This is a genomic window from Halorarum salinum (assembly GCF_013402875.1).
Classification (GTDB): Archaea; Halobacteriota; Halobacteria; order Halobacteriales; family Haloferacaceae; genus Halorarum; species Halorarum salinum.
In genome coordinates, this window is the sequence record NZ_CP058579.1 from 2,244,585 (window position 1) to 2,301,101 (window position 56,517).

Consider the following 56,517-nt stretch of genomic DNA (forward strand, 5'->3'; position numbering starts at 1 on the left):
ACGCGTGGTCGACGTCGAGCCAGTCGACCGCGATGGCGGCCTGGGTCGGCCCCATCGTGAAGTAGTCGCCGCAGGGCACCGCCACGGCGTCGGGTTCGAGGAACGGCCCGATCACGTCGCGCATCTCGGACATCAACGACGTATCGCCAGCGTGGTAGAACGTCGTCGAGTCCGGGTCGGACTCCTGGGTGGGCCTCTTGTCGGAGACGACGTAGCCGGCGGGCATGCCGCCGGAGGCGCCGTATCCCGTGTCCAGGCCGTTCGAGTGATCGGCCCGGACCATCGTGACGAACGCGTCGTCGAGTTCGACGGTGCCGCCGAGGTTCATCCCCGTCGTGTCGTCGACGCCGTATTCGTCCGTGAGGTAGCCGGTCAGTTCGGGCGTGCCGACGAAGTGCGCGTCGCGGAACCGATCACAGTCCGCGATGTGGTCCGCGTGTCCGTGGGTCAACAGCACGTGGTCCGGATCGAGTTCCTCCGGGTCGGTGTCCGTGTACGGGTTGTCGAAGAACGGGTCGACGAGCAGGTCGGTGTCGTCCATCGAAACGTGCCACGTGGAGTGGCCGTGCCAGGTGAGTTCCATTGCCGACATGACGGGTTACCGTTCGCGCGACGGGCACATAAAATCGGTCGCCGGGGCGGCTCTCACGCCGTCGGCTCGGGGTCCGAGTCGGTGACCTCGACCAGTTCGGCCGATTCGACGTACTCGCTCTCCCCGCCGACGCGGAGCTGGATCGTCGTCCCCGGCGTGTCGGTCCCCGCTCGGTCCGCCAGATCCGGGAGCGAGACGGCGGTGACCCCCTCGCGGGTCACGGCGCGCCGCTGGAGCGTCCGCCCGCCCACCTCCGTCCGTTCCCACTCCTCGCCGGGGGTGTCTGTTCCGAAGTACGACTCGTCGTCGCGGTCGGGGGCCACCTCGCCGTCGCCCCGCACCGACTCCGTCGCGTCGTCCTCCCGATACTGGTGCAGGTGTACGAGCATACGTTCACTCCCGTCCCCGACGGCCTATCGGTCACGGCAGGTTCGCGACCGATCTCCGTCCGATCGACGACCGCGTTCCGACCGCCCGCACGCCGAACGTCGACCGCGCCTCTCGCGGCCGACCTCGCCGGACTCACAACGACTAACCCGGCACGACACGGCCCTCCCCCATGCGCACTGCCCGCATCCGCGACCCGTCGGGGGCGATCCGAACGGGGCGCTACGAGGACGGTACCGTGGAAGCCGCCGGGACGACCTTCGACGTGGACGACCCGGACGTCGACCTGCTCGCGCCCTGCGACCCGAGCAAGATCGTCTGCGTCGGCCGGAACTACGCCGCCCACGCCGAGGAGCTCGGCAACGAGGTGCCGGACCGGCCGCTGCTGTTCCTGAAACCTCCCAACGCGGTCGCCCCGCCGAACTCGACCGTCCCGCTCCCGGCGGGGAAAGAGCGGATCGACCACGAGGCGGAACTGGCCGTCGTCGTGGGCGAGGAGGCGCGCAACGTCGACGCCGCGGACGCCTGGGACGTCGTCGACGGCATCACCTGCATGGACGACGTGTCGAACCGTGACGACCAGAACCGCGAGCAGAACTGGGTGCGGGGGAAGGCGTTCGACGCCAGCGCGCCGCTCGGTCCCGTCGTCGCGGACGTCGAGCACGTCCCGGCCGACGCCTCGGTGATGCTCCGCGTGAACGGCGAGGAGCGCCAGCACGGGAGCCGCGACCAGTTCATCTTCGACGTCCCGACGCTGATCGAGGAGATCACGACGTACCTCACGCTCGAACCGGGCGACGTGATCGCGACCGGGACGCCCGACGGCGTCGGACCGCTGTCGGACGGCGACCGCGTCGAGGTGGAGGTCGAGGGCGTCGGCGTCCTCGAACACGACGTGCGCGCCGAGTAGGCGACGCTCCGCACCCGCGCCGCCCCGACGTCGCCCCTGTGACCGGGTTTCAGATTCCGGAGACGAGGTCGCGAAGGACTGCCCGCGGGTCCTCGGCCTTCGCCACGCCGCTGGCGAGGAGCACGCCCGACGCGCCGAGTTCCGCCGCCGCCGCCACGTCCTCGCCGGTGGAGACGCCGGCGCCACAGAACAGGTCGACGTCGTCGTTCACCGCCGCGACCGCCGCCGCGGAGTCCTCGACGATCGACGGGTCGGCGGTCGCGACCGAGTCGTCGCCGCCGATGAGCTCGGGCGGTTCGACCGCGACCGCGTCCGGGCCGAGCGCCGCCGCGGCGGCCGCCTGATCCGGGTTGTTCCCGCAGACGACGGTCTCGAGGTCGGCCCGATCGGCCGCGTCGAGCGAGCCGTCGACGTCGGCCAGTTTCAAGCGGTTCTCCGAGTGGTTCAGCAGCGTCCCGACCGCGCCGGCGTCGGCGACGGCCTCCGCGAGCGTGCTGCCGGTGTGGCTGCCGTGCCCGACGGGGGAGACGTGCTGGGCCCACGTTTCGACGCCCGTCCCCGCCACGGCGGGGAGGTGGGCGGCCTGCGGCGAGACGGCGATCCGCGCGCCGGACTCCTCGGCGACGTCCCTCGCGGCCGTCGCGACCGCGACCGGGTCACACGGGTACGCCTTCAGGTTGACGAGGACGAACATACCGGAAGCGTGCGCCTGCGGGCAAAAGGCGTGGCGGTTGCGGCGCTATCGCCGACCGAGGGCGGCGTCGCTCAGGAGTCGTTGCGCTTGACGACGTCGCCGAGCGTCATCGTGCCCGACGACTCCGAGGACCACTCGGAGTCCTCGGCGTCCTCGCCCTCGACCAGCGAGATGCCGAGCGACTTCTCCAGTTTCGACTGGACGTCGTCGCTCGGGAGGATCTCGCCGCGTTCCAGCTTCCGGATGACGCTGGCCTTCTCGTTGAGCTGCTTCGCGAGGTCCTCCTGGCTCAGCCCGGCGCTCTCGCGCGCGTTCCGGATGCGGTCGTCGTAGTCGGCCGCCACCGTGTCCATCTCGTCGAACATGTCGCGCCGCCGCGTCGACGAGGAGGAGGACGATGGCGACGAGGACGACGATCCGCCGGAGGAGGAGGACGTCGAGTACTTCGTGGAACCCGACGAGCCCGACGACTCCGTCCGCACCGTCGTCCCGAACTCCGAGCAGTCGCCACAGAGCTCTAGCTCGGCCCCCTCGACCTTCGTGGTGGTGAGCGAGGGCTTCTCCGCGCCGCACATCTCACACTGAGGCATACCTGACGTAGCGCGTACCCGTTGATAAAACGTGCGCCCCGGCGGCCCGGAGACGCTCGCCCGACCGTCGCCGATTCGGACGGATAGTTACCACCTGCCTCCGCGTTCGTCTACCTTTCCGACCGATCGGAGGGGAAAAGCAACTTTATTGTACGACCTGAATATCAGGACCTTTCAGATAGATTCACTATGAAAGGAACTCCTCTTCGACGTGTATGTCCGAAGCAAACCGGATGTCGGAGTTCCTGGCTGAGCACCCGAAGATGGTCGGCGCGCTGTTCACGATGACGCTGCTGCTGTCACAGGCGGGCGCCGTGATGGCCGGCTCGTCCGCTACTGCTGGTCCGTAAGCGATCGCACGTCCGAGACGCTCATTTCGTCGGTCCAGTGGATTTCGTTCTCGATAGCCAGCGGGATCCGTGCTAGTTCCAGGAACGAGCGGAAGGTATCCAGCTCCGACCTGGAGTTCGCACGGACCCCCGAGGCAACGTACTGCCTGTTCGACGCCTCGTAGTGGGGATTGGCCATCGTTCCTAGCCCGAACGAGCGGGTCGGATAGTACACGGGGCGGATGTGGAACGCGTCCGGTTCCGTGTCCGTGATTTCGGCGACGATGGGTGCGCCCGTCGCGCACTGACACAGCTGTACCCGCGGGTCGCCGACGATGGTGTACGCGCTCCCCGCGAACGGCCCGCGAGCCACGACGTCCAGCGCCGCGTCCAGCGGGAACCCCGCGTCGAACAGGCGGGCGAGGTCGCGGCCCACCCGCGTCGCCAGCGAGTTCGGGAGCTCCGTGAGCGAGACGACGCCGCCGAGCGCGCCGGCCTCGACGAGCGCCATCCCCTGCTGGTAGGAGGTGCAGGCGTTCAGCAGGAACGCCTCGACGCCCGTCCCGTCCAGGCGCCGGAGGTCGAGGAAGCTGTCCGAACACTCGACGCCGCGCTCGTCCACGTGGCCGATGTAGTGGAGGAAGTCGTGGTCGTCCCGGAGCAGTTCGGCCAGCTCTGCCACGCTCAGGTCCACGGCCTGGACGACGTCGAACGCGACGTGGTCCCTGAACCCGTACACGTCGTCGGCCTCACCCGCCATCCGGCCGTCGTTGCAGACGACCGTGACGTCGATGGTGAGATCCGCCGATAGCGTTCGGTCGAGCCGTCGACGGTAGGCGTCGACGGTCGGCTTCGCCGCGCGCATCGGGAAGCCCGGACCGACCCACGCGAGCGAGGTGCTCCCGGCGGGGCGGGGGGAGACGATCGCGTCCCCCTCGGCGGTGACGTTCTGGGTCGGGCTCCGGGTCGAGTCGGGCCGGGGGGACGCGTCGTCGGCGCTCCGCGTGACCGGCGCCGCCCGGTCGTTTCGGACGAACTCGGCGAGCGGCCCGGCGTCGTCCCGGTCGGGGACGGTCGGCGTCGGAGGCGGCGACCGGACCTTCGAGAGGTCGCCCGCGAGGAACGGGAGGATCGCCGCGTTCGCGGCGACCGGCTTCACGTCGGTGGTCTGTGGCCAGTCGACGGCGCCCTCGGTCGCGCTCCGTGGGACCTCGAGGTACGCCGCCGTTCGCTCGGCGAGGTCCGCCTCGTACCACTCCTCCCACGGCGGGTCGAGCCGGTCGGTGAGCGACTCGTGCAGGTGGAGGTCGACGTCGTACAGCCCGGCCGGACAGGCTCGCGTCGCACAGTCGAGCGTGAACGTGTGCGCGAGCAGCCGTCCGAGTTCGAGCGCGAGCTCCTCCCGCTCGTCGGGGAGGCGGTGCCGGGTGCCGCCGGCCGAGAGGTACGGCCGCTCGCTCTCGACGACGTTCGCCCCGAGGTAGTAGGCGACCGGCGCGGCCGAGAACAGGGGCCCGTACTCGAACGGCAGGCCCAGCTTCACCCCGTTCTCGGCGCGCTCGACGAGCGGCGGCAGCTCGAACTCCTCGCCGACCCGGAGGAGCGGGGGGTGGCCCCGCAGCGTCGGGAACGACCGCTCGGGGGAGGTCGTCGCGAGCGCCGACCCGAACGTCGAGAGCCCGGCGGCGACGTCGGCCGGGTCGTCGGTCACGGTCACCGTCCCGGCGGGCGTCCCGTGGCGCGAGCGCGCGCCGAGCGTGACCGTGGCGGGACCGCCGTCGGACGTCACCGTCGGGTATCTGTCCCCGTAGCTGACCAGCGCCGGCCCGTCGAGCGCGAGGTACGTCTTCACCGGCGCCGTGGAGAGTTCGAGCACGTGGGGACCGGAGGGGACGCGCGCGGAGCCGTCCGCCGTCGCCGTCGCGACCACCCGGTTCTCCGGGGTTCTGACGTACACGTCGGCGGTACAGAGCGGGGTGACCGACGGGGCGGTGAACCGCCAGCAGCCGTCCACCGGCGTGGGGAACAGCTCCTCGTCGGACACTCGGGTCGGGCAGGTGCTCCCGCCGCCGAGCCGAAACGGGAGGTTGACCTCCTCGATTCGGTCGTCCACCTCGTAGTCGGCGGGCCCCTCGGCCGGGACGAGCGACACTGCCCGTGCGGCGTCGCCTCGTGTATCGCTCACCGGATCACCCGAGCGGATACCAGTCGGTCGTCCCCCACCCGTGGATGTGCCACCGCTCCTCGGGCAGCACCGCCCGGTCGCGGAGCCGGAGCTCGACGACGACGTCGAGGACCTCCCCGAGCTGGGTCGCGATCCCGTCGACGAGGGGGTCCGACCGCGGCTCCCCGTCAACGGGGCGTCTGGGCAGGTGGAAGTGGGCCATCCCGCCCCGGTCGCGCGTGGTCGCGGCCGCCTCCCTGAGGACGTCCCCCGCGCCCGACTCGCCGAGCGTCGCGCGGAGGCCGTCGACGCGGTACAGCCCGACGCGGAGCGTCATCTCGTCGCCGCCGTCGACGCTGACCTCGTCGATGGCGTCGAGGAAGCGCCGTCCGAACCCGTCGTCGACGGGGCCGGACGGCGCGAGGCCGCCGTCGCTCGCGGGCGACCCGCCGGACGCCCCAGCGCTTCGGAGCGTGTCGTCCCTGCGGACGATCGCCGTCCCCCCGCTGTCGGCGGAGACGCTCCCCGGGAGCCAGGCGTTCGGTCGCGGCGTGTCGTGTGTCAGCCCGAGGACGCGACGGCGCGGGTTCGACGGATCGCCGAAGTATCGCGTCGCCGCGACCCGGTGGGCGTCCGTCGGGACGTCGCCCGTGACGAGCATGCCACACCCCCCGTCGAGGGTGTCGAGCGCCGCCCGGAGCGACGGGTCGGCTCCGCGCGTTCGGGGGCCGGACGCCTCGGCGCCGGGCGTGTCGGCGCGTCCTCGATTCATGAGTCCGGTGAGGATGTCGGGGAACAAAAACGTTCGGCCACACACGCCGACGTCGTCCTCACGCGAGGTCGGCCCACGCGCCCCGGAACCGCTGGAGCGCGGTGGCGTGTCCGACCACGGCGAACAGCCAGAGCAGGAGCGACACGACCCCGTACCCGGCGACGAGCGGCCCGGGAACCGCGGCCGCGAGGAGCCCGGCGACGCCGACGAGCGCGAGTCGGTCCGCCCGCCCGAGCAGCCCCCCGTACTCGCGGCCGATCCCGACGGCCTGGATCTGCGTGCCGAGATACGAGGTCATCAGCACCCCGGTCACGGCGGCGAGCCCGAGCGCGTACGCGTCGATGCCGGCCGCGAGCCCGACGAGCACGGCGATGTCCGCGTAGCGGTCGAGCACGTGGTCGAGGAAGTCGCCGCCCGCGGAGGCGACCCCCCGTTCCCGGGCCAGCGCCCCGTCGACGAGGTCGAGCCAGCCGTTGAGGAACACGAGCGCCGAGCCGGCGACGTACCAGGCGGGCTCGGCGAGGCCGAACGCGACCCCGGCGGCGACCGCACAGGCGAACGCGACGACGCTGACGCCGTCCGGCGAGAGTCCGAGCGCGTCGGCCGCCCGGACGAACGGCGAGAGCCCGCGGTCGGCGACGTGGCGGAACCGGTCGAGCGTCATCGGTACTCGAGGAAATCGACCTCGCCCGCCGAGGGGTCGCGCTCGCCGGCGGCGACGGCGGCCAGTTCGGCCGCGACCTCGTCGGGCGTCAGGTCGGTCGTGTCGATCTCGTAGACGTTCTCCGGGCCGTGCGCGGCAACGGCCTCGCCGAGTATCACGTCGAGCGCCTCGCTCTCGCGGTTCTCCGCGGCCTTCGCGGCCGGTTCGCCGCGGTCGAGCAGCCGGGACTCGAGTTCGTCCGGCCGGCACCGGAGGACGGCGACCCGATCGGCCTCGAAGCGGTGGGCGAGGTGGGACTCCAGCACGCCGTCCCAGTCGCCGAGGTGCTCCCGGCAGGCGTCGAGGTCGACGACGAGCGTGTCGCGGTCCTCGTCCCGTTCGCTCCACAGGCCCTCCTCGCGGACGACGTCGTTCAGGTGGACGACGGGCCGGTCGAGCGCCTCGGTCGCGCTCGTCTTCCCGGTTCCCGGCGTCCCGGTGACCGCGAGCCTCACGCTTCCGCCTCCGGGTCCGACTCCAGGTCCGGGTCGAGTTCGGCGAGTACCTCGTTCAGCGTCTCGACCGCGCGCCTCGTCTCCGACTCGGTCCCGCAGGAGACCCGCACACAGCCCGGGAGCCCGAACGACGAGGTGTCCCGGACGATGACGCCCCGCTCCCGCGCGCGCTCCGTGACCGCCGTCCCGTCGCCGACCTCCGCGAGCACGAAGTTGCCGGCGCTGTCGAAGGTGTGGGCGTCGAGGCCCTTCTCCATGTACTCGCGGGCCCATTGGGCGGACTCGACGGATCGCTCGACGTGTTCCCCGTCGTCGAGTGCGGCCAGCGCGGCCGCCAGTCCGACGGCGCTGGCGGCGAACGGAGTGTTCACCCGCGAGTACGCGTCCGCCCACTCGGGGGGGACGAGCGCGTAGCCGACCCGGAGGCCGGCGAGGCCGTACGCCTTCGAGAACGTCCGCGTGACTGCGAGGTTGTCGTGCTCGCCCAGCAGGTCGACCGCCGTCGGCGAGGTCGAGAACTCGGCGTACGCCTCGTCGACCACGACGAGGGTGTGCTCGTCCACGCCCGAGAGCAGCGCGAGCAGTTCCTCGCGCGGGAGTTCCGAGCCCGTGGGGTTGTGCGGCGTCGTCACGTGGACCATCCGCTCGCCGTCGTAGGCGTCGAGGACGGTCTCGGCGGCCTGTGCGAACCCGTCGTCCTTCGTGAGGGGGTAGCTGGCGGCGCTCCCGTGGTGGTACCGCGCGCTCATCGCGTAGTAGGAGAACCCCGGTTCGGGCACCAGTACCCGATCGCCCGGGTCGAGCATGGCGCGCGCGAGGTAGTCGAGCGCGCCGTCCGCGCCGGGGGTCACCCACACCTGCTCGGGGGCCACCCCCCAGCGCTCGGCCAGTTCCTCGGCGAGGTCCGTGTGGGCCGCCTTCGGGTAGACGCTCACGTCGTCCGCCGCGTCCCGGACCGCCGCCACGGCCTTCGGCGAGGGGCCGTGCGGGTTCTCGTTCGAGGAGAGCTTCACCAGCTCGCCGGGGTCCATCCCCAGGTCGCGGGCCACCTCCTCGATCCCCCGACCGGGCACGTACGGGGCGTTCGCGGAGAGGTCTCGCGGTCGCATACGCGAGGGGAGTGGCCGGCGCTTCTTAAGGGTGCTTACACGTCGTCCGGGAACGTGCACCGGCCTCGTGCAGAACGGGGAGTGAGACGTGGCGCGGGCCGGCGGGCCTCCGTTCACGCGAGCGAGCCTGCGAGCGAGGGGGAGTTCCGAGGGGCGTGCTCCAAGGTGGGGGTGGATGAGGTTGCGGTTCTGGCGGGACTGAAAGGGACCCCGCGGGGGCTTCTGGAACCGCTTCACTACGAGCGGGCGGACTGTAGTGCCGATTGCCGGGCGGACCTTCAAATACGATACCGACCCAGCCACCCCGTGATCTGACGACTGGCCCGGCGCGTCACGCGGTTGTGCGGCGACGCGCGTCGGGAACGATTCCGCCGCCCGTCAGCCCCTCGAAGGCGTGCACGTCACCGGTCCTGTTCCCACGACTCGCCCGACCCCCCGGGCGCCGCTAGCTCCTCCGCCCGCCGTTTCGCCTCCTCGACCACGGACGGTCGCCCGGCGAGTTCGACGCGGACCGTCTCCCCCTCGTAGGTCGCCTCGACGTCGCCGCGCTCGTACAGGTCCGAGAGCAACGACTGTGTCCGTCCGTCGTTGGGTAGCACGAACTCGATCCGTTCGGTCGGCAGCGAATCGGCGACGGCCGCCCGGAGGTCGTCCACGCCCTCGCCCCCCAGCGCGCTCGCCGCCACCGGTCCGTGAACGGTCGTCGCCAGTTCCCGGACGAGTTCGCGCCGTTCGGCGAGCGCCTCGTCGTCGACCCGGTCGGCCTTGTTCAACACCGGGATCACCGTTCCCTCGGCCTCGTCGTCGACGACGTCCATCGCGACCGACGCCCGTCGCCGCAGCGCCTCGGGGTCGACGCTCGCGTCCACGACGGCGAGCACCGCGTCCGCGTCGCCGATCTCCCCGAGCGTCCCCGAGAAGGATCGAACCAGGTCGTGCGGGAGGTCGTCCACCAGCCCGACCGTGTCGGCGAGCAGCGTTCGCCTCCCGCGGAGCGTCGCCCGACGCGTCGTCGTCTCCAGCGTCTCGAACAGACGGTCGGCCACCTCGGCAGTCCCGTCGAGGTCGGCGTGAGTCGGCTCGTGGTCAGCGACCGAGAGGTCGTCCGCCAGTCGGTGGAGCAGCGTCGACTTGCCCGCGTTCGTGTAACCCGCGAGCGCGACGAGGTCGAACCCCTCGTCGCGCCGCTCCGCTCGCCGCTCGGCCGCCGCGTCGCGGACGTCGTCGAGTTCGCGGTCGATGGCGTCGATGCGCCGCTCCAGGTCGAGCACCGGCGAGCCCTTCTCGGTCGCCCGGTTCAGCAGTGATTCCTCTGCGGTCTGCCGGAGCCGTGGGAGTTCGTACGCCAGCGTGGCCCGCTCGACCTGCAGGGCGGCGACCCTGCTCCCGGCCCCCTCGGCGAAGACGTCGAGCACGAGCCGATACCGGTCGAGGAGCGCCACCCCGTCCGGGAGCAGTTCCACCAGCGAGCCGTACTGGCCCGGCGTCAGCCCGCCGTCGAAGACGACGACGGTCGCGTCGAAGTCCGCGGCGACGTCGGCGAGTTCCTCCGCCTTCCCGCGGCCGAGGCCGTACGTTCCGTCCTCGCGGCCCCTCTGGGTCACGCGCTCGACCACGTCGTAGCCGGCGGTCCCCGCGAGCGCGCGAATTTCGTCCGTGTTCGGTTCCGTTCCGTCGTACCGGGCGGCCACGACCGCGCGACCGCCCGACGGCGTTCGTCCTGCTTGCATTCGACTGTGACCGCCGCGCCGTCAGGTTCGCGACTACGGGACCGCGAACCGACGACGGACGGCCCGACGCTCGTCAGGCCATCCGACTACGGGAGGTACTAGGTACTACCCGCACCGCCGTGCCGCCGAGCGCGTCCCCGCCGACGCGACCGGTCAGCGCGCAGCGAAAAGGGTCTCCATTCGAGTTCGAACGGGACCGGAGACGGGAAAAACGTTGTCCGGGTGTGTGAACGAGACACGGGGGTCGTGGACCGACCGCCGTCCGGGCCCGTCGGCGACGCGCTGACGCTCGCCCGTCGTTGGCCGCGTCAGCGCCGTTCCGGTTCGGCGAGTCCGGCGCGGACCTCGATCTCGGCGACGACCTCCGCGAGCTCCTGCCGGTCCGCGTTGTCGCCGTACACGCGTTCGACGAGGTCCGGCAGCGCGTAGGCGTACTCCCCGTGTGAACGGTGTTCGACCAGGCCGGCCCGCCGGAGCTTTCGGTTCCGGCTGTACGCGAAACGGCGGTCGCCCGAACCGCCGGCGGCGACGTGTGCCTCCTCGGCGGTCGCACGGCCCGCAACGCGGTAGTAGGCGAACATGTCGCGGGTCACCTCCTCCAGCGATCCGATCGCCCGGGAGAACCCGTCGACGACCGCGTCGCGTCGCCTGAGCTCGGCCCCGTCCGCGAACGAGGCGAGTTCGGCCGCGTCGTCGAACCCGGAGCGGGACCGCGCCTCCTCGACGGAGACCCCGTCCGTCGTCGGAACCGCGTCGGGGGCCGTCGCTGCGACGTCCGCCTCGCCGACGGTGGCGTCGGTTTCGGTCCCGTTCGTCGCGGCACCGTTCGACGCCGCCTCGCCGTGCGGCTCCGCGTCCAGGTCGGTCGCGTCGGAGTCGGCCCCGTTTTCGCCGACGTCGTTCGCGGCGGCGCCGGCGCCGTTCGTCGCGGCGGCAGCGACCGTCGCCTCGCTCCGAACGTCAGCCGCGTCGTCCCCCCGGTTCGACGCCCCGGGTTCGTTCCCGGGCCTCCGGTCCCTCCCGTCGTAGTCGTGGAGCGCCGACTGGTCGGGACGAGCGGGCTCCCGCCCGACGAGGTCGCCCCCGGAACGCCGGCCGTCACCGCCCCGGTACGGCGCATCGGCCTTCCGGAGGAGCGCCTGCGCGAAGGTGTCCGCCATCGAGGACATGTCCTTCGCCTCCTCGAGTTCCCGCTCCAGTTGCGTGATGCGCTGGCGCTTCTTGTCGAGTTCCTGGCGGAGGTCGGCCAGCTCGGACTCGTGACGCTCCCGCTCGTCGGTGATGTCCTGTAGCTCGGAGACGAGATCGCCCGAGACGGACTTGAGGTCGGGCCGCTCGAAGTCGTCGAGGCCGGGGGTCGCGCCCGCGTCGAACGTCTGCTTCCGGTGGAACTGCACCCGCCGGATGGACTCGGCCCAGTCGGTCATCATGAACGCCTCGCCGTCGTCGAGGTCCTCGATCGCCTCGCCGTAGTCGCTCCCGAGGATGCGCGAGACGACCTTCGTGTCGTTGTCCCAGGTGAGTCGGTGCCAGCAGAGCCAGTCGCACTGGGTGATGAAGTCCTTCTTCACGTCCGCGGGCCGCTGGGAGATGCCGACGATGCCGAGGCCGTGTTTCCGGCCGCGCTTGCCGATCTTGATCAGCGTCTTGCCCGCCTCGTCCATCCCGACGCCCTCGGGGATGTACTCGTGACACTCCTCGACGAGCATCAGGAACGGCTTCTTCAGCTTCTTCTCCTTGGCGAACAGCTGCCGTGCCGTCTCCTTGATGATGCCCGACGCCTCGTCCTCGTCGAGGTAGCCGGAAACGTCGAGGATGATGGGGACGTTCTGTTCGAGCGCGAGCCCCGCCAGTTTGCCCGCGTGCTCCTCGGACACCTGGATGTCGCACTCGTCGTCGGCGCCCGCGTGGAGTATCTCGAACTCCTGTTTCAGCCCGTAGTACTCGCCGTCGGAGTCGACGATGAGCACGGGGAAGTTGTTCGAGAGGAGGTTCTCGATGACGACGCTGGCCGTGTTCGACTTTCCGCTCCCCGACTTCCCCGTGATGAACCCCCGCCCGGTGAGGATCTCGACCGCCGGGAGGGAGATGGGGGTTCCGGCCGCGAGCCCCGACTCGCCCCCGACGCCGTCGCTCACGTCGGCGACGGTGATCGTCTCCTCGCTCATTGGCCGTACGGTGCCGCCCTCCCGGCATAAGTCCCACCCATCGTCGTCTGACGGGCGTCACGCGCCTCCGTCCGAAACGGCCCGGTTTCCGTCCCCGGACGCGGCGACGTCGCCTCGCACCTTCCGGCGCTACCCCACACGTCCCGGCAACCTTCAACAACACGCGCGAGAAGCCTTCGGTATGGATACGAGCGCCCAGTTGTACGAGTCGGACGCGACCGGATGGCGCGAGGGGCTGTACGCGGACGTCAGGCACGTCTTCCGCGCGCCGTTCGTCAACTGGATCGTCCGGACCGCGACCGCGAACCACCCGGAACTGACTCGCCACCTCTGGGGACAGGTGAAGCCGGCGTTCCTGACGCGGGCGTTCGCGGAGACCTCGGTCGCGTACCGGGACGCCGTCCTCTCGGCGCTGGAGGACCTCCCCGCCTACCGCCGCGGAACCCTCGGTCTCCCGCCGTCCGAGGAGCGCGAACTCCGTGCCCAGGTCGAGACGTTCGACGTGGTCGCCCCCCGGCTCGCGGTGCTGTTCGACCTGGTGGACCGGTCGATGAGCGGCGGTGCCGTCGGCTCGGCTCCCCCGGACGATCCCGCAACCGCGGCGCCGTTTCCGGAGCACCTCGACGCGGACCGCGGCGCGGAACCGTCCATGATCGCGGCCGACGAGGTCGATCCGGAGGCCGCTGACGCGATCGCGGGGATCCGCTCGTTCCACGGCTTCGACGACGGGTTTCCGAGCATCTACCGGTGTCTCGCGCAGTGGCCGGGGTTCCTCGCTCGGCTCTGGGAGGACGTCCGACCGGCGTTCGAGTCGGACGCGTTCGACGCCGCGGTCGACGCCGCGGACGACGTGGTCGGGGGGTACGTCGACGAACTCGCCTACCGGCCCGCGCTCTCGACGGAGGCGCTGACGGCGGCGGGATTCGACCGGGAGGCGATCGACGAGGTGGCCGGGCTGTTCCGCGAGTTCAACGCCGGTCCCGTCGAAACGGTGCTGCCGGCGCTCCCGGCGTTCGCGACCACACTCGGCGTCGCGGGCCAGCGGCGCATCTGATTCGGTCGGTCGAGCGGATCGCCCGTCAGTCGGCCGCGGCGCGAACCGCCTCCAGCGCCCGCCGCCACTCGTCGGCGATCCCGTCGACGCGTTCCTTCTTGTCCTCGATGTCCTGCTGCTCGTGGAGCCAGTAGAGGTCCGTGTAGAACGTCACGAGCGCCTCGACCTCCTCGTCCGTGAGACGGCCGATCTCGCCGGCGTTCGTCTCGTAGACGACCGGGTCCTCGACGCTCGCGGCGAGCTCCTCGTACCGGCCCGCCTCGCTCAACTCCTCGACGTACGACAGCGCGGCCAGTTCGGTCTCGAAGGCGAGCCGGAGCCGTTTGACGGCCGCCCGGCGGCGACGCCTGAGGACGACGTACGAGCCGACGCTGGTCGCGACGGCGCCGATGAGGCTGCCGACGACGAAGCCGAGTATCGTTCCCTGCACGGTTCGACTACGTGGCCCCGACTGAAACCCGTCACGGCACTCAGTACCCCAGCGCGTCCCAGAACAGTTCCGGCGCCGTGGGGTTTCGAATCGGTTCCGGCCGCCTCAGGTCGTACGTTTCCCACTCGCCGTAGTCGACGACCGTCCGGAGGTGCCGACGGTCCCCCTCGTCCGTCACGTTGCGGTTCACCGAGAGCGTCCGCGGTCGGCCCGTGTGGGCGTCGACCGTCAGGCGAACGTGGCTGTCCGCTGCGACGTCGTCGGCGTCGACGCCGAAGGGTCCGGCGAGTCGCTCGGGGCGTTCGACCCCGACGACCACGCTGTCGTTTCCGCGGGAGAGGACGCGCCACGGGACCTCGTCGGCGTCGACGCCGACACCCTCCAATCGCCGCTCCGGCCCGCCGTCGTCGGTCATCCCGAGGCTCTCTCCCGGGACCGAAACGACGGTCCATCGGCCCGCGTCGTACACGACGCTCCCCCCGAACGGCCCCGAGAAGGGGACGTCGTATCCGAACGCGACGGTTCCGTCGCCGTAGAATATCGGTCCCATCCCGGGCGGGTTCCCGGCCACGTGAGGATCGGGGACGAGAACGGCTCGACGGTCGTCGCCGTCCCAGCCGCGATCGACCGACAGCGTGGGTTCCATCCGCCCCGTCGTGTCGTTGTACGCCCATGCCGTCGCGTTCTCGTAGTGGTTCGTCCGCCGCGTCGCGTCGCCGGCCGTCGCGACGACCGACTCCGCCGAGTCGGTGGCGGCCACGGCGCCCGAGGGTCCGAGTGAGGGGCGGCTATCGGAGACCCGTACGGCGATCGTGGGGGTCGCGACGGCCGCCAGCACGACGACGCCGGCGAGGAGAACGCGCCGCCCGGGGAGCATGGAGGTCACCGAAGGCGGCGACGTCGGAGACGGCATGGACGCAGCCATCCTGCGCTCGAGGCCGACCGCGAGCGGCGTCGCTACCGCGGCGACGACGACGGGAGCGACGAGTAGCGTGGTCTCGACCGGCGGGCCGGTCCGAACGAGGAGTTCGGCGGCGACGGCGAGCAGCACCACCGCCCAGGGTACGACCCGGAGGACGATCAACGCGGTCGTCCCGCGGGGGCGCCGCCGCGCGACCGCGATCGCCGCGGCCGTCGCACGGGTCGCCGCCACGTCCCCCGCCAGCGACGTGCCGATCCGAAGGGGCGCGCCGACGCCCGCTCCGACACCGACCAGGCCGATCGTCACGACCAGCAGCACCGTGAAGCTGTTCTGTGGCGCCACGACGCCGGCCGCCGCGAGGGCGTACCCGCCGGCGGTGGCCAGCGCGAGCGAGGCGGTGACGACGGCCGTCCCCACGACGACGGTGCCGGCGACGACCGCGACGCGCTCGACGGCCGCCGCGGCGACGCGTTCGGCAGCCCGTCCCCGGGCCGTTTCGACCGCCTCGTGCGTCCTCTCGCCGGCGAGCAGGGCCTCGACGACCGCGTTCGCCGGCGCGGACGTGAGTCGACCGATCTGTGCGACGAGTGCGAGCGCGAGCAGACCGAACGGGATCAGCGATCGTGCTAGCTCGACGACGAGGGTCGCCCCCGCGAGGAAGACCGCCGGGACGACCAGCGGTGCCGCCGCTGCCGGTATCGCTGCCGGCGTCCGGCGGTAGTCGCCGGCGGCCGTTCGGAGCGAATCGAGCATCGTCCTCACAGGAGACGGTTCACGCAAAAGCCCTCCGCTATCCGACCAGTCCCCCCGCGGACCGGTCCCCGTCCGATCAGGGGCCTCCTCGACCGATCTCACCGGGCGGTCCGGGGATACGTCCCGTCAGGTTCGGTCGCCGCGGGCGTCGGTAACGTTCACTCGAAGTCGCCGAGCGACACCTGGCCGTCGCGCGAGCGCCGGTCCCGGCTCCGTTCCTCCCCGTCCACAGTCCCCGTCTCCTCGACCCACTCCTCGAGCGTCGGGTCGGCCGTCCTCGCCTGGCCCCCCTCCGACCGGTCGGTGCGTCGGGGCGAGCCCTGCCCGGCGGCGTCCGCGCCGTCGGACTCCCCGTCGACCGTCTCCGCGCCCTCGTACCCGCCGAGCGTCGCCTGCTCGCCCGCGTCGAACGAGAGTTTCGAGACGCGCACGCCGAGCTTCCGGACCGTCTCGTCCTCGAACTCCCCCAGCAGGTCGAGCGCCACCTCCCGCACGAGGTCGGGATCGTCCACGGGTCCGGAGAGCGACTCGGCGCGCGTGTTCACGTCGTACGGCGGGGTGACCGCCATGATGCCGATGGTGCGGTAGAGGGCCCCCCGGGAACGGGCACGCTCCGCGACGTCCGCCGCGAGCGCCCGGACGACCTTGGCCTTCCGTTCGCGGTCGTCGGTCGGCTCCGACAGCGCCGACGAGCGGGAGAGGCTCTTGGGCCGCCCGGTCGGGGTCACCTCCCGGTCGTCATCGCCGCGGGCGCGGTCGTACAGCTCCCGCCCGCGATCGCCGAAGCGGTCCGTCAGCTCCGCCGGGTCGGCGTCGGCGAGGTCGCCGGCGGTCTCGATCCCGAGGTCGGCGAGTTCCCGGGCGGTCACCGGGCCGACGCCGTGGACCTCCTCGATGGGGAGCGGCCCGAGGAACGACTCGATCCCGCCCGGGCGGACGACCGTGAGCCCGTCCGGCTTGTCGAAGTCGGAGGCGACCTTCGCGGTCGCCATGTTCGGCGCGACGCCCACGCTCGCGACCACGCCGACCTCGCGGTCGATACGGTCCTTCACGTGCCGGGCGAAGCCCTCGGCGAGCGTCCGGTCGCCGTCGGGCGCGTCGGTCCAGGCGGTCCGATCCGTCACGTCGAGGTACGCCTCGTCGATGCTGACCTCACGGACCGTGTCCGCACAGTCGTGGAGCACCTCCTTCACCTCCGCCGCGACGGACTCGTAGAACTCCATGTCGACGGGACGGTAGAACCCGGCCTCGTCGGGGTCCGGGGCGTTCGGATCGTCCGCGTCCGCGTCCGCGTTCGCCATCCGGGGGAGCCGTTCCAGCGCCACGGAGATCGCCTGCGCGGACTCCACGCCGAACTCGCGCGCCTCGTAGCTCGCGGTCGCCACCGCGCCGACGGTCTCGCCCGCCTCGTAGCCCATCCCGACGACGACCGGTTCGCCGCGGAGTCGGGGCTCACGCATGCGCTCGCACGAGGCGTAAAAGCAGTCCATGTCGACGTGCAACACGACGCGCTCCCCGTCCTCGTCCGTCGGCACGCCGGGGAGCGTTCCCTCCATACCCAATGGTTGTCACCTGGCGATGCTTAAGCTTCGCCACCCGCGGCGAAAGTGAAGACGCGGGACGGACGGAACGACGTCCGTCGGTTCGACGCCGGAACCACGACGGCGCGGTGACGACACGGAATCACGGCGGGGTAGTGAGGAACGGAGTCGACGACGACGCCGAAACCGAGACGGGCCGGGCGGGGCACGACCGGCGGCTCCGCTCGGCGGTCGTCTCGAAAGGGGGTGACTCCCCCTGGATCAGCGATCGTTCATCCGAGTGGTGGTCTCGTGCCCACAGCGCGTACACGACGCCACGCGGTAGGGCTCCCTGGAGAACTCCTCGTTCTCCCCGGAGCCCTCGGTCCGGATCTCGATGCTGACCTCGTGAGGAGTGTCCGTACCGCACTGCTCGCACGATTCTGTCAAGCTACCGTCATCGCGTAGCGCGTGTGACACGGAGTTCACCCTTTCTGGCCTACGCGATGGGACGTAATAAGCGGTGGTGATTCCGGACCCCGGCATTCCTTCGAGTGGCTGATGAGTTCCCCGCCGGCCCTCCGATCTACTTCAGTCGCTCCTGCAGGACGGAGGGGTGTGCCGCAGTGACGCCCTCGACGGCGCCGATCTCCTCGCTGATGACCCGGCCGAGTTCGTCGCCGTCCGAGGAGCGCACCTCGGCCATGAACATGTGGTCGCCCGAGGACGTGTACAGCGACTCGACGGCGTCGATCGACTTCAGTTCGCGCGTGGCCTCGACGTACTGCTCGCTGTCCACCTCGATGCCGACGAGCGCGATGGTCTTGCCCGAGAGCTTCTTCGGGTCGACGTCGGCCGAGTAGCCGACGATGACGCCGTCGTCCTCGAGCTGGTTGATGTACTTTCTGACCGTCGGTTTCGACACGCCGGCCCGGTCCGCGATGTCGGCGTAGGAGGCCTGGGCGTCCTGCTCCAGCACCTCGAGGATGCGGTCGGCAGTGGACGTCGTACTCATTGCCGTGTCTTTTTGCGTGGACGAAAAAATACCTTGCGAAGCGAAAAAGGGTTCTTCACGCCTCGCGTCCGCCGCCGCGCCGAGGGCGGCAGGGAGGCGCCGTCCTGCGGTGGGACGCCCGTCGTCGCTACTTGTGCTGGTCGATGAACCGGTCGTAGGACCGCTCCCAGTCGTAGTCCTCGTCGAAGTAGCGCTCCGCGAGCGGCTCCTCGGGGAGTTCCCCGAGCTGCTTCTTCTCCTCCTGGTAGGACGGCCGGTCGTCCTCCCGGTAGTAGATCCCGGTGAGCACCTCGCCCTCGTACAGTTTGTCCTCCGTCTCGCGCATCAACTCCTGGGCGTCGGCCCGGTTCGTCGGGTCGAACTCGTAGTCCTCGGAGTCGTTGATGTCGGTGTAGGGGACGTACTGTCGCGCGTCCTTGTTCCAGGTGGGACACTGGGTGAGGAAGTCGACGTGCGCGAAGCCGTCGTGCTCCATCGCCTGGACCAGGATGTCGCGCGCCTGGTTCGGGTTCACCGCCGCGGTGCGTGCCACGAACGAGGCGCCCGAGGTGAGCGCCATCGACAGCGGCCGGATCGGCGTCTTCGCGGACCCGTGTGGCTGGGTCTTCGACTTGTGACCCTTCGGGCTCGTGGGGGAGGTCTGGCCCTTGGTGAGCCCGAAGATCTCGTTGTTGAACACGATGTAGGTCATGTCGTGGTTCTCCCGGGCGGTGTGCACGAAGTGGTTCCCGCCGATGCCGTAGCCGTCGCCGTCGCCGCCGGCGGCGATGACCTCCAGTTCCGGGTTCGCCAGCGCGGCCGCACGCGCGACGGGCAGCGCGCGCCCGTGCAGCGTGTGGAAGCCGTAGCTGTCGAGGTAGCTGTTCAGCTTGCCCGAGCAGCCGATCCCCGTCACGAGGAGCGTCTCCTCGGGCGTGCGGCCGACCTCGGGCAGCGCCTGTTTCAGGGACTTGAGCACGCCGAAGTCGCCACAGCCCGGACACCACGTTGCCTGGGGCTCGACGGTCGGCGTGTACTCGTCCCGGTCGATCTCTCGTTCCTCTCCGATCGCACTGAATGCGCTCATTGGTCAGTCACCTGCCGCGGGGACGAACTTGGTCTCGGGGCCGGGGAGCTCCCCGTCCTCGACGATCGACGTCTCGAAGCCCTCCACGATCTCGGCGGGCTCGAAGGGGTTGCCGTTGTACTTCAGCAGCGAGTGCAGCTTCTCGCCGTAGCGACCCAGCTCCTTCTGGGTCAGGCCGCGGAACTGCGCGGAGGCGTTCATCTCGACGACGAGCACCTCGTCGACGCTCTCGACGAAGGCCTCGACCGACTCGACCGGGTAGGGCGCCAGTTCGTTCACCGCGAGCGCCTTCACCGACGTCCCGTTCGCGTTCAGCCGGTCGACCGCCTCCTCGACGGTCCCCTGCTGGCTGCCGAACGTGAGGATACCGTACTCGGCCTCCTCGGGTCCGTACGGGGCGAGCAGCGAGTTCTCGTCCAGGTCCGCGCGGATGGCGTCGAGCTTCTGGAACCGTCGGTTCACCTGCGCGACCCGGTTGTCCGGGTCCTCGCTGATGTGGCCCGCCTCGTTGTGTTCGTTGCCGGTGACGAGGTAGCGCCCGCCCTTCTGGCCCGGGATCGAGCGCGGCGAGACGCCGTCGTCGGTCTCGTGCTGGAAGCGGAGGAACTTCCCGTCCTCGGTGTGGGGCTGTTCCTCGAGCTCCGCCTCGGTGAGCGTCTTCCCCATCGTGGGGTTCGGCTCGCGGTCGAAGTGGGAGGCCGGAACGTTCGTCAGTTCGCCCGAGAGCTTCTGGTCGTACAGGACGACGGACGGGATCTGGTAGTCGTACGCCAGCCTGAACGCCGTCCGGGAGTGGTCGTACGCCTCCTGGACCGTGCCGGGCGCGAGCACGACGCGGTGGGAGTCGCCCTGCGAGGTGTAGAGGACGTGCTCGAGGTCGCCCTGTTCGGGCTTGGTCGGCATCCCCGTGGAGGGGCCGGCACGCATCGCCTCGATGAGGACGACCGGCGTCTCCGACATCTCCGCCAGCCCGAGCGGTTCGGACATCAGGGCGAACCCGCCGCCCGAGGACCCGGACATCGCTTTCGCCCCCGCGTGGGAGGCGCCGACCGCGAGCGCGGCCGCGGCGATCTCGTCTTCCACCTGCTCGGAGATCCCCCCGAGTTCGGGGAGGTTCTGGGACATGATGGTGAACACCTCCGTCCACGGCGTCATCGGGTAGCCGGAGATGAACCGGCAGCCCTCGTCGATGGCGCCGTAGGCGATGGCGTCCGACCCGGACATGAGGAGCTGTTCCTCCTCGTGTTCGCCCTCGGGGACGTTGATGTCCGGGGCGTCCACGTCGTAGTTCTCGGACACCTGCTCGTACGCGGTCTCGAGGATCTCGAGGTTCGGCTCGAAGATCTCCTCGGGCATCGCGTCGGCCATCAGCTCCTCGATCCACTCGAGGTCGATGCCGGTGATGGCGCAGGTCGCGCCGACGCCGGCCGTGTTCCGCATGACCTCGCGTCCCTGCTCGCGGGCGAGGCCGCGCAGGTCGAGCGGGAACACGTGCCAGTCGTTCTCCTCGACGCGCTCCTCGAAGTCCGGGACGTCGGCCGGGTCGAGCAGCCCCTCGTCGTAGATGATGACGCCGCCCTCCCGGAGGTCGTCCAGGTTCTCCGAGAGCGGTTTCACCTCCTCGTTGCCGTAGTACGCCCCCTCCTGGGGGTTCCGGGCGAACGAGTCGCCCAGCGCCAGGAGGAAGTTGTACCCGTCACCGCGCGACTTCACGGGGTCCGCGGAGGCGCGCACCTCGACGTAGGTGTGGCCGCCCCGGATCCGCGACGGATAGTGACGGTGCGTGAATACGTGGAGCCCCGCACGCATCAGGGCTTTCGCGAAGTTCTGGCTGGTCGAGGCGATTCCGTCTCCGGACCCGCCCGCGATCCGCCAGATGAGTTCGTCGTCTGCCATAGTAGGTTCTGGGCCCTCCAGTAGGCCTAGTGTCCGGAGGTTGTTCTTCGCCACTCAAATGCCTTGCTATGGGTTCGCAAGGAACGTTCGTGAGGGTTGGCGGGGTTTGGAGACGACCTGCCCTTCGGAAGTCGCCATCTTCCGACCGTTCCGTCTCATGCCGTCCTTTGGGCGGGACGATTCGGTTCGTCGTAGGGTTCGCGGGGAGTCGATTTTACGTGGCAGACCGAGCCAGAACTACCGCTGCGCGCCGGGAATGCGAGCTGCCGCCTCTCGGTCGAGTGTAAGCAGCTCTACGTTACAGCGAGTCGTTTGCTCGGAAACGGCGTGCCTCCAATGACGGTATAATTCCTGAAAATCCGACTAAGTTTTATAACCAAAAACGAATCAAATGCGGCCATCGAATGAGGTACGTACTGCTCGCTGTCGCGTTATCGCTCGTCATCGCAGGTTTGCCCACGGCCACCGCCCTCGACGGAAACGAGCCGCCGGTCGTCGACGCCGGACTCGACCAGTCGGTGGAGGTCGGGGACACCGTCTATCTGGATGGGGGCGGGTCGTTCGATCCGGACGGCGACCGTCTCACGTACGAGTGGAGCGTGGAGTCGCCGGACGGCTCGACGTTCCCGCCGGAGGGCGCCGGATCCGAACGAACGAGCTTCGAGGCGTCGGAGACCGGTCGATACTACGTGACCCTCGCCGCGACAGATGAGGACGGAGTAGAGCGAACTGACACGCTATACGTCGACGTCGGTCCGGCCGACGAGGAGTCGGAGGAGAACGGGGCGCCGACCGGTCGGATCTCCGGCCCGGACGCCGTGATTCGGGGGGAGTCCGCGACGTTCTCCGCCGACGTCTCGGACCCGGACGGGTCGATCGATAGCTACGGCTGGAGCACGGGTGCGCACGGTCGGACGACGGAGCGAACGTTCTCGGAGGCGGTCGGGGAACGGGTGACCGTCTCGGTGACCGTGACGGACGACGACGGAGCCTCGACGCGTCTCACGAAGACGGCAACCGTGGTCGAGGACGGGTCCGAGTCGACGTCCAACAACGATCCTCCCGGTGCCAGTATCGACGGTCCAGAACGATTGGGTGTCGGCGAGGGGGCGACGTTCCTCCTCAGGGGAGCGGACTCCGACGGGACGGTGGTGCGACGGTCGTGGGCGGAGCCGGAGGCCACGTCCGGGTCGACGATCACCCGGTCGTTCGACCGGAGCGGGGAGTACACCATCCGCGGAACCGTCACGGACGATGACGGGGCGACTGCGACCGCCAGCCACACCGTCGAAGTGTACGGAAGCGGGGAACCGGTCGTGAGCATCTCCGGGCCGGACACCGTTCCGTCGGGATCCTCCGCGAGCTATACGCTGGAGGCGTACGATCCGGACGGGGGCGAGCTGACGGTTTCCTGGTCGCCCGCACAGACTCGGCTGGAACGCGAGGCCTCGCCGTTCGACAACACGGTGCCCGTGGACGACCCTCCCGGTGAGACGCTAGTGGTTTCCGCGACCGTGACTGACGACGAAGGGCAGTCCGTGACGGTGGTGAAGCGGACGAAGGTGACTAGGGTGACGGATAAGGTATGGGACGAGGCCTCACCTATCATTGACGACCTCACTTTCGCCTATCCGCCATCGATGGAGGAACGGATGGACGACCGGTACGACGTCCACGGTGGAACGTACATCTACGGTGTGAACGTCTCGCACGATACGGGTGAGCGCGTCAACGTACGATGGGAGTTCAACGATAGCACGACCTTGACGGACGCGCTCGGCCCGCTGGACGGGACCGTGAACTCGACGGTCGAACACCAGTTCATGTCGGAGGAGGGCGGGAAACAGACCAGGGCGATCTGGGTCGAGGCGACCGACGGGTCCGGCGATCAGACGCGGCGGAAGTGGACCCATCGCGTCCACACGTCCGCCAGACACGACGATATCCGGTTCAGCGCGTCGGCCGGCGGCGAGTCCATCGGTGCCGATGGTCGTCTCACCGTCCCAGTCGGAACGACGGTTCGATTTGACGCGTTCTCCCTTCAATACTTCAGAGTGGAGTTCGGCGACGGTGTCGTCGAGCAGCACGATGGCTCTCAGGACTGGCAGTCGTTCCAGCATTCGTACGATGACCCTGGAACGTACACCATACAGATTTCCTCACATCAGGGGCCAGAGGGGTACGGGGCGAAACGAGTTACCATCCATGTCACTGGAGAATCTTACACTGAGTATTGGTACGAAGTCCGGGAAAAGATGCGTGAACAAATTATCTCACAGAATAGTCCAGCAGGAGATAGTTGGGAGGCCATCTCTGTAGCTAGATCTGAGAGATATTTCACCGGAAACACGGAGACCTATGAAGGTCATCTTGCCGATAACATTGAACTCGGAGATGGATGGATACTAAATCGGACCTACACGGCCACACGCGAACGAACGAAGACCCGAGTCGCCGACTTCGATCCCGTGGATCGGGTAGCACATGGACGCTCTCGGAACGGCGTGTCGAACAGGACACGGAGACCTATTTCGAGGACGAGTACACCTGGTACGGTGCGAGGTACGATCGGCCCGGATGGTCGTACACGGGCGAAACGCGGACCGAGAAGATCGTACACAGCGACGGGCACGACCACCGCCGACAGCGTCACGTCGATTACGAACGGACGTCCTGTGCGGAGTGGGCGCTGGACCCGTCACCGTATGGCGGGTTCTCACGATCGTGTGAACGGTGGAACTACGAAAGAAACGTCTGGTACACTGGACACTATCATAGCGGATGGACGGAGTACGATACGGAGTACCAGTACCATCGTGAAGTCGAACGAACGAGGACTGTCTGGCTTCACGAGTACGTGAAGACGTGGGAAGAGGCGGTTAGCGTCACGGAGTTTGCGGAAACAGAGACGCGAACCTTCTGGCTCTGGGAACGTCAGATACAGGGTGAATACGTTACGGAGTACGCTCTCGAGAAACCGGGCAAGAACGACTACGTCGAAGGTACGCTCCGACAAGTGGAGGTCCTCTGCGGGTCAGGGGACAGTCATCACGACTCCGTCATGTGCTAGCGGAGATCCGGAATGCCGAACCATTATATTTAAAACAAAAATAAAAGAATACAGGATTAGAAGGGAAGAATAATAAGCGAGCAACTAAGTCCGTCTTCGAAACTCGACCCAAAATCCAATACAATGATGCCATGCCGGATCGCGATCGCCATGCTCCTCCTCCTTTCAGGTTGTGGCGCATATGCCACTGATATAGCGACGACGGATGTGAAGGAAATTACTCGCGCTGATACGACCGAAGCGGATCACTCGGACCGTACAGGGTTCGGCCAACCTGATAGTGCTGTCAGCACTCCCGAACCTTTGCATAATAAAACACCACGAGGTGATATCAACGTTACTGAAGCTGAGAAGCACCTCGTAGCGGAATTGAATGATCATCGACTCACAAATGATCTTGATACGTTAGTTGCTGATCCTCGCCTTGCGGTAATTGCCCGACATCACTCGTATGACATGGCGAACAGGGATTTCTTCGACCATGAGAATCCAGACGAGCAATATCTCGGTGACCGATTGGATGAAAGTAGTTACAAATGCAGTCCAGGTGCAGAAAATATCCATTTGACTGGATGGTTAACAGGAAACCGTACTACTGAAAGACAACTTGCATACGATTCTATTCTTTCATTTATGAGGTCAGCTCCACACAACGAAAATATGCTTACTCCCCAATTCACCACCACCGGAATCGGCATCTACGTTACAGAGGACCGCCACGTCTTCGTGACGATGTTATTGTGCAAATGACAAGACACCCACGAATGACACGCAACGAGACGCCCAAAATGACGGACAAGGACACCGTATCGGAACGAACCTCGCCGAAAAGCTCACCGAACAGACGGCAATTGCTCGCCGCGATGGGAAGCACTGCCTCGGTTACGACCGCCGGTTGTCTCGGCCTGTTCAGTAGTAACCCCGTTCCGGAATCGGACGGAACCGACGACCGTTACACGACCGTCGAAAAGACGAACACCTTCGGATTCGGAGGAACACAAACGCCGTTTCCCCCCGTACAGGGTATCTATCGGGGCTCCGGATCGGGAATTCTGGTCATCGCGTACTTCGACTACTCACACGAGGCTTCGCTCCAGTGGTGGCGTGAAGAGTACCCGGAACTGACCGACCTCGTGGACGAGGGGCGTCTCAGACTCACGTTACACATGTTCCCGAAACCCGTCGACCAGTGGTCGGTCATGCTCCCGTCCGCCCTCTTCGAGGTCCGATCCCGTTCCTCCCGGGAGGCCGCCTGGACGTTCCACGAGCGACTCGTCTCGGCCGACGAGTACTCGATGGACCTGCTCGAACAACTGGCGAGTGATGTGGGAGTCCCGTCGGATGCCATCACCGAGGCAGCGGAAACCCGGCGTCGTCGAAATCAGGCGTTCAGCGACAAGGCGATGGGGGAGGACAGCGGCGTGGAGTCGCTTCCGGCGTTCAGATGGGGGATGGAGCGCATCGACGGCACCTCGGCCGAAGACATCCGGAAGTTCGTCGAGGAGCAACTGGACTAATGCCGGTTCGGATCAGTTACTGGTTCTCCGGACTGCTGGGGTGGTACTCCGTATCGTACTCCCCGACCTTCCCGTCCAGCCGGTCCGGGTTGATCCGCCCGCCGAGCAGCATGAAGTCGAGCACCGTACACCACAGCATCGCCTCGACCACCGGAACCCCGCGGGGCGGGAGCACCGGATCGTGCCGGCCGACGACCTGGATCTCCTTCTCCTCGCCCGTCTCCCAGTCCACGGTCGTCTGCCGCTTCGGAATCGAGGTGGGCGCGTGGAACGACACCTCGCCGTAGATCGGCTGGCCGGTGGTGATGCCGCCCTGGAGGCCGGCGTGGTCGTTGCCGACCGGCACCGGGTCGCCCTCCTCGCTCACCGTCTCGGAGTGACCCTCGCCCTCGTCGAACTCCCAGTCCTCGTTCCGGTCGTGGCCCGCCACCTCCCGGGCGTCGCGGCCGAGTCCGAACTCGAACGCGGTCGTCGCCGGGATGGACATCATCGCGCGGCCGAGGCGGGACGGGACCGAGTCGAAGCGGGGAGCGCCGAGTCCGCGCGGCACGCCGCGCGCCTCGAAGTAGATGGCGCCGCCGATGGAGTCGCCCGCCTCCTGGTACTCGTCGATCAGGTCCCGCATCCGCTCGGCGGTCTCCGGATGAGCACATCGGACCTCGTTCCCCTCCGAGTGTTCCAGGATCTCCTCGAAGTCCACTTCGGGCGCCTCGACGTCGCCGATCTGGTTGACGTGCGCCTTGATCTCCACGTCGTACTCGCTCTGTTCGAGGGCCGTCCTGGCGACCGCGCCCGCGGCGACCCAGTTCACCGTCTCCCGGGCCGACGAGCGACCGCCGCCGCCCCAGTTCCGCGTGCCGAACTTCGCGGAGTAGGTGAAGTCGCCGTGGGAGGGTCGCGGGGCGGTGACGAACGGCTCGTACTTGCCCGAGCGGGCGTCCTTGTTCCGGATGACCATCCCGACCGGCGTGCCGGTGGTGTAGCCGTCCTGAATCCCGGAGTTGATCTCGACCGCGTCCGGTTCGTCCCGACTCGTCGTGATCATCGACTGGCCGGGCTTGCGCCGGTCGAGTTCGCGCTGGATCTCCTCCTCGCTCAGTTCGACGCCGGCGGGCACCCCCGACACGGTACAGCCCATCGCGTCGCCGTGGCTCTCCCCGTAGGTGGTGACCCGGAAGAGCCGGCCGAACTCGTTCCCGTTCATGGCCGGAAGTGAGTGACTCAGGGTATAAAGTCCGGCGAAGGTGGCGGGAACCGCAGGGCGTCGGTCCCTCCCACCCGATCGCCGGGACGACGGGCGGTCGGACGACTGAGGGCCGGTTTCGAGCTACGGCCGTCGGAGCGTCAGCGTCGCGACGGCGAACGTCCCGCCGAGGACGAAGGCGATCGCCGGGTAGTGCGGGCCGCTCCCCGCAGCCCCCCTCGCTGGCTGGACCGACGCGGACGCCCCCGTCGGCGACTCCGTCGGAGTCCCGGTCGGGGTTTCGGTCGTCACGACGGTGTACTGGATCAGTTCCGAGGCGAGCACCTCGTCGGTGTCCGCGTCGTGGATCGAGACGGTGACGGTCGTACTCCCGTCGAGCGGCGTCGTCAGGGGGAGGTCGCCGTCGACGAGGTCGCCACCCTCGTACTCGACCGACCGCGCGACCTCCCGGCCGTCCGCGCCGACGGAGACGTAGAAGTCGACCGGGGCGGAGGCCTCCGCGAGGGACACGCTCGACCCGTCGCCCGTCTGATCCTCGACGCGCAGGGTCACGGCCGGCGAGGCGGTCGTCGTCCGTCCGGGCGGCGACGTAGTCGTCAGTCGGTCGGTCGGCGACTCGGTGGTCGGCGGTCCGGTCGGAACCTCCGTCGCGGTTTCGGTCGGCGTTTCCGTGGCGGTCGCCGTCGGTGTGTCCGTCGTCGTTGCAGTTGGCGTGTCGGCGGGCGTCCCGGTCGTCGTCCCAGTGGGCGTGTCGATGGGCGTCTCCGTCGGAACCTCCGTGGGAGTTACGGTGGGCGTCTCGGCCGGGGTATCCGTCGGCGTGTCGGTGGGCGTCTCAATAGCCGTCACGACGGGCGTCTCAGTAGCGGTCACGACGGCCGTCTCCGTGGCGGTCTCGGTCGGAGCGCTCGTCGGGGTCCCCGTCGGCGTCCCGGGCGTCACGTCCGCCCCCTCGACGGTCACCTCGGACTCCGCGACGACCGGAACGCCCTCCTCCGCGTACGGTCCGTCGTCGGCGCCGTCGGTCGCGACGAAGTCGAACTCGCCGTCGTCGTCGGTGTCCCGGTACGGCACGACGAACGCCGTGGCGGACTCGTCGAGAGGTTCGTCCAGTTCGACGGCGACGTCCTCGTGAGTGCCGGGTTCGAGGTAGTCGGAGACGCCGATGACGCTCGACCCGGGTTCCTGGACGGCGAACTCCTCGGAGTGAACGGCGAGGTAGCCGCCCTCGGAGAGGGTGGCCGAATCGACCACCACGGCGGTCCCGTCCGACGTCTGGTCGGACACGCTCACCGTGGCGGCGCCCGCCTCGACCGACAGCTCGGCGTCGTCGATCACCGGCGCGTTCTCGGCGACGTACGGGAGGTCCTCGCCCGCAGAGGTCGCGACGTAGTCGAACTCCTCGTTCCCGTTCGTGTCGAGGTGCGGCACCGCCGCGATCGCCGCCTCGTCCTCGAGCGCGTCGTCATCGAACTCGCGTCCCGGCACGTCGAACAGCGTCACCGTGACGTTCTCGTGGGTGCCGGGGTCGAGGTAGTCGGAGACGCCGACGACGCTGCCGAACGGATCGCTCCCGACGGCACCGCCCTCGCGGACGGTGACGAAGCCGCCCTCGGAGAGGGTCACCGACGAGACGGTCACCGTCGTCCCGTCCGTCGACTGGTCCGCGAGGGCGACGTCCGCCTCCCCCTCCACGTCGGGCACCGAGAGGTCAGCGCTCTCGGTCTCGGCGGCCCGAGCGACGTCGTCGACGTCGTCGATCCCCTCCTCGGAGGCGCTGCTCGCCGCGCCGGCGGACTCGACCCAGGTGGCGTACTGGAGTTGCTGGACGGACACCTCCTGGGCCTGCGAGAGGGCCCCCCGGCAACTACCGCGTGCCGCCCCCTCGATCTGGTTCGCGGTCGCGCGCCCGGACTGCGAGAGCGCGCCGCTGGCCGCGCTCTGGGTGACGATCTGCACCTGGACGACGGTCACCCGCTGCACCTGCACGCCGCCGGCGGCCGCCCCCCGGGCGGCGGACTGCACCTGCTCGACGGTCACCCGCGTGTACTGAACGACGGACCCCTTCGCCGCACCGTACGCGGCCGACTGGATCTGGACGAGCGACACCCGCTGGACCTGCGTCAGCGACCCCTCGGCCGCGCCGCTGGCCGCCGCCTGAAGCTGCTCGACCCGCACCGTCTGCCGCTGGAACGTGCCGGAGGCGGCGCCGGAGGCGGCGCCGTAGGCCGCCCGCTGCACCTGCTCGACGGTCACCGTCTGGACCTGACGAAGGGCGCCGCCCGCGGCGCCGCTCGCGATCGACTGGGTCTGCTCGACGGTGATTCGCGTCCGCTGGGAGAGCGCGCCGTCGGCGGCGCCGTGGGCGGCGTACTGGATCAGTTCGACGTCGACGGTCTGCCGCTGGACGGCCTGTCCCACCGCACCTCCCGCGGCACCCTCGGCCGCGTACTGTGCCTGCTGGACGTCGACCGACTGTCGCTGCGAGACGACGCCGGATGCAGCGCCCGTCGCCGCGTACTGTACTTGCTCGACGGTCGCCTCCTGTGACTGCGTTAGCGCGCCCTTGGCCGCCCCGCGTGCGGCTCGCTGGACTTGCGTCACGTCCGCGCGCTGGGAGACGGCGCCCTTGGCCGCCCCGTGAGCGGCGAACTGGAGCTGTTCGACGGTGGCGGACTGGTGCTGCTCGAGGGCGCCGCCGGCGGCGCCGCGGGCGGCGAACTGCACCTGCGTGACGTCGACCTCCTGAACCTGCGTGACCGCCCCGGTCGCGGCGCCGCGGGCGGCCGACTGGATCTGTTCGACGTCGACCACCTGCCGCTGGGCCGCCCTCTCGCAGGCGCCGTGGGCGGCCCCCTCCGCGGCGATCTGGATCTGCTCGACGGTCACGGTCTGGGACTGGACGAGCGCGCCCGCTGCCCCGCCCCGCGCCGCGGCCTGGATCTGTTCGACGGTGACCGACTGTCGCTGCGTTGCGGCCCCCTTCGCCGCGCCGCGAGCCCCGCCCATCGCGGCCACCTGGACCTGCTTGACGTCCGCCCGCTGGTGCTGTTCGAGGGCACCGCGTGCGCCGCCGGTGGACGCGGCCTGGAGCTGTTCGACCGACACGCGCTGGCGCTGGGTGAGTGCGCCGTAGGCCGCACCCTGCGCGGCTTCCTGTACCTGACCGACGTGGGTGACCCCCCGCTCGACCGCGCCGCGGGTGGCTCCCGACGCCGCGCCGCGGGAGACGCGCCGGAGTTGTTCGGCCGTCACCGACCCCCGCTGCGCGAGCGACCCGTGGGCGGCCCCGTGGGCCGCGCTCTGGATCTGGGTCACCTCAGCCTCCTGATGCCGTTCGAGGGATCCCTCGACGCTCCCTCCCACGGCCGCCCGCACCTGCGTGACGTCGGTTACTTGCTCCTGCAGGAAGGCACCGTGTGCGGCGCCCCGGGCCGCCCGACTGACCTTCCCGTCGCTCGCGTCCGGATACTCCGCGGCGGCCTCGGCCGCCGCCTCGCTCGCGGCCTCGACCTCGTCGTCGGTCACGTCGGCGCCCTGATCGCGGGCCAGGTCCGCGGCGCGCTCGACCCCGTCGATTGCCGCCCGCTGCTGTGCCGCCCCCGCCGACCTGTCCGCGACCCGGTCGGCCGCGCCGTCCGGACCGTCACCCGCCGCCGACCCGTCGGCCCCGTGAACGCCGGCCGCGCCGAGCGATCCGCCGGCGAAGGCCGCGAGAAGCAGGACGCCGACGAGCGCGAGGGTCGTCCGGAGGAGCGCGACCGGGATGTCCTCGTCAGTCATCGTCTATCACACGGTACGCCCCGTCGACGCTCCCGGGAAAGAGTCTACTTACGCGATTGCGGCCGGCGGCACCGACGTTGCTGTGACGTTGCGGCGACCTGGTTGCCGTTGCCGGTCACACCGTTGCGCGAAACAGGGTCGATGGCTACGTCACGGCCCGATGGTTCGCGTCACGGCCGGGAGGTGCACGCCCGACGCTCGCGGACGCGCATCCGAACCGGCCCGGTCGGCCGCGTCGTGATGCTCGCCTGCAGGTCCAGGTCCGCGGGCTCGACCGGTTCGAGGCGGTACCTGCGGAGGATCGTCGCGAGCACGAGTTTCGCCTCGAGCATCGCGAACCGGTCGCCGACGCAGCGGCGGGGTCCCGCGGAGAACGGGAAGTACGCCAGCGCGGGGAGGTCGGCTCGCATGTCGTCGGTCCACCGGTCGGGGTCGAACGCGAGCGGGTCGTCGTAGAGGTCGGGGTCGCGGTGGACGACCCACTGGCTGATGGAGACCGGCGACCCGGCCGGCACCCGGTAGCCGCCGAGGGTCACGTCCTCCGTGGGTTCGCGCAGCACGCCGTGGACCGGCGGGAGCAGGCGCATCGACTCCGTGACGACTCGGTCCAGGTACTCCAGTTCCTCGACGTCCGTCAGCGTGGGGACGTCCCCGTCGAGCACGTCGTCGAGTTCCGCGAGGAGTCGGCGCTCGATCTCGGGGTTCCGCGCAAGCAGGTGGTACGTGAACGTGAGCGACAGCGCGGTCGTCTCGTGGCCGGCCAGCAACAGCGTCTTCACCTCGTCGCGGACCTGTTCGTCGCTCATCCCCTCGCCCGCCCCGTTCTCCGCGCGCAGGAGCGCGGAGACCACGTCGTCGCCGGGGTCGCGTCGCTTCTCCTCGATTATCCCGTCGACGATGCGGTCGAGGGTCGCGACCGCCTCGTGGACCGACTGCCGCGCGGGAGTCGGGACCCACAGGGGGAGCAGGTCGGTCAGCGACCCGACGGAGGCGTCCATCACGTCGTCGAGCGCGGCGCCGACGGCCGGGGTCCGGTCTCGGATGTCCACGCCCATCAGCGCGGTGGCGACGACGTCGAGCGTGAGCCCCATCGACTCCCCGTGGACGTCCCTGACGTCGCCGTCCCGCCAGCCCGACGTCGCGTCCACGGTCCGCTCGGTCATCATGTCGGCGTACGCCGCGATGCGGTCGGGGCCGAACGCCGGCTGGACGAGGTGGCGCTGCCGCCGCCAGAACTCGCCCTCGCTGTTGAGCAGGCCGTTTCCGAGCACCGGACCGAGCTGCCGCTGGAACAGGTCCCCCTTGACGTACTTCCCGTTGTCGTGGACGAGCACCCGCTCGATCAGGTCGGGGTCGGTGAGGAGGAACACGTCCGTCCCGAGCACTGAGTAGCGGGCGATCCCGCCGTGCCGTCGGGCGACGCGCTCCCGGAAGCCGAACGAGTCGCGGCGGACGTCGAGGAACGACCCGACCACGGGGAGCCCGTCCGGTCCCGGGACGTCGCCGGGCGGGCGCACGCGTTCGCCGCTCATACCCGTCGCTGGCGCTCGGCGGACATAGGGGTTGGTCAACCGGACGTCCGTTCCGCGCGGTTGTCGTCCCGTTCCGGGGTCCACCGGGGACGAACCGGACTACCAGGCCGCCTCGAGGATCCGTCGGGCGTCTTCGACCCCGAGTTCGTAGCCGGCCGGCGCGTTGCCGAGCAGCGGATCGGCCGCCGTCGCCTCCGCGGCCTCCTCCACCCCGTCGCACGTGGCGCCCTCGACGTCCCGGAGTCGACCCGGCAGGCCGAGCGCGTCCCCGAGTCGATCCGGCAGGCCGAGCGCGTCCCGGAGGTCGGCCACCCGGTCGACCACCTCGTCGCCGTCGTCGGCCCCGAACGCCTCGACGAGCGCGTCGGTGTCGGCCGACGAGTCGAACAGGTCGGCGAGCGCGTGCGGGGCGACGACCGCGTGGGCGACGCCCTGTTGCATCGCGAAGGCGTCCCTGAGCCCGTGGCCGAACGCGTGGAGCACGTTGAGCGTCATCGAACCCGGCCGGGAGACGCCGTACTGGGCTAGGACGACCCCCGCGACGGCCGCGTCCATCGCGTCCGCCGACTCCGTCATCCGCGGGAGCCCTTCGAGGAGGTATCGAACCGCCCGCGTCGCCGTCGCGTCGGTGATCGCGGACCGGTGACGCGCGTACAGCGACTCGACCGCCTTGTCGAACCCGTTCATGGCCGACCCTGCGAGCACGGCGTCCGGGGTCGTCTCGAACAGCGCCGGGTCGTAGCAGAACGCGGCCGGCATCAGCGCGTCGCCGCCGACGCCGGTGCTCACTTCCTCGCCGTCCACCTCGACGGTGATGCCGGCGACGACCGACATGTCGGCGCCGGCGAGCGTCGTCGGGACCGGAACGAGCGGCGTGGGGGCGGCGCCGTCGGCGGGCATGGAGATCCCGCCGGACTCGCGCACCTCGGCCCGGACGTCCTCGATGCCCCGGCCGTCGGCGCGGAGCGCGCTCGCCACCTTCGCCACGTCGAGGCTCGACCCGCCCCCGACCGGCACGAGCGCGTCGGCGTCGAGTCCGTCGGCCAGTCCGGCCACCTCGACGGCCGTCTCGGCGCGCTTGTCCGGCGTCGTCCCGTCGAAGACGTCCGCGAGCCGGTCGCCCAGCCCCGCCTCGACGCGGTCCATCAGGTCGCGGTTCGCCCCGACGTTCCGGCCGCAGACGACGAGCGCCCGGTCGAGTTCCTCGTCCGCGAGCGCCTCGCCCAGGTCGGCGACGCGGCCGCGGCCGTAGCGGATCGTGCCGGGCCTGAACTCGAAGACGAACGGGTCGACGTTCATACGCGCACGACGGACGCCGCCACGAAAACGGTGCTGGCCCCGGAACGGTCGCGGTCCCCGATCGTCCCTCGTCACTCCGCGCGGGCGGTCCCACCGGGTTCCGAATCGACGGCCGCCCCGAGCGCGGCGAGCGTCCCGAAGAAGCCGGGGAACGACACCTCCACGTGTTCGGCGCCCCGGACGGTCGTCTCCCCCTCCGCGACGAGGCCGGCGACGGCGAGCGCCATCACGAGGCGGTGGTCGCCCCGGCCGTCGACGGTCGCCCCGCGGAGGTCCGAGTCGTCGCCGTGGACGGTGAGCGAGTCGGGTTCCTCGGTGACCGAGGCGCCCATCCGGCCCAGTTCCTCGGCCATCGCGCTCACGCGGTCGGTCTCCTTGTAGCGGACGTGCTCGGCGTTCACGATCCGGGTGTCGCCGTCGGCGACGGCGCCGAGGGTCGCGATCGTCGGCAGGAGGTCCGGCGTGTCGCCGACGTCCACCTCGACGCCCGAGAGGGCCGAGCGGCGGACGGCGATCTCTCCCGCCCCGCGGTCCCAGTCGACGTCGGCGCCCATCCGGTCGAGGACGTCGACGATCGCCGAGTCGCCCTGCGCGCTCGGCCGGGCGCCCTCCACGACGACGGGTTCGCCGCCCGCGGCGGCGACCGCGCCCGCCGCGAGCAGGTACGAGATCGAGGAGAAGTCGCCCGGGACCGCGTACTCGTCCGCGCGGTACGACTGCCCGCCGGGGACGGCGAAGCCGGCGTCGGTCCGCTCCGTCTCGACGCCGAACGCGTCGAGCACTTCGCGGGTTATCTCGACGTACGGCGCCGACTTCAGCGCCGTGCTCAGGTCGACCCGGACGCCCCCATCGGTCACCGCGCCGGCCATCAGCAGCGCGGTCACGAACTGCGAGGAGACGTCCCCCGGGATGGAGACGGCCCCGCCTTCCATGCCGTCGCCGACGACGAGCGGCGCCCGCCCGTTCCGCCGGGTCGACTCCGCGCGGCCGCCGAGCGCCTCCACCGCCTCGAGGAGCGGTCCCTGCGGCCGCGACCGGAGCGAGTCGTCGCCCGTGAGGACGACGAGGTCGGCGGCGAGGCCCGCGGCGGCGGTGACGAGTCGCATCGTCGTCCCCGAGTTCTCGCAGTTCACCACGTCGTCGGGCGTCCTGGGGCGTCCGTCGAACCCGTCGACGCGGGCGGCGTTCGCGGCGTCGTCCCACTCGACGGCGCCCCCGAACGCCGTCACGGCCCGGCCGGTCGCGCGCGGGTCCGCGCTGTCGAGCGGGTCGCGGACGACCGTGCCGTCGCCGTAGCCCGCGGCGAGCAGCGCACGGTGCGTGTAGCTCTTCGAGGGCGGCGCGCGCGCCCGGCCGGCGACCCGCGAGGGCGAGATGCGTGCGTCCATGTCCCGGGGGAACGCGGCCGCCCGGAAGTGTGTACCGGTGGCGGCGACGGTTCGGGACGGCGTCGAGTTCGGCAGGAAGGGGGGTCGAGCGGGCCGTTCGACGGTGGGGTCAGTCCGAGGGCTGTTCGACGCGCCCGCCGCTCTCGGCGGCCACGTCGTCGACGGCGGGTTCCCGAACCGTCACGGTCCCGCGGTCACGGACCGTCACCTCGTGTCCGAGGTAGTCGAAGCTGACGGCGGTCTCGCCCGTCCGCCAGTCCGGGTTCCCGGCGAGTAGCCCGTCGAGCGATTCGATGTCGAGGCGGTCGCCGAGCGGGTCGAGCCGCTCGGGTTCGCGGTCGAGGACGACCGCCATCGTCCCGATGACGGCGATGGACGCCGGAACGTCCGCCGCGTCGTACCGTGCCTCGTACGCGTTCGTCTCGCTCCGGAACTCGAAGCTATGGAACGGGCAGAGCGTCTCGGCCCGTTCGATCCGTCCCCCCGCCTGCGGTCGGTCGTCTCGACGCTCGTGCATCAGTGCCACGACCAACGGCGACGCGACACATCACTCTGGCCGCTGACTATGTAGACCGCTTTTTACCCGTTCGTCGGCCCCTGGCCGACGCCCGCGGGAGGGCCGGTCAGGTCGCGACGGCTCGCTCGATCAGCTCCCGGTGCCCGCGGCGGAGCCGCGCCGCGAACGACTGGCGGCTGATCCCGAGTTCGTCCGCGAGCCCTTCGAGCGTCGTCCGCCGGGGGGTGTCGAAGTACCCCCGTTCGTAGGCCAGCAGGAGCGCCTCCCGCTGCGGGCCGGTCAGCCCGTCGTTCGACCCCCGGTCCGTGGCGGAGAGCTCTTGGAGCGTGGCGAGTTCGACCGGGAGGTCGTGGTCCAGACAGTAGGCCTGGAACCGGGCGACGGTCTCGCGGTCGTCCCCGCGGACCGTGAACGTCCACCGGTCGCTCGTCCCGGTGGCCGAGACGAGCGTCACCCCCGTCTCGGCGATGCCGTGTAACATCCCGACCTCGTCCGGGTCCCACCGACAACACAGGAGGACGTCCTCGCCGACGCCGTCGACGACGTCGACGTCCACGGTGCCCGGGTGGTCGCGGAAGGCGGCGACGACGTCCTCGAAGACCGCGCCCCGAACCCAGCAGTACGGGACGAGAGCGCCCCCCGTCGGGACGACGCGCTCGAGTTCGACGGTCACGTCGGGCGACGACTCGAACACGGTTCCGAGCGGGAACTCGCCGGCATCCACTGTGAACGTCGCGACGGTCGCCATCGACCGAACGTTTCGCCTCGAGCATCCTCAAACCCCTCGTTCGGCTCGTCGCCGAGGGATCGTCCCTCTCGCCCCGCCTCCCCGCCGGGAGTTCCGCGTGGGCAACTGCTTTGACCCGTCACCGACACGACGCGGTATGGACCCGGACCTCTCGACGCTCGACTCCCTCCTCGCGGAGACGGGGACCGACGCGTACTGCATCGACGCCGCGGGCGACGACTCGAACCAGCTCTACCTCTCCGGGTTCGACGCGCCCGACCCCTTCTTCACCGCCTACACCGGCGAGTCGCTCGCGCTGCTCGTCTCGGGGCTCGAGTACGGCCGGGCGCGCAAGGAGTCGCGGGCGGACGCGGTCGCCCGCCTCGCCGAGTACGACCACCACGAGCGCGTCGAGGAGTACGGCGAGGCCGAGGGGGCCGCCCGGACCTGCGCGGCGTTCCTGGCGGACCTCGACGTCGCGTCCGCGCTCGTGCCGGAGCGCTTCCCGGTCGGCCTCGCGGACGGCCTCCGCGGCCGCGACGTCGACGTGTCGGTCGATCACGGCGACGCCGTCGGGACCGCGCGGGCCGTCAAGACCGACGAGGAGGTCGAGAGCGTCAAGCGGGCCCAGCGGGCGAACGAGGCCGCAATGCGGGCGGCCGAGGACCTGATCCGCGCGGCCGACGTCGACGCCGACGGGACGCTCGTCCACGGGGACGAACCCCTGACGAGCGAGCGCGTCCAGGAGGAGATCGAGGTGACGCTGCTCCGACACGGCTGCGCGCTCGACGAGACCATCGTCGCGTGCGGCGCCGACGCCGCCGACCCGCACGACCGAGGGAGCGGGCCGCTCAGGGCGAACGAGACCGTCATCGTCGACGTCTTCCCGCGGGAGAAGGTCTCGAAGTACCACGCGGACATGACCCGGACGTTCGTGAAGGGCGAGGCGAGCGAGGAGGTCCGGCGGCGGTTCGACGTAACCCGCCGCGCGCTGGAGGCGGCGTTCGACGCACTCGAACCGGGCGCCACCGGCGCGGACGTCCACGCGGCGGTCTGTGACCTGTACGAGGAGGAGGGGTACGAGACGCTCCGCTCGGATCCCACGACCGAGACGGGGTTCATCCACTCGACGGGCCACGGCGTCGGCCTCGACGTGCACGAGGCGCCGGGCCTGAACCCCCGGGGGGGCGAACTGAAACCCGGCCACGTCGTCACCATCGAACCCGGGCTCTACGACCCCGCGGTGGGCGGCGTCCGCATCGAGGACATCGCCGTCGTCACCGAGGACGGCTACGAGAACTTCACCGACTACCCGGTCGAACTGGAACTGGAGTAGGGGGCTATCGGCGGCCGAACCGGGCGCGACGCGCTCCGGCCCGCGCGACCGACCGACACCCTTTCGGCGGCGGTCCGGCAACTCCGGGACATGAAGCTGTTCGTCGTCGGCGCCGGCGAGATGGGGCGCTGGCTGGCCCGGACGCTCGCCCCGGCGCTCGACGGCGTCGCGTTCGCCGACGTGGACCCAGCGGCCGCGGAGGCGGCGACCGCGGCCGTCGCGGCTCCCGGCGACGACGATACGACTCCCGACGGTCCCGCCGCTGACGACTCCGATGACCCCGTCGCGGCCGGTGGGAGCCCAGACGCCCGGACGGTCCCGCTCGACACCGACGAGACGTTCGACTGCGTCGCGCTCGCGGTCCCCATCCCGGCGGTCCCGGACGCCGTCGAGGCCCACGCCGCGAACGCGGCGACGGGCGCGCTCGTCGACGTCTCGGGCGCGATGACCGACCCGCTCGCCGCGATGGCCGAGCACGCCGAGGCGGAGTACGCGAGCTTCCACCCCCTCTTTGCGCCGCCCCGCGCGCCCGGCCGGGTCGCGTACGTCCCCGGCGAGGTCGGCGCCGTGGTCGAGGCGGTTCGGGACGCCCTGCGGGGGGCCGGAAACGACGTGTTCGAGACGACCGCGGGCGAGCACGACGGGGCGATGGCGACGGTCCAGACCGGCGCACACACGGCGGTCCTCGCGTACGCGCTCGCGGCCGCTGACGTCCGCGAGGAGTTCCACACACCCGTCTCGGAGCCGCTCGCCGAACTGGCCCGCACCGTCACCGAGGGAGACCCGGGCGTCTATGCCGACATCCGCGAGGCGTTCGGCGGCGCGGAGGCCGTCGCCGAGGCGGCGCGGGAACTCGCCGAGGCGGACCGCGGGGAGTTCGCGGACCAGTTCGAGCGGGCACGCGAGCGCGCCGGCGCCGAGCGGCGCGGCGGTCGTGGCGGGAACGAACCACCCGACGGAAGGAGGGGGGCGGACCCGACCGGCGAGTCGGGCGACGGTCCCCGGGGCGACCGATGAGCGTCGACCGCGAGGCGCTCCGCGACACGGCGAAGTACCTCCGGAACGCCCGGCCGGTCGACCCCGAGGAGATCTACGAGTACCTCCCCGACCGACCCCACCCGGCGGTCGTCCGGCGGGCGCTCCGCGAGGAGGCGTTCGACCTCGCCCTGTTCGAGCGCGAGGACGGCGCGTTCGTCCCCGCGGCCGGGGGTCCGGTCGACCCCCCGGGGTGGGAGCCGACGTCGTTCCCCGACCGGTACGCGAACGCCCTCGAGGACCTCCTGTTCGAGCGGTACGGTCCGGACTGGTCGGAGGGCGAAAGCGGCGACCGGCTCCGTAAGACGATCAGCCGGCTGAAGGAGGACTACTACCGCGGCTACGACGTCACCTACGACGACGACGCCGCGCTCGGCTACGCGATCTATCACCTGCCGGACTTCTACGCGGCCGTCGGCTACGTCCTCGACGCGCTCGCCGAGCGGGAACTGCTCCCCCGGACCATCCGCGTGCTCGACGTGGGCGCCGGAACCGGCGGTCCGGCGCTCGGCCTCCACGACTACCTGCCGGACGACGCGCTGGTCGACTACCACGCGGTCGAACCGAGCGCGAACGCGGACGTGCTCGAGCGCCTGCTCGACGGGACCCGACGGAACTTCCGGTCCGCCGTCCACCGGACGACCGCCGAGGCGTTCGACCCGGAGTCGGTCGGCGAGGTCGACCTGCTCCTGTTCGGGAACGTCCTCTCGGAACTCGCTGACCCCGAGGCGGTCGTCCGCGACTACCTCGACGCGCTGGCCGAGGACGGCTCCTGCGTACTGCTCGCGCCCGCGGACCTCGACACCTCGACTGGGATGCGCGCGGTCGAACGGGCGGTGGCGACGCCCGATTCGGACGTGACCGTCTACGCGCCGGACCTCCGGCTCTGGCCCGGCGAGGCGCCCTCGGACCGCGGCTGGTCGTTCGACGAGCGTCCGGACCTCACCGTCCCGCCGTTCCAGCGGCGGCTCGACGACGCGGCCCCGCGCGGGCCCGAGGACGAACCCGGCGAGTTCGTCAACGTCGACGTGAAGTTCTCCTACGCCGTCCTGCGGACCGACGGCGAGCGGCGCGTCCCGATCGTCGCCAGCCGCGAGCGACACGCCCGGATGGCCGACTCCGAGGCGCACGTCACCGACCGGGTGAACCTGCTCGCGGTGAAGCTCTCCCGGGACCTCGCCGGCCCCGACGCGAACCCGCTGTTCAAGCTCGGCGACGGCTCCGAGCGGCTCGAACACTACGCTGTGTTGACCGGCGAGTCGGCGCTGAACCGCGACCTCCGGGCCGCGCCGTACGGCGCCGTCCTCTCGTTCGAGAACGTCCTCGTGCTGTGGAACGACGACGAGGGCGCGTACAACCTCGTCTGCGAGAAGGAGACCGTCGTCGAGACGCTGGCGCCGTAGGTCGGGTGACGACCCGTTGGCGTCGCGGTGGCGACGTCGAGCGCGTCCCAACCGCTACCTCGACGGGGGTCCTACCCTCCGTATGGCCAGATTTCACACCGTCGGCCACTCCTCCCGGTCGCCGGAGGAGTTCCTCGCGGCGTTGCGGGCGTACGGGATCGACCTCGTCGTCGACGTCCGGCGGTTCCCGGTTCCGAGCGTAACCCGCAGTTCGACGCCGACGCCCTCGCCGGGGCGCTCGCGGAACACGGGATCGAGTACGTCCACGCGGAGGCGCTCGGCGGTCGCCGTTCGGGCGGCCGGACCGACTCCCCCAACGACGGCTGGCGGAACCGCTCCTTCCGGGCCTACGCGGACTACGCCCTCACCGACGAGTTCCGGAGCGCCCTCGATCGACTGTCGGAGTACGTCCGCGACCACACGCCGGCGATCACGTGCGCGGAGGCGGTCTACTGGCGCCGTCACCGGTGCATCGTCGCCGACTGGCTCGTCGCGCGGGGCCACGACGTCGTGTACGTCCTCGGTCCGGACCGGGCCGACGAACACGAACTCACGCGGTTCGCTGCGGTCCGCGACGGGTGCGTCGTCTATCCGGGGGACGGGGAGGAGTGATCGCTCCGGCCCGCGTCCGCGGCCTTCGGCGTGATCGGCCAGCGTCGGCGGCCCGGCGCCACCGGCCTGACCCCTACTCGAAGGAGTGGCGTTCGACCACGACCCGCGCCCCGGCGAGCGCGGCGAGTCCGAGCGCGACCAGCGCGCCGACGGCGAGGTACGTCGCGGCGTCGGCGGTCCCGACCGCCAGCCGCGCGGCGACGTTCGCGGGGTCGACCGGCGAGAGCGCCGCGGCGCCGAACAGGCCGAGCACGCCCAGCGAGTAGACGGTCTGGGCGGCCCGACGGTCCGGCGCGACCAGCGCGAGCGCGGCGCCCGTCGCGGCGACGACGGCTGCCGCGGCGGCGACGAGCGCGAGCAGGCTCGCGACGCCGACCGCCGTCTCGAACGCCGACCCGGCGGGCGCGACGGCGGTGCCGTCGAACGCCAGCAGTCCGAGCCAGAGCCCAGCCTGGACGGGCGCCAGCCCGGCCGCCGCGAGCAGCTTCCCCTCCACGATCTCGGTCGGCGTCACCGGGGCCACGCGGAGCAGTTCGAGCGTCCCCCGGTCCAGTTCCTCGGTGAGCGAGTCCACCGTCATCGAGCCGGCGACGAAGACCGGGAGGAACAGCAGCAGTGGGACGAGCACGGTGTACGTGAACCCGAAGTACGGGGAGCCGTCCGCCCGGGGCGGGAGCTCCAGCGTCCGGGACTCCAGGTGGGCCTCCCGGTCGCCGCGCTCGGCCCGCTCGAACGCCCGGAGCGCCTGCCTCGCCTGCGTGACGACCACGGTCGTCCCGACGTTGCCCTCGGGGACGAGCACCCGAACCTCGTACCGATCCTGCGGCGTCTCGGTCACCAGCAGCGCCGCGTCGACCCGGCGCTCGGCGAAGGCGTCCGCGGCGGTTTCGGGGGAGTCGTACAGCCGGCCGTCCATCGCGTCGACCTCGCCGACGGCCGCCAGCAGGTCCTCTGCGTCGTCGCCCGCCACCGCGGTCTCGACCGTGAACCCCTCCCCGGCGCCGGGGTCGTACAGCGACACCAGCCCGACGACGAGGAACGAGGAGAACGCCGCGACGAACAGCTGGATGAGCAGCGCGAGCACGATCGTCTTCTCGCTCCGGAGGGACGCGAGTTCCCTGCGGGCGACGGTGATCCGGGGGTCGCGCCGCGGCCCGCCGTCGCGGTCGGCTCCGTCCGTCCCGTCCGCGCGGCTTCCGGGCGCCGGGCTCGGGCGGTCAGCCAAGGACGCTCACCACCGCGTAGTCGTAGGCGAAGTGGATCGCCATCGCGACGGCGAGCCCCGCGCCGTAGCCCCGCCGACCCCGGGCCGCGCCGAGCGCGGCCACGGCGGCGGTGACGACGTGGAGCGCGAGCGGCGCGGCGAGCAGTCCCGCGGTTCCGACGACGCCCACGCCGCCGGGCGTGAACGCGGCCTCGCCGACGGGGACGGCGTCGAGCCCGACGAGCTGGACCACCGCGGTCGCCTTCTCCGCGAGGAAGAAGCCGACCCCCGCGAGCGCGCCCAGTTTCAGCGCGGTCCGCCGCGTCGCGGGGTACCGGGACCGGTGGAACCCGGCGTAGATCGCGACGCTCTTTGCGACCTCCTCGATCACCGCGACGACCAGAAGCAGCGCGACGATCGCGAGTCCCTCGGGGAGCACGAACAGGACCGCGACCGCGAGCAGTTCGAGCACGAAGACGAACGGGAGCGAGAGCGCGGCGAGCGTCCCGACGTCGCGGGGCCGTCGGAGCCGGACCGCGAGCGCGTCGAGGAACTTCAGCGGGACCGCCCGCTGGGTGAACATGTCCTCCTCCCGGTAGACGCCCGTCCCGAGCAGGAACAGGACCCCCGAGGTGACGTAGAACGGCCCCGCGGAGAACAGGTACTCGCCCAGTCCCGTCGCGGCCGCACCCGGCTGGAGGTCGCGGACGACGAGCGTGAGCGGCGAGATGAGCGCGATCGGCGTGACGTTCGTGAAGATGGCGGGGACGAAGGCGTACGTCGTCAGGAACACGGAGACGGTCACGGTGACGAAGGTGAGTTCCTTGAACGAGCGGGCGAACATCGCGCCGACGAACGTCGCCGCGAGGAACGCGAGCGCGATCGGGAACACGGCCGCCACCGAGAGCGGCCCGCCGCCGACCGCGAGCGCGATGGCGGCCGTCACGGCGAGCGAGGCGGCGACGTACGGGAGCGTCTTGCCCGCGACGACGTCGAACCGCGTGACGGGCGCGACGAGCAGCAGCTCACCGCGGCGGTCGACCCGCTCGTTCAGCACGCTGGAGCCGTACGCCTGGATGACGAAGTTCATCGGCACGAGGAAGGCGAACGCCAGCACGAGCGAGCCGAACGGGAACGGGGGGGACACCTCGGCGGGCGACCCGGTCGCCTGCCCGCCCAAGAGGCCGCCGCCGGCGACGTCAGGCACGGCGAACCCGCTCCCGGCGTCGCCTCCCTCGTCGTCGGAGCCGCCGGCGCCGCCGGCGGAGCCGCCCCCGCCGCCCGCGGAGCCGTTACCCCCGCCGGCGTCCCCGGCTCCGCCGGAACCGCCCCCGCCGTCGACGCGCTCGGCGTCCCGCTCGACGTACGAGAGCGTGACCGAGACCGGGAACGCGGCCGAGCGGTTCCCCTCGGCGGCCATCCGCCGGTCGTTGTGCGCCTCGACGGCGTCGCGGAACGCCGCGAGCGCGGCGTCCGACCGCGGCGTGTCGCCGACGCGGACGGTCGCGGCGGCGTCCGAGCGGTCCGGATCGCCGACGCGAACGTCGGCGTCCGGCGTTCCGGGGGCGACGGCCTCCAGCGGCGTCGACGATGCGACCGGTTCGTGGTACGGGCTGTCGGCCGGGACCGCGACGCGGTAGACGTCGCGGTCGAGCGCGACCCCGCCGCCGGCCGCGGCCGCGCCGGCGACGCCGCCGGCGAGCAGCAGGGCGACCAGCCCCAGCGCCGCGGTTCGGCGGTCGAGCACGCCGGCGGTCCGGGCGGCTTCCCAGCGGGCGATCCGGAGGACGGAGCGCGGATCGAGCCTCACTCCTCGACCCCCAACGCCGGTCGTTCCGCCTCGACGGGGCGAGCAGCCTCCGAGTCGGGAGTCACCCGACGGCTCCCGGGCGTCGGCCGGCCGGCCACGTCCAGGAAGATCTCCTCCAGCGTCGACTCCAGCGTCCGGATGTCCGCGACCTCGCCGCCGGCCGCCGCCGCCCGCTCGCGGACGGACTCGACGGCGTCCATCGACCCGACTCGGACGACGTGTCGGTCGCCGTCCGGCCCGCTCCCCTCGACGGGGACGGTCGTGAACACCCGGTAGGTCGTCTCTCCGTACTCCGCGCGGATGCTCTCGACGGTGCCGCGGGCGACGATCACCCCCTCGTTCAAAATGGCGACCCGGTCGCAGATCGACTCGACGTGGTGGAGGTTGTGCGCGGAGAACAGCACCGTCTTGCCGGACCCGGCGAGTTCGCGGACGAACTCCAGCACGTAGTTCGTCGTCAGCGGGTCCAGCCCCGAGGCGGGTTCGTCGTACACCAGCACGTCCGGGTCGTTGACGAGCGACCGGGCGATGGCGACCTTCCGCTTCATCCCCTTCGAGACGTCCCCGAGACGGCGGTCGCGGTGGTCCAGTTCGAGGTCGTCGAGCGCCGACTCGATGCGCCCGTCGGCGACGTCGCGGGGCACGTCGTACAGGTCCGCGAAGAAGCGGAGGTACGAGCGGGCGGTCATGTCCTCGTACAGCGGCGACTCCTCCGGGAGGAACCCCAGCGCGGTCCTGGTCCCCGGGTCGTCCGCCGGCCGGCCCGCGACGCGCACCGTCCCGTCGGTGGGTTCGAGTAGCCCCGCGACGCTCTTGAGCGTCGTCGTCTTCCCGGCCCCGTTCGGGCCGACGACGCCGAATATCTCCCCCGGTTCGACCGCGAAGGAACTCCCCTGCACGGCGGCGAAGTCGCCGTACACCTTCCGCAACCCCTCGACGCGGATCATACGCGGTGCTCGCGGGTCGCCGGGTAAAGGGCGTCGCCGCGGCTATCGCGAATGAAAACTACAGGAGGCGGATCCCGGTCGGCCTGCGTTTCCGCTCGGTTCGGTCAGTCGTCCGCGGGGGCGCGACTCGACGCGTCCGCGTCGGCGTCCGGCGAGTTCTCGCCGCCTCGTTCCCACACGGGGGCCGCGGACACGCCGTTCGGCGGCGTGTGGCTCACGTCTTTCATGGTGTCCTCTGTCATGGTGAGTCGGCCTAGCAATCGACGGTATTTGAACGTTGCTTCGGATGTTCCTTAGTCAGTGTATAGCATATAAGGCCATTTAATGTAGTGCGGGCCGACGAGGTCGAACCGACGGGTCGCGTCGCTCGGCCGTGCTGCCCGCTACGTTCGTTCGCCGCACTCGGTCGGTCGACCGCACCTATTTGGCCGCCGGTCGCGTACGCGCCGACGTGTCGAAGACGTCCGTCCGTGCGGCCGCGAGCGCCCTCCCGTGGAGTCACCACGCCGTCGCGCTCGTCGTGGTCGTCGTCGCGTTCGGCGGCGCCGCCGCGGTCGGGACCGACGTGGCCTACTACGCCGCGGCGCTGGTGGCCTTCTCGGCCTGGATGGCCTGGTTCGTGGCGACGGTGGTCGACCGGCTCCGTCGTGCGGACGCCTGATCGGGCGCGGTTTCGGCGTCGGTTCGCACCGTCCCGGGTCCGGTCGTCCGGAACGCGCGGGCGGTGCCGCCCGCTCGCCCGGTGTGCCGTCGTTCCTTCTCGCGCGACCGGCCACGGCTCCTCGGGGTTCGACTCCCCGCCGAAAACCGGCGTCGCGGGTTAGCTCGCCAGCGTGGCGTCGAGCGTGATCTCCGGACCGGCGAGCGCCTTCGACACCGGACAGGTCTCCTTGGCTTCCCGTGCGATCTCCTCGAAGGTGTCCTCATCGACGTCCGGGATCTCGGCCTCGAGCGTCAGGTCGATGCGCGGGATCTCGAAGCCCCCGCCGTCGGCGCGTTCGAGGTGGACGTCCGCCTCGGTGTGGAGGCTATCGGGGGTGTACCCCTCCTCCCCGAGGAGCGCCGTCAGTTGCATCGAGAAACAGCCGGAGTGGGCCGCCCCGATGAGCTCCTCGGGGTTCGTCCCGGGCTCGTCCTCGAACCGGGTCGGGAACCGGAACGTTCCCTCCACCTGCCCGCTCTCGGTCCCGAAGTCGCCGCTCCCGTCCTTTCCGCCTCGCCAGGTCGTCTCGGCTTGTCTCGTGGGCATCCCGGTGTCGAGTACAGTCGCCGTCCCTATGGAGATGTCGGCGGGACCGTCCGTCGCCACGCTCGGCTGCGCCGGCGAGGCCGTCCGCGTGCTCACCGCTCAGACCGGAGGTACCACCCGAGATAGCCGCCGAGAACGCTCAACCCGACGGTGTACAGTCCACTGACGACGACGACGAACAGCCCGGCGATGCCGAACAGCGAGGGGGTACCGGCGAACCCGAGGAAGAACAGCAGGAACGAGAGGATCGCCACGAACGGGACGAGCACGACCAGTCCGGCGATCGCGCCCACGGCGAGGCCGTCCTCCGGGCGTCCGCCTTCGAGGTAGCCGGCGATCGCCCCGCCGAGGAGCGTCGACAGCGGCACGAACGAGAGGACGACGGCGGCGACGCCGCCGACGAGTCCGTTGATCAGGGCGCCGGAGCAACCGTCGGTGATGGGGGAGCCGACCGTGGAGGAGGTCGAGGAGTCGGGAACCATACGGCGGACCACCCGTCATCGAGCGAAAAACCCTTCGGTGGTCCCGGACCCGGCGCGTCGCGTGCGTCCCCATTCGAGGTGGACGGCCCCCGGGTCGGGCCTCCTCCCCCTCGAGGGGGAAACCGAGGGATATATTCGCGGGAGCGGTTCTGCCTAGCCATGGAACGGACGCTGGTCGAGCTGTTACGGAGCAACGCGGAGCACGCGAGGGAGTTCGGGTCCCGGTTCGACGCCGTCCAGGACTCCCAGCGGCCGGACGTCGTCACGGTCTGCTGTTCGGACTCCCGCGTCCTGGCGGACAGCCTCTGGGGGAACGACGAGCCCGGACGGATCTTCACGTGTTGCAACGTCGGAAACCGCGTCGTCCAGCGGACCGACGCCGGGGAGGCCGTCTCGGGCGACGTCCTCTATCCGCTCGAACACACGGGAACCGGGGCCGCCGTCGTCGTCGGACACACGGGTTGCGGGGCGGTCACGGCGGCGTACGACGACCTGACGGAGGGGGTCTCCGAGCCCGCCGGCATCGAGCACTGCCTCGGCCTGCTGGAACCGCGCCTCGAGGCGGGCGTCGAGTCGCTCCCCCCGGACCTCCCCCGCGCGGAGGCGGTGAACCGGCTCGTCGAGTACAACGTCGACCGGCAGGTCGAGTTCCTCCTCGAAAGCGACGACGTCCCGGGCCACGTCGACGTCGTCGGCGTCGTGTACGACTTTCAGGACGTCTACTCCGCACGTCGCGGGGAACTCCACGTGGTCAACGTCGGCGGCGTGACCGACGTCGGGGCGCTTCGGGACGAGCATCCCGAGATCGACTCGCGGATCGATCGGCTCTGGGAGTACTGAGCGCTCTGACGTGGGGTTTCTGGGCTAACGGGGCCACGGCCGACGATCGAATCGGGTTCGACGGCGTTCGGCGCCGTGGCCGGTCGGTCCGCGAGCACCCGCCGAGGAGAGAACCCGGCGGGGTGGAGGGCGACGTTTCAGGCCGGTTCACCGCGCTGCCGTTCGTGGCTTCCTCCGGCGCGTACGGATGGCGTTCGCTCCCCACCTCTTCGGGGCCTCGGATTCGTGTGCGTCTCCGGAACCTCGGACCCCCGCGTCTCGTCGGACCCCGGCCCGACGCTCGACCGGATCCACCGGAACGGGTTCGACCGAACCGAGTTAGCGTAGGCTCAATATATAATTAGACCCATCAAATACAAGTACTGGGTGAGCCAAGTAACGGACGAGTGAGGGCCGAACGCGGATCGGGTGCGCGAACATGACGCAGACAGACTACGACAGGGCGGCCGCGGTGACGGAACTGCTCGAAGACCGACTCGTCGGGTCGCTCGCCGGCGACGCGGGCGTCGACCGCCGGACGGTGCTCGGCGGCATCGGCGTCGCCGGGAGCGCGGCGCTGGGGATCGGGAGCACGCGGGCGGGCGCGACCCCCGGACACGGCGACGGGAACGATCACGGTGACTTCGGCACCGTCGACGAGTATCGGGGTTCCGGGTTCGACCCCCACGAGTTCCTGACGACGTTCAACACGGGGGAGGACGGCCAGGAGTCGGTCCCCCAGCGGGTGTACGAGGAGGACGGGCGGACCGTCCGGGAGTTCGAGTTCACCGCGGTCGACACGACGATCACGATCGCGCCCGGCGTCGAGTTCGAAGCGTGGGCGTTCAACGGTCAGGTCCCGGGCCCGACGATCCGCGCCGTCGAGGGCGACCTGATCCGGATCGAGTTCGAGAACCTCGGCCGGCACGCCCACACGATCCACCCGCACCTGAGGAACCTCTCCCCGGAGATGGACGGGGTTCCACAGAACGGGCCCGGCGTGCTCGACACGGGCGAGTCGTTCACGTACGAGTGGATCGCCCGGCCGGCCGGGACGCACCTCTACCACTGCCACTCGCTCCCGCTCAAGGAGCACGTCCACCGCGGCCTCTACGGCACGGTCGTCGTCGATCCGGACCCCGAACGCGTCGCGGAGAACCCGCGCGAGTACGTCAACTACCACGGGCCGATCACCGACGAGTTCCGCGACCTGCTCGTGGAGGAGGCACGCACCCGGAACCACGAGCACGCCGAGAACGACGCCGTCAACGAGATGGTGATGGTGATGAACTCGTTCGACACGAACTTCGACGGCGAGAACGAGGTGTACGCCGTGAACACCCGGGCGTTCGCGTACGGCGTGGGCGAGACCGACGGCAAGGGCGGCTGGCGGGCGGGCGAGACGAAACGGCCCATCCGGATCGACGGGACCGAACGCCAGCGGGTGTATCTGGCGAACACGACCGAGTTCGACTTCATCAACTCGTTCCACACGCACTCGCAGTTCTTCGACTACTACGACCACGGGACGACGCTGTTGCCGACGAGCAAGAACGTCGACACGATCATGCAGACGCAGGCCCAGCGGGGGATCGTCGAACTGGACTACTCGGACCACCGGCCGGGGCTGTACATGTTCCACGCCCACCAGTCGGAGTTCGCGGAACTCGGCTGGATGAGCTTCTTCGAGGTGATCTAGATGGCCGGGAAGCCACGCGACGCCGAGCCGGACGGGGGAGTGACGGCCGAGGAGGGGGTCGCCAGGCCGTACGGACTCCCCCGATGGGCCACGGCGGCGTTGCCCCTCGTGTTGCTCGTCCTCGTCCTGGGCGCGTTCGTGCTGGCGTCGCCGCTCTCCGGCGTCCAGAGCGGCGAGCCGCTCCCGGAGGTGACGGTGAGCCACGCCACGCTGCCCGCTGACGACACGGTCGTCCTCCACGTCACCAACGACGGCCCGGAACCGGTCACCGTCTCGCAGGTGCTGGTCAACGACGCCTACTGGAACTTCCGGGTCGAGGGGAGCGGCGGCGATCGGACGCTCGAACCCCGGGAACGAGCGCGCGTGGTCGTCCCGTACCACTGGAACCCCGGCTGGGACCTCGAGGTCGCCCTCGTGCTCTCGGACGGCACGACGATCGGCCACGACGTCGAGGCTCCACGACCGTCGCCCGGCTTCGACGCCGACGTCCTGTGGACGCTTGCGGTCGTCGGGCTGTTCGTCGGCGTGATCCCGGTCGCGATCGGAATGCTGTGGTTCCCGTACATCCGGTCGATGAGCGACCGCGCGTTGCACGCCGTCCTCCTGTTCGCCGCCGGCGTGCTCGGCTTCCTGGCGGTCGACGCCGGGTTCGAGGCGTTCGAACTCGTCGAACGGATCCCCGGCGCCTACGAGGGCGAACTGCTGGTCGTCTCCGGCGTCCTCGGGGCGCTGCTCCTCGTGCAGTCGATCAGCGCCTGGCGCGAGGGACGCGTCGGAGACGGTGACGGGCGGGCGGGAAGCGGGCTCCAGGTCGCGTACCTGGTCGCGCTCGGGATCGGCCTCCACAACCTGGCCGAGGGGCTGGCGATCGGGAGCTCGTTCGCGCTCGGGCGGGCGTCCCTCGGCGCGTTCCTCGTCGTCGGGTTCATGCTCCACAACGTCACCGAGGGCCCGGCGGTGGTCGCCCCGGTCGCCCGCGAGGAGCGCCCGGCGCTGTGGCACTTCGTGGCGCTCGGTCTCCTCGCGGGCGCGCCAGTCGTCCTCGGGGGGTGGATCGGCGGCCTCGCGTACTCGCCGACGATCGGCGCGTTCTTCCTCGCGATCGGCGTCGGCGCGATCCTCCAGGTCGGCCTGGAGATTGCGAGGATGGTCCGTGCCGCGGGCGGCCGCGTCGCGAGCGCGACGAACCTGCTCGCATTCCTCGCCGGCTTCGGCGTCATGTACGCGACCGACCTCCTCGTGGTCCTCTAGCCCGGGCCGTTCGTCGCCACCCCTGCCATGCCATCCGGCTCCTGCGATCGCCGGTCGTTCGTACGCCTCGGCGGCGCGGCGCTGTCGGCGGTGCCGACCGTCGGGTGTCTGCGCCGCCGGCCGACGGCCGCCCGCCGCGTCACGATGACCGACGCGTTCGCGTTCGATCCGCGGACGGCGACGGTCGGGGCCGGCCGGACCGTCCGCTGGGAGAACGAGAGCGACGTCGGTCACACGGTCACCGCCTACGGGGACGCGGTCCCGTCCGACGCCCGGTACTTCGCGAGCGGCGGCTTCGACTCCGAGCGAGCCGCGAGGGCCGGCGTGACCGAGGGACTCGTCCCTCCCGGCGGCGAGTACGAGCACGCGTTCGAGGAACCCGGGACGTACGGGTACTTCTGTATCCCACACGAGAGCTCCGGGATGGTCGGGACGGTCCGGGTGGAGTAGACCGAACGAGACCCCCCGGGCGCCCGATCGTCGCGACGGGAAGTCGTGGCGGCGACCCTGTCGCGCCTTCCGAACCCGCCTCCCCCCGCGGTCGGACGTCGATCCGCCGGATCCGAGTCAGTCCGCGGCGCCGTGGGCGATCGGAGGCGGAACCGCGAGGACACAGTTATCGGTGGGGCCGACGAACTTCACCCGGTGACGACGCGTGATCCACGGCGAAACCTGGCCCGACGTCGACGGGGTGCGGCGGGATGGCTGACCGAATCGTGTACGTCGACCGATCCGCCGTGCGCGACGGGAAGCTGGCGGAACTCGAGGCGGCGATGTCCGAACTGGTGGAGTTCGTCGGGGCGAACGTGCCCGGGATGCTGTCGTACGACGTCTACTTCAGCGACGACGGCGCGCGGATGACGGTGGTGCACACACACGCCGATCCGGCGTCGCTGGCGACCCACATGGACGTCGCGGGGCCGAAGTTCCCCCCGATCGGGGAGTTCGTCGACCTCGAGGCCATCGACGTGTACGGTCGGCCGGGCGAGGAGCTCGTCCAGCGGCTGAGGGGGAAGGCTACGGAGCTAGGGAGCGGGACCGTGTCGGTTCACGACCGCCACGACGGCTTCGATCGCAATTCGGTCCCCTGACCCGCGGCGGGTTCCTCCCTGCCCGGCGACGGTCCGTCCGACCGCCGGTCGGGCGGTCCTCGGTCCCCGAGCCGCCGCGTCGTCCGATCCGTCCCGTGTAACGACGCTCCGCCGCTTCGCCGTACGACCCTGCCGACGGACACGAACGACGGGACCCGTCCCGGGGTCGACCGCTTTCGGCAACTGACTCTCCCGCTGGTCCACCCCGTTCGGGTAGCTCGAATCCGGCCCGGCTCCTCTCGAGATCCGGGAGGTACCCTCCATCAGATGCCGTTAAAATCGGGGGCTGAGGTCCCGCCGCTACGTCGCATAGAAATGAACGATCGGGTGACGGCACGACGAACGTATCCCGTGTTACCACGCACCGTGGGAGTGAACGCGCCTCTCGACGAGATCGAGTTTCCCGCACGCTCGGACCACCGCGTCGAGGTAATCGACGCGTTAGCCCGGCAACCCTCCGATCGCAACGACCGACGCGCCGCCACGGGTGCGTCCTCGCCGACCGTGGGGCGGATCCTCGACGCCTTCGGAGACCGACGCTGGATAGTCCGAGACGGACGAACCTACGAACTCACTCGGTCGGGCGAGTTCGTCGCGGAGCGGTTCACGGATCTCCGCGAGGCGATGGAGATGGAACGAAGATTGCGCGACGTCTGGCGGTGGCTTCCGCGCGAAACGGTGGGGTTCACCGTCGATCTGTTCGCCGATGCGGTGGTCTCCTATCCCGGACCGGGGTACCCGTACGAACCCGTCGAACGACTCACTCGGCTCATCGGGGACACCGGTCGGTTGCGTGGGTTCGACAGCATCATGTTCAAGTCGATCAACAACGAGACGGTCTGTCGGGCCGTCCTGGACGGCATGGAGCTCGAGTACGTGTACTCGCCGATCGGCCTGGAGGCGACCGTCACCTGGGACCCCGAACGAGTCGTGGAAGCCGCCGCTCGCGAGAACTGTACCGTCCTCGTCCACGACGATCTCCCGACGGGGACCGGTGCGGGTTCGGAATCATCGATGACCGCGTCGGCATCTGCTGTCACGACGCTGATACCGGTGCGCTGACCGCGGTCATCGATACGGGCGCCCCGGAGGCCCGGGAGTGGGCCGTCCCCGTCTTCGAGCGCTACCGCCGAGAGGCGAGCCCGGTCGAGTCAGACGCGTTAGACGCTCTCGTCTCGTCGGAGCCCGCCACGTAAGGAACTTCCCCGGCGAGAGTACCGATGTTTCGGTTCCCAACCCTCCAGCCATCGGCGTTGTCGTATCTAAAAGTTCGCCCGTGCAACCCCGGCAGGCCAGTTCCCGCACCTCGTGACACGGACCCGAAAGCGGGTTTCACGCGGTGAAACGTTTCACCAGACATCTACACGTCTCCGGCGAGCGTAGCCACATCCGAGGGAGAATGACCACACGAGAACTACGCCAAACGCCGGAGGCATGGAACGAGATCGCGGCGGGGTACGACGAGTTCGTTACCCCCACGCACGCGCACGTTTCGGAGGCTGCCCTGAACGTCGCAGATCTTCGACCGGGAACGCGGTTCTTGGACGTTGCGGCGGGCACCGGCTCCCTCAGCCTCCCCGCGGCACGTCTCGGCGCGGAGGTGGTAGCGACGGACATCTCCCCCGCCATGGTTGAGCACCTCGCGACACACGCGAAAGAGGAGGGGCTCTCCAACGTCGAGGCGCGGGTCATGGACGGCCACGCCCTCGAACTGGAGGACGACGCGTTCGACGTCTCCGGGTCGCAGTACGGGGTCATGCTCTTCTCCGACCTTCCTCGAGCGCTCGGGGAGATGGTGCGCGTCACCAAGCCCGGCGGTCGCGTCCTCGTCGTCGTATACGGCAACCCGGAGGAGATGGAGTTCCTCGGGTTCTTCACGCGCGCCGTGCGCTCCGTCATCCCCGACTTCGAAGGGCTCCCGCGTGATCCCACGCCGCTACCGTTTCAGGTGGCGGACCCCGCGAAGCTCCGCCAGCGGCTGGAGGAAGCGGGACTGGAGGACGTGCGCGTGGAAACGGTCGCCGAGGAACTCGAGTTCGGTTCCGGGCGACAGCTGTGGGATTGGCTGATGAACAGCAATCCCATCCCGGGAACGCTGGTAGCCGACACCACCGAGGAGCAGCGTGCCGCCGCCCGCGAGGTACTAGACGAGCTAGTGCGCGAGCGCGCCGAAGAGACCGGGGTCGCCGTCCTCACCAGCCCGGTGCACGTCGGCATCGGAACGAAGTGATCCACGACAGCCGATGGAAACCATGACCACTCAGAAACGACGACGAGCGCAAACCGACCGAGAGCGGTTGTTGGCCACGATCCCCGTCACGGAGCGGCGAGCGGAGATCGCTGGCGTCTCCACCGCGGTGCTGGAGGGCGGTGACGGTCCGCCGATCGTCCTGCTACATGGCCCCGGAGAGTCCTCGCTCTGGTGGATGCGTGTGGTTCCGGACCTGGTGGCGACGCATCGCGTTATCGCCCCCGACCTGCCGGGGCACGGGGACTCGGAGGTGACGGATGACCGCTTGGACGCCGATGGGGTACTCGCGTGGCTCGATGCTTTGATCGAGCAAACGTGCCGGGAGCCGCCCGCCCTGGTGGGCCACCTTCTCGGTGGAGCCATCGCGGCCCGTTTCGCTGCCGACCACGGTGACCGGCTCGGCCAGGTGGTACTCGTGGACTCCCTCGGATTGGGCCGGTTCAGACCGTCCCCGAAGTTCGCGTACGGGTTGATCCGCTTCTTCGTGCGACCCACCGAGCGCGCGTACGACGGCTTCCTCGACCAGTGCACGTGCGATCGGGAAGCGCTGATCGAGCGGATGGGTGAGGACTGGGAACCGTTCTTGGCGTGTTACCTCGACCGGGTCCGCACGCCCGGCGTGAAAGCCGCCGTGCGGACCCTGATGAAGGAGGTCGGTGTGCCGACGATTCCGCCGGAGGAACTCGAACGGATCACCGTTCCCACGACCCTCATCTGGGGGCGGCACGACCGCGCTGTACGGCTCGGAACCGCCGAGGACGCGAGCGGACGCTACGGATGGCCGCTGCACGTGATCGAGAACGCTGCGACGATCCCAAGTTGGAACGGCCAGAAGCGTTCCTGTCTACGCTCCATACCGCGCTCGAAACCGCGGCCGATCGCCGCTCCTAGCCGGCTCCCGACGTACGCCCCCGTCGTTCACGATCTACTTCGTGCGATCGCGTCGGCAGGTATCGGCGCTCCCACGAGGGTCCCAAGGGTCACGTCGGCTAGCCAGCGCGTCGCGTCCGTTACCGCGAGGGCGTTCGCCAGCGCGATACCGCCACCCAAGAGAACGAGCGTGCCCCAGTCTATGTTGGCGATGTCGTCCCAATCGATGGTGCCCGCGACGACCAGCGCTGGTACCGCGAGAAGACCGACGAACACGAAGTACAACACTCCCTGATGCGGGACGCCGAAGACGCTCACTTGCCCACCGAACAAGGTGGCGTGCCAGCGGATAGCGACGAGACCCTCGAATAGGAACCCGAGACCGCCGAGCAACCATAGCACCGCTGTGGCGGCGGTTATTACGATGACGCGACGTCCACCAGAAGTTAGCGTTCCCATTTCGGTGAGTGCCGTTGTCGCGTGGTGACGTGCGACCGTCGTGCTTTCCACCTCGGGCGGATACAGTCGAACGTCAGTAGATACCAGGCGAGCGGTAAGCCGACCACGACTAACGGCAGTCCGATGACGAGCCACTGGGCGAACCCGAACCGGTAGCCGAGTTGCGAGGCGAGCTGTGCGACGACGATGGCGTTCGGTGGCGTGCCGATGGGCGTCCCGACGCCCCCGATGCTCGCCGCGTAGGCGGTCCCGAGAAGCATTGACACTTCGAGGTTCGACGGCGGTGAACCCATACCCTCAGCGGCGGACACCCGTCGCCGACGGTGTCGGTGTGGACCTGTCGAGCAATGCCAAGTGCGACGGGCACCATCATCGCCGTAGTCGCAGAGTTAGAAATGAGCATCGAGAGTGACGCGGTCGCAACCATCACTGCAAGGACGAGCCGGCGTGGCGAAGTGCCGAGGGATTCGACCAGTCGGTACGCTATCCGCCGGTCGATATCGTACTTCCGGAGCGCCTCGGCGAGCACGAACCCCCCGAGCAGGAGGAAAATCACCGGATCGGCGAAGGCAGCGAGCGCACCGGTCATCGTCGGAAAGACCCCAAAGGCGGTCAGCAATAGCGGAATGGAGAGTGCGGTCACCGGAAGAGGGATGGCTCCAGTCACCCAGAGGACGGCGGCAAAGGCCATGGTCGCGAGCGCATACTGGCCGGTGGCTGACAGTGCGGGGAGCGGGAGGACGGCCACTACGCCCGTCACGACGAGCGCACCGGTGACGGTGAGGTATCGACGGCTCATCTTACGCGAACCCTTCGAGGAGAGCGCCGACGTTGTACGCGACCGCCGCCGCGACCATCCCGATGGCGAACATCTCGAACCCGGCCCGATACCAGGACCGGCGGGTGACGAACGTTCGACTCGCTCCGACGACGAAGAATGCCGAACCGGTGACGACGACCGAGACTTCGAAGAAGGGTCGGATCGGGATGGCGTACGGAATGAGCGGCATCCACCCGGCGACGACGAAGGCGAGAAACGTCACGAACGCCGTCTTCACCGGTGATTTTTCGGTCGTGCTCCGCTGTGCGTTCGTCACGGCCTGATAGTCGAGTTCCGACCGTCGACTGAGGTAGTTACTCATTCCCATCGAGAACCCGTCGGCAAGAAGGTTCGCCACGCCGAGGATGAGCACGATCGATGGATCTAGCGCCGCCCCAGCAACGCCGGCCACGACCGCAAATGTCGTGACGATACCGTCGTTCGCTCCGTAGATGATCTCCGCAATATACTCTCCCGAAGAAGCGAGCTCGTCCCCAAGGAGGCGTTCAATCACGTGAGTCGTCGCCTTCGGCCCATGTTCTCGGTGAGCTGCATATTTTCACTTCGTGGCACGTTCCGTCGTTCTCTTCCCACTCACAAGGCACATTCAATGGGTTTCAGCAAATGATTAGTGGTGGCACACTGTTCTCAGAGAACTCTTAGCGGCCTACGAGACGACAATGGCGCTTGGCTTGTTCATATATGGATGTCCGTAGCCGCAGTAGACCGTACAGAGGAGCGAAAACTCGCCTCGCACGGTCGCCGACCGCGTCACTTCGACGGGAGCCCCGGCGTCCGCCGGAAGACCGACGGGGTGCAGCATCATCCCGCTCATCATTCCCGGTCCGTGTGTCGCAGGCATAACCGCCAAACCGTGATGGGG

At 70.0% G+C, this 56,517-nt stretch carries 54 protein-coding genes and 2 pseudogenes (2 of these 56 running past the window's edge); 20 read left to right on the forward strand and 36 right to left on the reverse strand.

Annotated features, from left to right (window positions below):
• Together HUG12_RS11045 and HUG12_RS11050 are read right to left on the reverse strand one after the other, a co-directional pair.
• Positions 1-583, reverse strand: partial view of a metal-dependent hydrolase gene (locus HUG12_RS11045; RefSeq protein WP_179270628.1) — the 5' portion only. Its footprint begins 131 nt before the window's first position; 583 of the gene's 714 nt are visible here — the first part of the coding sequence; its start codon is at positions 581-583; its stop codon lies off the left edge, out of view.
• Positions 584-645: 62 nt separating this feature from the next.
• Positions 646-981, reverse strand: a complete 336-nt coding sequence (locus HUG12_RS11050) for a hypothetical protein (RefSeq protein ID WP_179268820.1) — start codon at positions 979-981, stop codon at positions 646-648.
• 170 nt (positions 982-1,151) lie between these two features.
• Between HUG12_RS11050 and HUG12_RS11055 the strand changes: the two genes are divergently transcribed.
• Positions 1,152-1,889 (forward strand): fumarylacetoacetate hydrolase family protein, encoded by a 738-nt coding sequence (locus HUG12_RS11055; protein WP_179268821.1) that lies wholly within the window; start codon positions 1,152-1,154, stop codon positions 1,887-1,889.
• A gap of 49 nt (positions 1,890-1,938) precedes the next feature.
• Here the strand turns inward: HUG12_RS11055 and tpiA are convergent, their stop codons facing one another.
• Together tpiA and HUG12_RS11065 are read right to left on the reverse strand one after the other, a co-directional pair.
• Positions 1,939-2,583: a triose-phosphate isomerase gene (tpiA, locus tag HUG12_RS11060; protein ID WP_179268822.1), complete on the reverse strand. Its 645-nt coding sequence runs from the start codon at positions 2,581-2,583 to the stop codon at positions 1,939-1,941.
• Positions 2,584-2,654: 71 nt separating this feature from the next.
• Positions 2,655-3,173 carry a multiprotein bridging factor aMBF1 gene (locus tag HUG12_RS11065; protein WP_179268823.1) on the reverse strand — a complete coding sequence of 173 codons (519 nt, stop codon included), beginning with the start codon at positions 3,171-3,173 and terminating at the stop codon, positions 2,655-2,657.
• 215 nt (positions 3,174-3,388) lie between these two features.
• Between HUG12_RS11065 and HUG12_RS21875 the strand changes: the two genes are divergently transcribed.
• On the forward strand, positions 3,389-3,523 hold the full coding sequence (locus tag HUG12_RS21875; protein WP_281362291.1) for a DUF7503 family protein: 135 nt from the start codon (positions 3,389-3,391) through the stop codon (positions 3,521-3,523).
• Here the strand turns inward: HUG12_RS21875 and HUG12_RS11070 are convergent.
• The 7 genes from HUG12_RS11070 to HUG12_RS11100 form a co-directional block, all read right to left on the reverse strand.
• A complete protein-coding gene (locus HUG12_RS11070; protein WP_179268824.1) occupies positions 3,507-5,687 on the reverse strand; it encodes a caspase family protein in 2,181 nt (726 codons plus the stop codon). The two genes, HUG12_RS21875 and HUG12_RS11070, sit on opposite strands and share 17 nt — an antisense overlap.
• Positions 5,688-5,691: 4 nt before the next feature.
• On the reverse strand, positions 5,692-6,438 hold the full coding sequence (locus HUG12_RS11075; RefSeq protein ID WP_179268825.1) for a DUF7504 family protein: 747 nt from the start codon (positions 6,436-6,438) through the stop codon (positions 5,692-5,694).
• Between the two features lie 58 nt (positions 6,439-6,496).
• Positions 6,497-7,102, reverse strand: a complete 606-nt coding sequence (locus HUG12_RS11080; RefSeq protein ID WP_179268826.1) for a CDP-alcohol phosphatidyltransferase family protein — start codon at positions 7,100-7,102, stop codon at positions 6,497-6,499.
• On the reverse strand, positions 7,099-7,596 hold the full coding sequence (locus tag HUG12_RS11085) for an adenylate kinase family protein (RefSeq protein WP_179268827.1): 498 nt from the start codon (positions 7,594-7,596) through the stop codon (positions 7,099-7,101). The genes HUG12_RS11080 and HUG12_RS11085 overlap by 4 nt, the downstream gene beginning before the upstream one ends.
• Positions 7,593-8,705 (reverse strand): histidinol-phosphate transaminase, encoded by a 1,113-nt coding sequence (gene hisC / locus HUG12_RS11090; RefSeq protein ID WP_179268828.1) that lies wholly within the window; start codon positions 8,703-8,705, stop codon positions 7,593-7,595. The genes HUG12_RS11085 and hisC overlap by 4 nt, the downstream gene beginning before the upstream one ends.
• Before the next feature lie 401 nt (positions 8,706-9,106).
• Positions 9,107-10,435 (reverse strand): GTPase HflX, encoded by a 1,329-nt coding sequence (hflX, locus tag HUG12_RS11095; RefSeq protein ID WP_179268829.1) that lies wholly within the window; start codon positions 10,433-10,435, stop codon positions 9,107-9,109.
• 308 nt (positions 10,436-10,743) lie between these two features.
• Positions 10,744-12,603, reverse strand: a complete 1,860-nt coding sequence (locus HUG12_RS11100; RefSeq protein WP_179268830.1) for a helicase HerA domain-containing protein — start codon at positions 12,601-12,603, stop codon at positions 10,744-10,746.
• A gap of 181 nt (positions 12,604-12,784) precedes the next feature.
• Between HUG12_RS11100 and HUG12_RS11105 the strand changes: the two genes are divergently transcribed.
• Complete coding sequence (locus HUG12_RS11105; RefSeq protein WP_179268831.1) at positions 12,785-13,657, forward strand: halocarboxylic acid dehydrogenase DehI family protein; 873 nt, start codon at positions 12,785-12,787, stop codon at positions 13,655-13,657.
• A gap of 25 nt (positions 13,658-13,682) precedes the next feature.
• Here HUG12_RS11105 and HUG12_RS11110 read toward each other — a convergent pair whose 3' ends face one another.
• The 7 genes from HUG12_RS11110 to HUG12_RS11140 form a co-directional block, all read right to left on the reverse strand.
• A complete protein-coding gene (locus HUG12_RS11110; RefSeq protein ID WP_179268832.1) occupies positions 13,683-14,087 on the reverse strand; it encodes a hypothetical protein in 405 nt (134 codons plus the stop codon).
• Positions 14,088-14,127: 40 nt separating this feature from the next.
• Positions 14,128-15,762, reverse strand: a complete 1,635-nt coding sequence (locus HUG12_RS11115; protein WP_179268833.1) for a hypothetical protein — start codon at positions 15,760-15,762, stop codon at positions 14,128-14,130.
• A gap of 158 nt (positions 15,763-15,920) precedes the next feature.
• Positions 15,921-17,318 (reverse strand): DNA polymerase Y family protein, encoded by a 1,398-nt coding sequence (locus HUG12_RS11120; RefSeq protein ID WP_179268834.1) that lies wholly within the window; start codon positions 17,316-17,318, stop codon positions 15,921-15,923.
• Between the two features lie 246 nt (positions 17,319-17,564).
• On the reverse strand, positions 17,565-17,762 hold the full coding sequence (locus tag HUG12_RS21975) for a DUF7835 family putative zinc beta-ribbon protein (RefSeq protein ID WP_179268835.1): 198 nt from the start codon (positions 17,760-17,762) through the stop codon (positions 17,565-17,567).
• Between the two features lie 106 nt (positions 17,763-17,868).
• The gene (gene lrpA1, locus HUG12_RS11130) at positions 17,869-18,297 is read right to left on the reverse strand and encodes an HTH-type transcriptional regulator LrpA1 (RefSeq protein ID WP_179268836.1); all 429 of its coding nucleotides are present in this window, start codon (positions 18,295-18,297) and stop codon (positions 17,869-17,871) included.
• 127 nt (positions 18,298-18,424) lie between these two features.
• Positions 18,425-19,363, reverse strand: coding sequence for a thiamine pyrophosphate-dependent enzyme (locus HUG12_RS11135; RefSeq protein WP_179268837.1), 939 nt, complete (start codon positions 19,361-19,363; stop codon positions 18,425-18,427).
• A 3-nt stretch (positions 19,364-19,366) separates the two neighbouring features.
• On the reverse strand, positions 19,367-21,259 hold the full coding sequence (locus tag HUG12_RS11140; protein ID WP_179268838.1) for a 2-oxoacid:acceptor oxidoreductase subunit alpha: 1,893 nt from the start codon (positions 21,257-21,259) through the stop codon (positions 19,367-19,369).
• A 404-nt stretch (positions 21,260-21,663) separates the two neighbouring features.
• Between HUG12_RS11140 and HUG12_RS11145 the strand changes: the two genes are divergently transcribed.
• From HUG12_RS11145 to HUG12_RS11155, 3 genes are all read left to right on the forward strand, one after another.
• Complete coding sequence (locus tag HUG12_RS11145; RefSeq protein WP_179268839.1) at positions 21,664-24,120, forward strand: PKD domain-containing protein; 2,457 nt, start codon at positions 21,664-21,666, stop codon at positions 24,118-24,120.
• 359 nt (positions 24,121-24,479) lie between these two features.
• Complete coding sequence (locus tag HUG12_RS11150; RefSeq protein WP_179268840.1) at positions 24,480-25,079, forward strand: CAP domain-containing protein; 600 nt, start codon at positions 24,480-24,482, stop codon at positions 25,077-25,079.
• Between the two features lie 113 nt (positions 25,080-25,192).
• Positions 25,193-25,846, forward strand: coding sequence for a DsbA family protein (locus HUG12_RS11155; RefSeq protein WP_179268841.1), 654 nt, complete (start codon positions 25,193-25,195; stop codon positions 25,844-25,846).
• Between the two features lie 16 nt (positions 25,847-25,862).
• Here the strand turns inward: HUG12_RS11155 and aroC are convergent, their stop codons facing one another.
• From aroC to HUG12_RS11190, 7 genes are all read right to left on the reverse strand, one after another.
• On the reverse strand, positions 25,863-27,050 hold the full coding sequence (gene aroC / locus HUG12_RS11160; RefSeq protein WP_179268842.1) for a chorismate synthase: 1,188 nt from the start codon (positions 27,048-27,050) through the stop codon (positions 25,863-25,865).
• 123 nt (positions 27,051-27,173) lie between these two features.
• Positions 27,174-30,833 (reverse strand): DUF7282 domain-containing protein, encoded by a 3,660-nt coding sequence (locus HUG12_RS11165; RefSeq protein WP_179268843.1) that lies wholly within the window; start codon positions 30,831-30,833, stop codon positions 27,174-27,176.
• A 170-nt stretch (positions 30,834-31,003) separates the two neighbouring features.
• Positions 31,004-32,365: a cytochrome P450 gene (locus HUG12_RS11170; RefSeq protein ID WP_179268844.1), complete on the reverse strand. Its 1,362-nt coding sequence runs from the start codon at positions 32,363-32,365 to the stop codon at positions 31,004-31,006.
• 99 nt (positions 32,366-32,464) lie between these two features.
• A complete protein-coding gene (locus tag HUG12_RS11175; protein WP_179268845.1) occupies positions 32,465-33,664 on the reverse strand; it encodes an iron-containing alcohol dehydrogenase family protein in 1,200 nt (399 codons plus the stop codon).
• Positions 33,665-33,735: 71 nt separating this feature from the next.
• Positions 33,736-35,052, reverse strand: a complete 1,317-nt coding sequence (gene aroA / locus HUG12_RS11180) for a 3-phosphoshikimate 1-carboxyvinyltransferase (RefSeq protein ID WP_179268846.1) — start codon at positions 35,050-35,052, stop codon at positions 33,736-33,738.
• A 109-nt stretch (positions 35,053-35,161) separates the two neighbouring features.
• Positions 35,162-35,569 (reverse strand): HalOD1 output domain-containing protein, encoded by a 408-nt coding sequence (locus HUG12_RS11185; protein ID WP_179268847.1) that lies wholly within the window; start codon positions 35,567-35,569, stop codon positions 35,162-35,164.
• Between the two features lie 106 nt (positions 35,570-35,675).
• On the reverse strand, positions 35,676-36,317 hold the full coding sequence (locus HUG12_RS11190) for a helix-turn-helix domain-containing protein (protein WP_179268848.1): 642 nt from the start codon (positions 36,315-36,317) through the stop codon (positions 35,676-35,678).
• 136 nt (positions 36,318-36,453) lie between these two features.
• Here HUG12_RS11190 and HUG12_RS11195 point away from each other — a divergent pair, with 136 nt between their 5' ends.
• The 4 genes from HUG12_RS11195 to HUG12_RS11210 all read left to right on the forward strand — a co-directional run bounded on the left by HUG12_RS11195 (position 36,454) and on the right by HUG12_RS11210 (position 40,682).
• On the forward strand, positions 36,454-37,632 hold the full coding sequence (locus HUG12_RS11195) for a M24 family metallopeptidase (protein WP_179268849.1): 1,179 nt from the start codon (positions 36,454-36,456) through the stop codon (positions 37,630-37,632).
• 90 nt (positions 37,633-37,722) lie between these two features.
• Entirely contained in the window at positions 37,723-38,649 is a 927-nt protein-coding gene (locus HUG12_RS11200) for a prephenate dehydrogenase/arogenate dehydrogenase family protein (RefSeq protein ID WP_179268850.1), read from the forward strand.
• Complete coding sequence (locus tag HUG12_RS11205; RefSeq protein ID WP_179268851.1) at positions 38,646-40,070, forward strand: small ribosomal subunit Rsm22 family protein; 1,425 nt, start codon at positions 38,646-38,648, stop codon at positions 40,068-40,070. The genes HUG12_RS11200 and HUG12_RS11205 overlap by 4 nt, the downstream gene beginning before the upstream one ends.
• 27 nt (positions 40,071-40,097) lie before the next feature.
• Entirely contained in the window at positions 40,098-40,682 is a 585-nt protein-coding gene (locus HUG12_RS11210; RefSeq protein WP_218836305.1) for a DUF488 domain-containing protein, read from the forward strand.
• A gap of 73 nt (positions 40,683-40,755) precedes the next feature.
• Here HUG12_RS11210 and HUG12_RS11215 read toward each other — a convergent pair whose 3' ends face one another.
• From HUG12_RS11215 to HUG12_RS11230, 4 genes are all read right to left on the reverse strand, one after another.
• Positions 40,756-41,817, reverse strand: a complete 1,062-nt coding sequence (locus tag HUG12_RS11215) for an ABC transporter permease (protein WP_246308199.1) — start codon at positions 41,815-41,817, stop codon at positions 40,756-40,758.
• A gap of 82 nt (positions 41,818-41,899) precedes the next feature.
• Positions 41,900-43,696 carry an ABC transporter permease gene (locus tag HUG12_RS11220; protein ID WP_179268853.1) on the reverse strand — a complete coding sequence of 599 codons (1,797 nt, stop codon included), beginning with the start codon at positions 43,694-43,696 and terminating at the stop codon, positions 41,900-41,902.
• Positions 43,693-44,643, reverse strand: a complete 951-nt coding sequence (locus HUG12_RS11225) for an ABC transporter ATP-binding protein (RefSeq protein ID WP_179268854.1) — start codon at positions 44,641-44,643, stop codon at positions 43,693-43,695. The genes HUG12_RS11220 and HUG12_RS11225 overlap by 4 nt, the downstream gene beginning before the upstream one ends.
• A gap of 104 nt (positions 44,644-44,747) precedes the next feature.
• Positions 44,748-44,885, reverse strand: a complete 138-nt coding sequence (locus HUG12_RS11230; protein WP_179268855.1) for a hypothetical protein — start codon at positions 44,883-44,885, stop codon at positions 44,748-44,750.
• A gap of 209 nt (positions 44,886-45,094) precedes the next feature.
• On the opposite strand from HUG12_RS11230, the gene HUG12_RS11235 reads away from it, so the two are divergent.
• Positions 45,095-45,304, forward strand: coding sequence for a hypothetical protein (locus tag HUG12_RS11235; RefSeq protein WP_179268856.1), 210 nt, complete (start codon positions 45,095-45,097; stop codon positions 45,302-45,304).
• Positions 45,305-45,463: 159 nt separating this feature from the next.
• Here HUG12_RS11235 and HUG12_RS11240 read toward each other — a convergent pair whose 3' ends face one another.
• Both HUG12_RS11240 and HUG12_RS11245 read right to left on the reverse strand, forming a co-directional pair.
• Complete coding sequence (locus HUG12_RS11240; protein WP_179270629.1) at positions 45,464-45,892, reverse strand: OsmC family protein; 429 nt, start codon at positions 45,890-45,892, stop codon at positions 45,464-45,466.
• A gap of 92 nt (positions 45,893-45,984) precedes the next feature.
• Positions 45,985-46,374, reverse strand: a complete 390-nt coding sequence (locus HUG12_RS11245) for a DUF5518 domain-containing protein (protein WP_179268857.1) — start codon at positions 46,372-46,374, stop codon at positions 45,985-45,987.
• Between the two features lie 159 nt (positions 46,375-46,533).
• On the opposite strand from HUG12_RS11245, the gene HUG12_RS11250 reads away from it, so the two are divergent.
• The 9 genes and pseudogenes from HUG12_RS11250 to HUG12_RS22045 form a co-directional block, all read left to right on the forward strand.
• Positions 46,534-47,214: a carbonic anhydrase gene (locus HUG12_RS11250; RefSeq protein WP_179268858.1), complete on the forward strand. Its 681-nt coding sequence runs from the start codon at positions 46,534-46,536 to the stop codon at positions 47,212-47,214.
• A 418-nt stretch (positions 47,215-47,632) separates the two neighbouring features.
• Positions 47,633-48,892, forward strand: a complete 1,260-nt coding sequence (locus HUG12_RS11255; RefSeq protein WP_179268859.1) for a multicopper oxidase domain-containing protein — start codon at positions 47,633-47,635, stop codon at positions 48,890-48,892.
• On the forward strand, positions 48,893-50,143 hold the full coding sequence (locus HUG12_RS11260; RefSeq protein WP_179268860.1) for a ZIP family metal transporter: 1,251 nt from the start codon (positions 48,893-48,895) through the stop codon (positions 50,141-50,143). It abuts the gene before it with no gap.
• Between the two features lie 27 nt (positions 50,144-50,170).
• Complete coding sequence (locus HUG12_RS11265; protein ID WP_179268861.1) at positions 50,171-50,593, forward strand: plastocyanin/azurin family copper-binding protein; 423 nt, start codon at positions 50,171-50,173, stop codon at positions 50,591-50,593.
• Between the two features lie 251 nt (positions 50,594-50,844).
• The gene (locus HUG12_RS11270) at positions 50,845-51,234 is read left to right on the forward strand and encodes a putative quinol monooxygenase (protein ID WP_179268862.1); all 390 of its coding nucleotides are present in this window, start codon (positions 50,845-50,847) and stop codon (positions 51,232-51,234) included.
• A 366-nt stretch (positions 51,235-51,600) separates the two neighbouring features.
• Positions 51,601-52,296, forward strand: a complete 696-nt coding sequence (locus HUG12_RS11275) for a helix-turn-helix transcriptional regulator (protein WP_246308037.1) — start codon at positions 51,601-51,603, stop codon at positions 52,294-52,296.
• Positions 52,263-52,430 carry a hypothetical protein gene (locus tag HUG12_RS22195; protein WP_449405263.1) on the forward strand — a complete coding sequence of 56 codons (168 nt, stop codon included), beginning with the start codon at positions 52,263-52,265 and terminating at the stop codon, positions 52,428-52,430. Before HUG12_RS11275 ends, HUG12_RS22195 begins: the two co-directional genes overlap by 34 nt.
• A gap of 203 nt (positions 52,431-52,633) precedes the next feature.
• Positions 52,634-53,464, forward strand: a complete 831-nt coding sequence (locus tag HUG12_RS11280) for a class I SAM-dependent methyltransferase (protein ID WP_179268863.1) — start codon at positions 52,634-52,636, stop codon at positions 53,462-53,464.
• Between the two features lie 196 nt (positions 53,465-53,660).
• Positions 53,661-54,230, forward strand: a pseudogene (locus HUG12_RS22045) (alpha/beta fold hydrolase); the annotation flags it as partial.
• A 173-nt stretch (positions 54,231-54,403) separates the two neighbouring features.
• Here the strand turns inward: HUG12_RS22045 and HUG12_RS22050 are convergent.
• The 5 genes and pseudogenes from HUG12_RS22050 to HUG12_RS11300 all read right to left on the reverse strand — a co-directional run.
• Positions 54,404-54,865, reverse strand: coding sequence for an anion permease (locus HUG12_RS22050; protein ID WP_345776959.1), 462 nt, complete (start codon positions 54,863-54,865; stop codon positions 54,404-54,406).
• Positions 54,802-55,107 (reverse strand): SLC13 family permease, encoded by a 306-nt coding sequence (locus HUG12_RS22055; protein ID WP_345776960.1) that lies wholly within the window; start codon positions 55,105-55,107, stop codon positions 54,802-54,804. The genes HUG12_RS22050 and HUG12_RS22055 overlap by 64 nt, the downstream gene beginning before the upstream one ends.
• 95 nt (positions 55,108-55,202) lie before the next feature.
• Positions 55,203-55,613 (reverse strand): annotated as a pseudogene (locus tag HUG12_RS22060) (SLC13 family permease); the annotation flags it as partial.
• Between the two features lies 1 nt (position 55,614).
• On the reverse strand, positions 55,615-56,148 hold the full coding sequence (locus HUG12_RS11295) for a VIT1/CCC1 transporter family protein (protein ID WP_179268864.1): 534 nt from the start codon (positions 56,146-56,148) through the stop codon (positions 55,615-55,617).
• A 153-nt stretch (positions 56,149-56,301) separates the two neighbouring features.
• Positions 56,302-56,517 carry the final stretch of a cupredoxin domain-containing protein gene (locus HUG12_RS11300; RefSeq protein ID WP_179268865.1) on the reverse strand. 387 nt of this gene lie beyond the right edge of the window, so the window shows 216 of its 603 coding nt (coding positions 388-603); the start codon falls outside the window, past its right edge; its stop codon occupies positions 56,302-56,304.

Bases quoted from the DNA above. Each gene is read 5' to 3' on its own strand.
- HUG12_RS11050 (WP_179268820.1), bottom strand. From the start codon at position 981: ATGCTCGTACACCTGCACCAGTATCGGGAGGACGACGCGACGGAGTCG.
- HUG12_RS11055 (WP_179268821.1), top strand. From the start codon at position 1,152: ATGCGCACTGCCCGCATCCGCGACCCGTCGGGGGCGATCCGAACGGGG.
- tpiA (WP_179268822.1), bottom strand. From the start codon at position 2,583: ATGTTCGTCCTCGTCAACCTGAAGGCGTACCCGTGTGACCCGGTCGCG.
- HUG12_RS11065 (WP_179268823.1), bottom strand. From the start codon at position 3,173: ATGCCTCAGTGTGAGATGTGCGGCGCGGAGAAGCCCTCGCTCACCACC.
- HUG12_RS21875 (WP_281362291.1), top strand. From the start codon at position 3,389: ATGTCCGAAGCAAACCGGATGTCGGAGTTCCTGGCTGAGCACCCGAAG.
- HUG12_RS11075 (WP_179268825.1), bottom strand. From the start codon at position 6,438: ATGAATCGAGGACGCGCCGACACGCCCGGCGCCGAGGCGTCCGGCCCC.
- HUG12_RS11080 (WP_179268826.1), bottom strand. From the start codon at position 7,102: ATGACGCTCGACCGGTTCCGCCACGTCGCCGACCGCGGGCTCTCGCCG.
- hisC (WP_179268828.1), bottom strand. From the start codon at position 8,705: ATGCGACCGCGAGACCTCTCCGCGAACGCCCCGTACGTGCCCGGTCGG.
- hflX (WP_179268829.1), bottom strand. From the start codon at position 10,435: ATGCAAGCAGGACGAACGCCGTCGGGCGGTCGCGCGGTCGTGGCCGCC.
- HUG12_RS11100 (WP_179268830.1), bottom strand. From the start codon at position 12,603: ATGAGCGAGGAGACGATCACCGTCGCCGACGTGAGCGACGGCGTCGGG.
- HUG12_RS11105 (WP_179268831.1), top strand. From the start codon at position 12,785: ATGGATACGAGCGCCCAGTTGTACGAGTCGGACGCGACCGGATGGCGC.
- HUG12_RS11115 (WP_179268833.1), bottom strand. From the start codon at position 15,762: ATGCTCGATTCGCTCCGAACGGCCGCCGGCGACTACCGCCGGACGCCG.
- HUG12_RS11120 (WP_179268834.1), bottom strand. From the start codon at position 17,318: ATGGAGGGAACGCTCCCCGGCGTGCCGACGGACGAGGACGGGGAGCGC.
- lrpA1 (WP_179268836.1), bottom strand. From the start codon at position 18,297: ATGAGTACGACGTCCACTGCCGACCGCATCCTCGAGGTGCTGGAGCAG.
- HUG12_RS11135 (WP_179268837.1), bottom strand. From the start codon at position 19,363: ATGAGCGCATTCAGTGCGATCGGAGAGGAACGAGAGATCGACCGGGAC.
- HUG12_RS11140 (WP_179268838.1), bottom strand. From the start codon at position 21,259: ATGGCAGACGACGAACTCATCTGGCGGATCGCGGGCGGGTCCGGAGAC.
- HUG12_RS11145 (WP_179268839.1), top strand. From the start codon at position 21,664: ATGAGGTACGTACTGCTCGCTGTCGCGTTATCGCTCGTCATCGCAGGT.
- HUG12_RS11150 (WP_179268840.1), top strand. From the start codon at position 24,480: ATGCTCCTCCTCCTTTCAGGTTGTGGCGCATATGCCACTGATATAGCG.
- HUG12_RS11155 (WP_179268841.1), top strand. From the start codon at position 25,193: ATGGGAAGCACTGCCTCGGTTACGACCGCCGGTTGTCTCGGCCTGTTC.
- aroC (WP_179268842.1), bottom strand. From the start codon at position 27,050: ATGAACGGGAACGAGTTCGGCCGGCTCTTCCGGGTCACCACCTACGGG.
- HUG12_RS11165 (WP_179268843.1), bottom strand. From the start codon at position 30,833: ATGACTGACGAGGACATCCCGGTCGCGCTCCTCCGGACGACCCTCGCG.
- HUG12_RS11170 (WP_179268844.1), bottom strand. From the start codon at position 32,365: ATGAGCGGCGAACGCGTGCGCCCGCCCGGCGACGTCCCGGGACCGGAC.
- HUG12_RS11175 (WP_179268845.1), bottom strand. From the start codon at position 33,664: ATGAACGTCGACCCGTTCGTCTTCGAGTTCAGGCCCGGCACGATCCGC.
- aroA (WP_179268846.1), bottom strand. From the start codon at position 35,052: ATGGACGCACGCATCTCGCCCTCGCGGGTCGCCGGCCGGGCGCGCGCG.
- HUG12_RS11185 (WP_179268847.1), bottom strand. From the start codon at position 35,569: ATGCACGAGCGTCGAGACGACCGACCGCAGGCGGGGGGACGGATCGAA.
- HUG12_RS11190 (WP_179268848.1), bottom strand. From the start codon at position 36,317: ATGGCGACCGTCGCGACGTTCACAGTGGATGCCGGCGAGTTCCCGCTC.
- HUG12_RS11195 (WP_179268849.1), top strand. From the start codon at position 36,454: ATGGACCCGGACCTCTCGACGCTCGACTCCCTCCTCGCGGAGACGGGG.
- HUG12_RS11200 (WP_179268850.1), top strand. From the start codon at position 37,723: ATGAAGCTGTTCGTCGTCGGCGCCGGCGAGATGGGGCGCTGGCTGGCC.
- HUG12_RS11205 (WP_179268851.1), top strand. From the start codon at position 38,646: ATGAGCGTCGACCGCGAGGCGCTCCGCGACACGGCGAAGTACCTCCGG.
- HUG12_RS11225 (WP_179268854.1), bottom strand. From the start codon at position 44,643: ATGATCCGCGTCGAGGGGTTGCGGAAGGTGTACGGCGACTTCGCCGCC.
- HUG12_RS11230 (WP_179268855.1), bottom strand. From the start codon at position 44,885: ATGACAGAGGACACCATGAAAGACGTGAGCCACACGCCGCCGAACGGC.
- HUG12_RS11240 (WP_179270629.1), bottom strand. From the start codon at position 45,892: ATGCCCACGAGACAAGCCGAGACGACCTGGCGAGGCGGAAAGGACGGG.
- HUG12_RS11245 (WP_179268857.1), bottom strand. From the start codon at position 46,374: ATGGTTCCCGACTCCTCGACCTCCTCCACGGTCGGCTCCCCCATCACC.
- HUG12_RS11250 (WP_179268858.1), top strand. From the start codon at position 46,534: ATGGAACGGACGCTGGTCGAGCTGTTACGGAGCAACGCGGAGCACGCG.
- HUG12_RS11255 (WP_179268859.1), top strand. From the start codon at position 47,633: ATGACGCAGACAGACTACGACAGGGCGGCCGCGGTGACGGAACTGCTC.
- HUG12_RS11260 (WP_179268860.1), top strand. From the start codon at position 48,893: ATGGCCGGGAAGCCACGCGACGCCGAGCCGGACGGGGGAGTGACGGCC.
- HUG12_RS11265 (WP_179268861.1), top strand. From the start codon at position 50,171: ATGCCATCCGGCTCCTGCGATCGCCGGTCGTTCGTACGCCTCGGCGGC.
- HUG12_RS11270 (WP_179268862.1), top strand. From the start codon at position 50,845: ATGGCTGACCGAATCGTGTACGTCGACCGATCCGCCGTGCGCGACGGG.
- HUG12_RS11280 (WP_179268863.1), top strand. From the start codon at position 52,634: ATGACCACACGAGAACTACGCCAAACGCCGGAGGCATGGAACGAGATC.
- HUG12_RS22055 (WP_345776960.1), bottom strand. From the start codon at position 55,107: ATGGGTTCACCGCCGTCGAACCTCGAAGTGTCAATGCTTCTCGGGACC.